The organism is Rhizobium sp. LC145 (genome assembly GCF_001005825.1).
GTDB lineage: Bacteria > Pseudomonadota > Alphaproteobacteria > Rhizobiales > Rhizobiaceae > Neorhizobium.
Map to the genome: position 1 here is coordinate 1 of NZ_LBHV01000019.1, position 48,990 is coordinate 48,990.

Annotated in this window: 59 protein-coding genes and 1 pseudogene; 35 read left to right on the forward strand and 25 right to left on the reverse strand. The window is 63.5% G+C overall.

Annotated elements, in window-relative coordinates; translation table 11 throughout:
• Nucleotides 1–3,094: zincin-like metallopeptidase domain-containing protein (locus tag YH62_RS27745; protein WP_046797572.1), on the forward strand; the 3,094-nt coding region annotated here is incomplete at its 5' end.
• A gap of 15 nt (nucleotides 3,095–3,109) precedes the next feature.
• Nucleotides 3,110–3,535, forward strand: a complete 426-nt coding sequence (locus YH62_RS27750) for a KfrB domain-containing protein (protein WP_046797573.1) — start codon at nucleotides 3,110–3,112, stop codon at nucleotides 3,533–3,535.
• 75 nt (nucleotides 3,536–3,610) lie between these two features.
• On the opposite strand, the gene YH62_RS27755 is transcribed toward YH62_RS27750, so the two are convergent.
• Together YH62_RS27755 and YH62_RS27760 are read right to left on the reverse strand one after the other, a co-directional pair.
• Nucleotides 3,611–3,904: a type II toxin-antitoxin system RelE/ParE family toxin gene (locus tag YH62_RS27755; RefSeq protein WP_046797574.1), complete on the reverse strand. Its 294-nt coding sequence runs from the start codon at nucleotides 3,902–3,904 to the stop codon at nucleotides 3,611–3,613.
• Nucleotides 3,891–4,190 (reverse strand): type II toxin-antitoxin system RelB/DinJ family antitoxin, encoded by a 300-nt coding sequence (locus tag YH62_RS27760; RefSeq protein ID WP_046797575.1) that lies wholly within the window; start codon nucleotides 4,188–4,190, stop codon nucleotides 3,891–3,893. Before YH62_RS27760 ends, YH62_RS27755 begins: the two co-directional genes overlap by 14 nt.
• Before the next feature lie 205 nt (nucleotides 4,191–4,395).
• Here YH62_RS27760 and YH62_RS27765 point away from each other — a divergent pair, with 205 nt between their 5' ends.
• Genes YH62_RS27765 through YH62_RS27775 form a run of 3 tightly spaced genes read left to right on the forward strand, consistent with a single transcriptional unit; the run spans nucleotide 4,396 to nucleotide 5,728 of the window.
• On the forward strand, nucleotides 4,396–4,590 hold the full coding sequence (locus tag YH62_RS27765; RefSeq protein ID WP_046797576.1) for a hypothetical protein: 195 nt from the start codon (nucleotides 4,396–4,398) through the stop codon (nucleotides 4,588–4,590).
• Nucleotides 4,587–5,108: a thermonuclease family protein gene (locus YH62_RS27770; RefSeq protein ID WP_046797577.1), complete on the forward strand. Its 522-nt coding sequence runs from the start codon at nucleotides 4,587–4,589 to the stop codon at nucleotides 5,106–5,108. Before YH62_RS27765 ends, YH62_RS27770 begins: the two co-directional genes overlap by 4 nt.
• Complete coding sequence (locus tag YH62_RS27775; RefSeq protein ID WP_011205802.1) at nucleotides 5,069–5,728, forward strand: recombinase family protein; 660 nt, start codon at nucleotides 5,069–5,071, stop codon at nucleotides 5,726–5,728. Before YH62_RS27770 ends, YH62_RS27775 begins: the two co-directional genes overlap by 40 nt.
• 23 nt (nucleotides 5,729–5,751) lie before the next feature.
• Here the strand turns inward: YH62_RS27775 and YH62_RS29240 are convergent, their stop codons facing one another.
• From YH62_RS29240 to YH62_RS27870, 19 genes are all read right to left on the reverse strand, one after another.
• On the reverse strand, nucleotides 5,752–6,414 hold the full coding sequence (locus YH62_RS29240; RefSeq protein ID WP_052760551.1) for a hypothetical protein: 663 nt from the start codon (nucleotides 6,412–6,414) through the stop codon (nucleotides 5,752–5,754).
• A gap of 35 nt (nucleotides 6,415–6,449) precedes the next feature.
• Nucleotides 6,450–7,145: a hypothetical protein gene (locus tag YH62_RS27785; protein ID WP_197082561.1), complete on the reverse strand. Its 696-nt coding sequence runs from the start codon at nucleotides 7,143–7,145 to the stop codon at nucleotides 6,450–6,452.
• A gap of 15 nt (nucleotides 7,146–7,160) precedes the next feature.
• The gene (locus YH62_RS27790; RefSeq protein ID WP_011205799.1) at nucleotides 7,161–7,580 is read right to left on the reverse strand and encodes a hypothetical protein; all 420 of its coding nucleotides are present in this window, start codon (nucleotides 7,578–7,580) and stop codon (nucleotides 7,161–7,163) included.
• A 16-nt stretch (nucleotides 7,581–7,596) separates the two neighbouring features.
• The gene (locus tag YH62_RS27795; protein WP_170986362.1) at nucleotides 7,597–8,331 is read right to left on the reverse strand and encodes a TraX family protein; all 735 of its coding nucleotides are present in this window, start codon (nucleotides 8,329–8,331) and stop codon (nucleotides 7,597–7,599) included.
• A 36-nt stretch (nucleotides 8,332–8,367) separates the two neighbouring features.
• Nucleotides 8,368–8,631, reverse strand: coding sequence for a hypothetical protein (locus tag YH62_RS27800; RefSeq protein ID WP_046797578.1), 264 nt, complete (start codon nucleotides 8,629–8,631; stop codon nucleotides 8,368–8,370).
• A gap of 30 nt (nucleotides 8,632–8,661) precedes the next feature.
• The gene (locus tag YH62_RS27805; protein ID WP_082118555.1) at nucleotides 8,662–9,366 is read right to left on the reverse strand and encodes a hypothetical protein; all 705 of its coding nucleotides are present in this window, start codon (nucleotides 9,364–9,366) and stop codon (nucleotides 8,662–8,664) included.
• A gap of 15 nt (nucleotides 9,367–9,381) precedes the next feature.
• Nucleotides 9,382–9,981 (reverse strand): TrbM/KikA/MpfK family conjugal transfer protein, encoded by a 600-nt coding sequence (locus YH62_RS27810; RefSeq protein WP_046797579.1) that lies wholly within the window; start codon nucleotides 9,979–9,981, stop codon nucleotides 9,382–9,384.
• 23 nt (nucleotides 9,982–10,004) lie between these two features.
• Entirely contained in the window at nucleotides 10,005–11,612 is a 1,608-nt protein-coding gene (gene trbL, locus YH62_RS31095; protein WP_046797580.1) for a P-type conjugative transfer protein TrbL, read from the reverse strand.
• 6 nt (nucleotides 11,613–11,618) lie between these two features.
• Complete coding sequence (trbK, locus tag YH62_RS27820; RefSeq protein ID WP_046797581.1) at nucleotides 11,619–11,828, reverse strand: IncPalpha-type entry exclusion lipoprotein TrbK; 210 nt, start codon at nucleotides 11,826–11,828, stop codon at nucleotides 11,619–11,621.
• 11 nt (nucleotides 11,829–11,839) lie between these two features.
• Nucleotides 11,840–12,616, reverse strand: coding sequence for a P-type conjugative transfer protein TrbJ (gene trbJ, locus YH62_RS27825; protein WP_046797582.1), 777 nt, complete (start codon nucleotides 12,614–12,616; stop codon nucleotides 11,840–11,842).
• Between the two features lie 16 nt (nucleotides 12,617–12,632).
• Entirely contained in the window at nucleotides 12,633–14,024 is a 1,392-nt protein-coding gene (locus YH62_RS27830) for a TrbI/VirB10 family protein (RefSeq protein ID WP_046797583.1), read from the reverse strand.
• Nucleotides 14,025–14,028: 4 nt separating this feature from the next.
• Nucleotides 14,029–14,508: a conjugal transfer protein TrbH gene (locus YH62_RS27835; protein ID WP_046797584.1), complete on the reverse strand. Its 480-nt coding sequence runs from the start codon at nucleotides 14,506–14,508 to the stop codon at nucleotides 14,029–14,031.
• Nucleotides 14,509–14,511: 3 nt separating this feature from the next.
• Nucleotides 14,512–15,405 carry a P-type conjugative transfer protein TrbG gene (gene trbG, locus YH62_RS27840; protein ID WP_046797585.1) on the reverse strand — a complete coding sequence of 298 codons (894 nt, stop codon included), beginning with the start codon at nucleotides 15,403–15,405 and terminating at the stop codon, nucleotides 14,512–14,514.
• A gap of 11 nt (nucleotides 15,406–15,416) precedes the next feature.
• Nucleotides 15,417–16,175: a conjugal transfer protein TrbF gene (locus YH62_RS27845; protein WP_046797586.1), complete on the reverse strand. Its 759-nt coding sequence runs from the start codon at nucleotides 16,173–16,175 to the stop codon at nucleotides 15,417–15,419.
• On the reverse strand, nucleotides 16,172–18,724 hold the full coding sequence (locus YH62_RS27850) for a VirB4 family type IV secretion/conjugal transfer ATPase (protein ID WP_046797587.1): 2,553 nt from the start codon (nucleotides 18,722–18,724) through the stop codon (nucleotides 16,172–16,174). The genes YH62_RS27845 and YH62_RS27850 overlap by 4 nt, the downstream gene beginning before the upstream one ends.
• Nucleotides 18,721–19,032: a conjugal transfer protein TrbD gene (locus tag YH62_RS27855; protein ID WP_011205786.1), complete on the reverse strand. Its 312-nt coding sequence runs from the start codon at nucleotides 19,030–19,032 to the stop codon at nucleotides 18,721–18,723. The genes YH62_RS27850 and YH62_RS27855 overlap by 4 nt, the downstream gene beginning before the upstream one ends.
• Nucleotides 19,033–19,034: 2 nt before the next feature.
• Nucleotides 19,035–19,472: an IncP-type conjugal transfer pilin TrbC gene (gene trbC, locus YH62_RS27860; RefSeq protein ID WP_011205785.1), complete on the reverse strand. Its 438-nt coding sequence runs from the start codon at nucleotides 19,470–19,472 to the stop codon at nucleotides 19,035–19,037.
• A gap of 12 nt (nucleotides 19,473–19,484) precedes the next feature.
• The gene (gene trbB, locus YH62_RS27865) at nucleotides 19,485–20,444 is read right to left on the reverse strand and encodes a P-type conjugative transfer ATPase TrbB (protein ID WP_046797588.1); all 960 of its coding nucleotides are present in this window, start codon (nucleotides 20,442–20,444) and stop codon (nucleotides 19,485–19,487) included.
• Between the two features lie 270 nt (nucleotides 20,445–20,714).
• On the reverse strand, nucleotides 20,715–21,080 hold the full coding sequence (locus YH62_RS27870; RefSeq protein WP_046797589.1) for a transcriptional regulator: 366 nt from the start codon (nucleotides 21,078–21,080) through the stop codon (nucleotides 20,715–20,717).
• A gap of 120 nt (nucleotides 21,081–21,200) precedes the next feature.
• Between YH62_RS27870 and YH62_RS27875 the strand changes: the two genes are divergently transcribed.
• Both YH62_RS27875 and trfA read left to right on the forward strand, forming a co-directional pair.
• The gene (locus YH62_RS27875) at nucleotides 21,201–21,551 is read left to right on the forward strand and encodes a single-stranded DNA-binding protein (protein WP_011205782.1); all 351 of its coding nucleotides are present in this window, start codon (nucleotides 21,201–21,203) and stop codon (nucleotides 21,549–21,551) included.
• A 48-nt stretch (nucleotides 21,552–21,599) separates the two neighbouring features.
• Nucleotides 21,600–22,748, forward strand: coding sequence for a plasmid replication initiator TrfA (gene trfA / locus YH62_RS27880; protein WP_046797590.1), 1,149 nt, complete (start codon nucleotides 21,600–21,602; stop codon nucleotides 22,746–22,748).
• Nucleotides 22,749–22,792: 44 nt separating this feature from the next.
• Here the strand turns inward: trfA and YH62_RS27885 are convergent, their stop codons facing one another.
• Complete coding sequence (locus YH62_RS27885; protein ID WP_046797591.1) at nucleotides 22,793–23,548, reverse strand: hypothetical protein; 756 nt, start codon at nucleotides 23,546–23,548, stop codon at nucleotides 22,793–22,795.
• Nucleotides 23,549–24,868: 1,320 nt separating this feature from the next.
• Here YH62_RS27885 and YH62_RS27890 point away from each other — a divergent pair.
• The 21 genes from YH62_RS27890 (at nucleotide 24,869) to YH62_RS30955 (ending at nucleotide 39,266) form a co-directional block, all read left to right on the forward strand.
• Entirely contained in the window at nucleotides 24,869–25,309 is a 441-nt protein-coding gene (locus YH62_RS27890) for an antirestriction protein (protein WP_046797592.1), read from the forward strand.
• A 45-nt stretch (nucleotides 25,310–25,354) separates the two neighbouring features.
• Entirely contained in the window at nucleotides 25,355–26,746 is a 1,392-nt protein-coding gene (locus YH62_RS27895; protein ID WP_082118559.1) for a klcB, read from the forward strand.
• Between the two features lie 21 nt (nucleotides 26,747–26,767).
• The gene (korC, locus tag YH62_RS27900; protein WP_046797593.1) at nucleotides 26,768–27,025 is read left to right on the forward strand and encodes a transcriptional repressor KorC; all 258 of its coding nucleotides are present in this window, start codon (nucleotides 26,768–26,770) and stop codon (nucleotides 27,023–27,025) included.
• 224 nt (nucleotides 27,026–27,249) lie between these two features.
• The gene (gene kleA, locus YH62_RS27905; RefSeq protein WP_046797594.1) at nucleotides 27,250–27,483 is read left to right on the forward strand and encodes a stable inheritance protein KleA; all 234 of its coding nucleotides are present in this window, start codon (nucleotides 27,250–27,252) and stop codon (nucleotides 27,481–27,483) included.
• Between the two features lie 48 nt (nucleotides 27,484–27,531).
• Nucleotides 27,532–27,747, forward strand: coding sequence for a DUF2688 domain-containing protein (locus tag YH62_RS27910; RefSeq protein ID WP_046797595.1), 216 nt, complete (start codon nucleotides 27,532–27,534; stop codon nucleotides 27,745–27,747).
• A 152-nt stretch (nucleotides 27,748–27,899) separates the two neighbouring features.
• Nucleotides 27,900–28,130 carry a stable inheritance protein KleA gene (kleA, locus tag YH62_RS27915; RefSeq protein WP_046797596.1) on the forward strand — a complete coding sequence of 77 codons (231 nt, stop codon included), beginning with the start codon at nucleotides 27,900–27,902 and terminating at the stop codon, nucleotides 28,128–28,130.
• A gap of 345 nt (nucleotides 28,131–28,475) precedes the next feature.
• On the forward strand, nucleotides 28,476–28,799 hold the full coding sequence (kleE, locus tag YH62_RS27925) for a KleE stable inheritance protein (RefSeq protein WP_046797598.1): 324 nt from the start codon (nucleotides 28,476–28,478) through the stop codon (nucleotides 28,797–28,799).
• A gap of 26 nt (nucleotides 28,800–28,825) precedes the next feature.
• Complete coding sequence (locus YH62_RS27930) at nucleotides 28,826–29,137, forward strand: DUF2761 domain-containing protein (RefSeq protein WP_046797599.1); 312 nt, start codon at nucleotides 28,826–28,828, stop codon at nucleotides 29,135–29,137.
• A complete protein-coding gene (locus YH62_RS27935; protein ID WP_046797600.1) occupies nucleotides 29,134–29,514 on the forward strand; it encodes a hypothetical protein in 381 nt (126 codons plus the stop codon). The genes YH62_RS27930 and YH62_RS27935 overlap by 4 nt, the downstream gene beginning before the upstream one ends.
• A 78-nt stretch (nucleotides 29,515–29,592) precedes the next feature.
• Nucleotides 29,593–30,366 carry a toxic anion resistance protein gene (locus YH62_RS27940; RefSeq protein ID WP_046797601.1) on the forward strand — a complete coding sequence of 258 codons (774 nt, stop codon included), beginning with the start codon at nucleotides 29,593–29,595 and terminating at the stop codon, nucleotides 30,364–30,366.
• A gap of 16 nt (nucleotides 30,367–30,382) precedes the next feature.
• Nucleotides 30,383–31,519, forward strand: a complete 1,137-nt coding sequence (gene klaB / locus YH62_RS27945; RefSeq protein WP_082118560.1) for a tellurium resistance system protein klaB — start codon at nucleotides 30,383–30,385, stop codon at nucleotides 31,517–31,519.
• Nucleotides 31,516–32,469 carry a TrbC/VirB2 family protein gene (locus tag YH62_RS29245; protein ID WP_052760552.1) on the forward strand — a complete coding sequence of 318 codons (954 nt, stop codon included), beginning with the start codon at nucleotides 31,516–31,518 and terminating at the stop codon, nucleotides 32,467–32,469. Before klaB ends, YH62_RS29245 begins: the two co-directional genes overlap by 4 nt.
• A gap of 175 nt (nucleotides 32,470–32,644) precedes the next feature.
• Nucleotides 32,645–32,950 (forward strand): transcriptional regulator KorA, encoded by a 306-nt coding sequence (locus tag YH62_RS27955; RefSeq protein ID WP_046797602.1) that lies wholly within the window; start codon nucleotides 32,645–32,647, stop codon nucleotides 32,948–32,950.
• The gene (locus YH62_RS27960; protein ID WP_046797603.1) at nucleotides 32,947–33,726 is read left to right on the forward strand and encodes a ParA family protein; all 780 of its coding nucleotides are present in this window, start codon (nucleotides 32,947–32,949) and stop codon (nucleotides 33,724–33,726) included. The genes YH62_RS27955 and YH62_RS27960 overlap by 4 nt, the downstream gene beginning before the upstream one ends.
• Nucleotides 33,723–34,790, forward strand: a complete 1,068-nt coding sequence (locus YH62_RS27965) for a ParB/RepB/Spo0J family partition protein (protein ID WP_245282232.1) — start codon at nucleotides 33,723–33,725, stop codon at nucleotides 34,788–34,790. The genes YH62_RS27960 and YH62_RS27965 overlap by 4 nt, the downstream gene beginning before the upstream one ends.
• A gap of 71 nt (nucleotides 34,791–34,861) precedes the next feature.
• On the forward strand, nucleotides 34,862–35,362 hold the full coding sequence (locus tag YH62_RS27970) for a hypothetical protein (protein WP_046797604.1): 501 nt from the start codon (nucleotides 34,862–34,864) through the stop codon (nucleotides 35,360–35,362).
• A gap of 9 nt (nucleotides 35,363–35,371) precedes the next feature.
• Entirely contained in the window at nucleotides 35,372–35,899 is a 528-nt protein-coding gene (locus tag YH62_RS27975; RefSeq protein ID WP_046797605.1) for a hypothetical protein, read from the forward strand.
• Nucleotides 35,896–36,471: a hypothetical protein gene (locus YH62_RS27980; protein WP_046797606.1), complete on the forward strand. Its 576-nt coding sequence runs from the start codon at nucleotides 35,896–35,898 to the stop codon at nucleotides 36,469–36,471. Before YH62_RS27975 ends, YH62_RS27980 begins: the two co-directional genes overlap by 4 nt.
• Nucleotides 36,462–37,391: a DNA-binding protein gene (locus YH62_RS27985; RefSeq protein ID WP_046797607.1), complete on the forward strand. Its 930-nt coding sequence runs from the start codon at nucleotides 36,462–36,464 to the stop codon at nucleotides 37,389–37,391. The genes YH62_RS27980 and YH62_RS27985 overlap by 10 nt, the downstream gene beginning before the upstream one ends.
• Nucleotides 37,392–37,543: 152 nt before the next feature.
• Nucleotides 37,544–37,891 (forward strand): IncP plasmid survival protein KfrB, encoded by a 348-nt coding sequence (gene kfrB / locus YH62_RS27990; protein ID WP_046797608.1) that lies wholly within the window; start codon nucleotides 37,544–37,546, stop codon nucleotides 37,889–37,891.
• A 28-nt stretch (nucleotides 37,892–37,919) separates the two neighbouring features.
• Nucleotides 37,920–39,266, forward strand: coding sequence for a phosphoribosyltransferase (locus YH62_RS30955; RefSeq protein WP_046797609.1), 1,347 nt, complete (start codon nucleotides 37,920–37,922; stop codon nucleotides 39,264–39,266).
• 52 nt (nucleotides 39,267–39,318) lie between these two features.
• Here YH62_RS30955 and YH62_RS28000 read toward each other — a convergent pair whose 3' ends face one another.
• The 3 genes from YH62_RS28000 to YH62_RS28010 are packed head-to-tail and all read right to left on the reverse strand — an operon-like array spanning nucleotide 39,319 to nucleotide 40,882.
• The gene (locus YH62_RS28000) at nucleotides 39,319–39,756 is read right to left on the reverse strand and encodes a conjugal transfer protein TraM (RefSeq protein ID WP_011205822.1); all 438 of its coding nucleotides are present in this window, start codon (nucleotides 39,754–39,756) and stop codon (nucleotides 39,319–39,321) included.
• Nucleotides 39,753–40,478, reverse strand: a complete 726-nt coding sequence (locus YH62_RS28005) for a conjugal transfer protein TraL (RefSeq protein ID WP_046797610.1) — start codon at nucleotides 40,476–40,478, stop codon at nucleotides 39,753–39,755. The genes YH62_RS28000 and YH62_RS28005 overlap by 4 nt, the downstream gene beginning before the upstream one ends.
• Nucleotides 40,478–40,882 carry a TraK family protein gene (locus tag YH62_RS28010; RefSeq protein ID WP_046797611.1) on the reverse strand — a complete coding sequence of 135 codons (405 nt, stop codon included), beginning with the start codon at nucleotides 40,880–40,882 and terminating at the stop codon, nucleotides 40,478–40,480. Before YH62_RS28010 ends, YH62_RS28005 begins: the two co-directional genes overlap by 1 nt.
• 364 nt (nucleotides 40,883–41,246) lie before the next feature.
• Between YH62_RS28010 and traJ the strand changes: the two genes are divergently transcribed.
• The 7 genes and pseudogenes from traJ to YH62_RS28045 form a co-directional block, all read left to right on the forward strand.
• Nucleotides 41,247–41,630 (forward strand): conjugal transfer transcriptional regulator TraJ, encoded by a 384-nt coding sequence (gene traJ / locus YH62_RS28015; protein WP_046797612.1) that lies wholly within the window; start codon nucleotides 41,247–41,249, stop codon nucleotides 41,628–41,630.
• 34 nt (nucleotides 41,631–41,664) lie between these two features.
• Nucleotides 41,665–43,863, forward strand: coding sequence for a TraI/MobA(P) family conjugative relaxase (traI, locus tag YH62_RS28020; protein WP_046797613.1), 2,199 nt, complete (start codon nucleotides 41,665–41,667; stop codon nucleotides 43,861–43,863).
• Nucleotides 43,860–45,767, forward strand: a complete 1,908-nt coding sequence (locus tag YH62_RS28025; RefSeq protein ID WP_046797614.1) for a type IV secretory system conjugative DNA transfer family protein — start codon at nucleotides 43,860–43,862, stop codon at nucleotides 45,765–45,767. Before traI ends, YH62_RS28025 begins: the two co-directional genes overlap by 4 nt.
• A complete protein-coding gene (gene traF, locus YH62_RS28030; RefSeq protein ID WP_046797615.1) occupies nucleotides 45,764–46,297 on the forward strand; it encodes a conjugative transfer signal peptidase TraF in 534 nt (177 codons plus the stop codon). Before YH62_RS28025 ends, traF begins: the two co-directional genes overlap by 4 nt.
• Before the next feature lie 14 nt (nucleotides 46,298–46,311).
• Nucleotides 46,312–48,525, forward strand: a complete 2,214-nt coding sequence (locus tag YH62_RS28035; RefSeq protein WP_046797616.1) for a DNA topoisomerase 3 — start codon at nucleotides 46,312–46,314, stop codon at nucleotides 48,523–48,525.
• A gap of 5 nt (nucleotides 48,526–48,530) precedes the next feature.
• Nucleotides 48,531–48,743, forward strand: a pseudogene (locus YH62_RS30960) (conjugal transfer protein TraD); the annotation flags it as partial.
• 57 nt (nucleotides 48,744–48,800) lie between these two features.
• A partial coding sequence (locus YH62_RS28045; protein WP_046797618.1) for an ArdC family protein occupies nucleotides 48,801–48,990 on the forward strand: 190 nt, incomplete at its 3' end.

Here is a 48,990-nt window from a genome sequence, read left to right on the forward strand (position 1 = left end):
GGAACCGGGCATGCCCGGTTCCTTCATCCCACTCAACCCGACCACCGGCAAGCGGTACAAGGGCATCAACGCGATCCAGCTCATGGCCCAGGGCCATGCGGACCCGCGCTGGATGACCTACAAGCAGGCGGCCGCCGCCGGCGCGCAGGTCCGGCGCGGCGAGAAAGGCTCGCCGATCCAGTATTGGAAGTTCAGCGAAGAGCAAACCAAGATCGACGAGCAGACCGGCAAGCCGGTCCTCGATGCCAACGGCGATCCGGTCAAGGTGACGGTGCAGCTCGAACGCCCGCGCGTGTTCTTCGCCACCGTGTTCAATGCGGAGCAGATCGACGGCCTGCCGCCGTTGGAGCGCAAGGAACAGACCTGGAACGCCGTCGAGCGGGCCGAGCACATCCTTGCGGCGTCAGGTGCCACCATCCGCCACGGCGAGCACGACCGCGCGTTCTACCGGCCGTCCACGGACAGCATCCATCTGCCCGACAAAGGCCAGTTCCCGACCGCCGACAACTACTATGCGACCGCGCTCCATGAGCTGGGTCACTGGACCGGCCACCCGTCGCGGCTGGACCGCGACCTGGCGCATCCCTTCGGGAGCGAGGGGTACGCCAAGGAAGAGCTGCGCGCCGAGATTGCCAGCATGATCCTGGGCGACGAGCTGGGCATCGGCCACGACCCCGGCCAGCACGCGGCCTATGTCGGATCGTGGATCAAAGCGCTACAAGAGGACCCGCTAGAGATTTTCCGCGCGGCCGCCGACGCGGAGAAGATCCAGGATTTCGTCCTGGCGTTCGAGCAGAAGCAAATTCAGGAACAAACGACCCAGCAGGCCATCGAGCCTGCGCAGGGGGCAACTATGGAGCAACAGCAAGACCAGGTAGCACGACCGGCCATCGCGCCGGCCGACGAGCTGATCGCGCAGACCCTGCGCATGTACCGCGCCGGCGCGGAGCCGGCGGAAGGCAACCAATCGCTGGCCGCGCTGACCGAATCCACGCTGGGTTTCGAGCTACCCGCCGATTGGTCCGGCCGCGTCCAGGTCCAGGCCAACGTCGAGGTCGAGCACGACGGCGAACGGTTCGTGGAGCCGGCCGGCGACCGAGAGCCGGAGTTTTGGGGCGTCTACGCGCATCATGAGTCCGGCGGTCATCAGTGGCTTGCCGACTTCGCCGGTCCCGACGCGCAGACCAATGCCGAAGCGCTCGCCGACCGCCTGGCCGTGATCGACGCCTACGCGACGGCCAACGAGTACGAGCAGGCCGCGAAGTTCGCCCGCATCCATGAAGAGCGGGTTCGCCGCGATCCCAACAGCACCGACGAGGACCGCGTTGCCGCCAAGGAGGCGCGCAAGGCCGCCGAAGGCACGGCCATGCTGCACGACGAGGACCTACAGCGCCGCATCGCCGACTACGAGCGCGAGCAGCAGGAAATGGCCCAGGCCATGAACGCGGCCGAGCAGCCGGCGGCCGCTCAGGCCCCAGCCAAGCCCGAGCGCGCCTACTTGAACGTGCCGTTCAAGGAGAAGGACGAGGTGAAGGCCCTTGGAGCGCGCTGGGACCGCCAGGAACGCGCCTGGTACGTTCCGGCAGGGGTTGACCCTGCCCCGTTCGCCAAATGGGCGCGTGAGGGCGCTACAGCGGCCGTAGAGGCCCGCGCCGAGGGCCAGGCCACCCAACCCACGGCCGAGCGCCGCAACGCGGGCCAGGAGCGCGTCTACCTGGCCGTGCCCTACGGCGAGCGCCAGGTTGCCAAGGCGGCCGGCGCGCAGTGGGACAAGGTGGCCAAGTCCTGGTATGCCGGCCCGAATGCCGACATGGGCAAGCTGCAACGCTGGCTGCCGGACAACGTGCCCACCCAGCAATCCCCGGCCGTCTCGCCGGAAGATGAGTTCGCCGAGGCCCTGAAAAGCATGGGCTGCGTCGTCACCCCCGGCGGCGGGCATCCCATCATGGATGGCAAGAAGCACCGCATCGAGACAGAGGGCGATAAGAAGGGCGAGAAATCCGGCTTCTACGTCGGCCACTTGGACGGACACCCGGCCGGTTACATCAAGAACAACCGTACCGGCGTCGAAATGAAGTGGAAGGCCAAGGGCTACGCCCTGGACCCGGCCGAGAAGGCCAAGATGCAGGCCGAGGCGGCGGCCAAGCTGGCCGCGCGTGCGGAGGAACAAGAACGCCTGCACGAAGCTACGGCGCAGCGCATCGGCCGTCAGGCGCAGGGCTTGGTTCCGATCACGGAACCGACGCCGTACCTGCGCGACAAGGGCCTACAGTTGCACGCCGGCGTCCTCACCGATCAGGAGGGCCAGAAAACCTACATCCCGGCCTACGACGCCGACGGCAAGCAATGGACCATGCAGTACATCCAGGAGGACGGCACCAAGCGCTTCGCCAAGGACAGCCGCAAGGAAGGATGCTTCCATGTTGTCGGCGGCATGGATGCCCTCGCGGCCGCGCCGGCGCTGGTGATCGGCGAGGGCTACGCCACCGCCGCCACCTTGGCCGAAGCGCTGGGGCACGCGACCGTCGCCGCGTTCGATTCCGGCAACCTACAGGCTGTTGCCGAGGCCCTGCACGCGAAGTTCCCGGACAAGCCTGTTGTGATCGCCGGCGACGACGACCGCCAGGTACAGATCACCCAGGGCGTGAATCCCGGCAGGACGAAGGCCCAGGAAGCCGCCAAAGCGGTCGGCGGCAAGGCCATCTTCCCGATCTTCGCGCCGGGCGAGAACGCCTATCCCAAAGAGTTGCCGCCGATCACCCCGGAGAGCTACCGCAACCACCTGCACGCTGAAAAGCGACTCGCTGACGCGGCCGCCGGCAAGGTCCAGTTGAGCGAGGCCGACACGGCCAAGTTCAAGGAATCGCTGTTGGGTGATGACCAGCTCGCGGCGCTGGCGAACATGAAGAAGCACACCGATTTCAACGACCTGGCCGAGCGCAGCAGCCTCGGCAAAGACGGGGTTGAACGCCAGGTGAGAAGTGCGGTCGGCAAGGTGCTTCTCGATGAGGGCCAGCGGCAGAAGGTGCAGCAGCTCAAGCAGCAAGACATCGAGCAGCAGGAACAGCGCCAACGGCGCGCGAGAACCTACTAAGGAGAACCGGAGCGTATGAACAAAGTACAGATCGGGGCACCGCGTACAGCGGCAAGCCCTGGCGAGGGTAGCGTCAAGATCGCCGTCATGAACGGCAGCCGTCAGGTGAACCAGGTAGTGAATGGTGAATGGTTGACGACGAAGGTGTTGCCCGAGGCTGGTCTACCGAAAGGCATCTACCAGTTGAGCAATGCGAAGGACGCGAGCAAGAACGTCCATCCGCATAAGCACGTCGGTCAGGTCCTGCACGACGATGGCCGCAACGTCTATCAGCTCAGCGAAGGCGGAATCGTGAAGCACAATCGGGGCATCTTCGAGAAGCCGCCGGTTGTCGGGCAGAACTACGAAATCGCCTACAGCCGAGGCCAGGGCAAGGTCATCGGCGAGGTGTCCCAGGAACAGGCGGCCAAGGCCGAGCAGAAACGCTCGCGCTCGATCTAGGAGGCATATGTAGCAATAGAAAAGCCGGGCAATGCCCGGCTTTTTTGTGCGCACTTAAGTTTTAGCGGCTGAAATTCAACCGGCGTCATCTTCCGGCGGCCACTGCTGCGCAGCGTGGAGAACACGCAAGATGCGCACGGTAAAAGGGTCTTCCGTGTACACGACGATATAGTTTGCCCGCACGACCATTTCCCGCGTGCCCTCGATCCGGCCAGGCCGGTAGAGCCTCGGATGCTCTGGCAGCTTCGCCGCTTTGGCTTCGATATCGTCTTTCAGCCTTTGTGCGGCGTCGGGGTTGTCGTCAGATATGTAATCGACAATCGCCAGCAGATCGGCGCGAGCTGGTTGCGACCATTCAAGCTCTGGCACGGCGCTTCCTATCGATCAGGGCTTGCGCCTCGTCCATGACCTGCTGATGCGGCACGCCTGGCCGGGTGTCGGCCAGCGCTTCGCGCACCTTGGCACGGAACCATGCGTCATGGGCTTCCGGGTCAGTGGTCAGGCCGGCCGGCAAGCCGCCTTCCTTCGATACGCGGGTTAGGAAGATGCGCACGGCATCCGATACGGACAGGCCGAAGTTGGCGAGCTTTTCGGTCGCGTCGGCCTTGAGCTTGTCGTCTACACGGATGTGCAGCATGGATGTTTGAGCGGCCATCGTCATTTCTCCTGGTGTTGATCTTGCCCCCTATTATGTATCTCAATCGAGATACATTCAAGGGCCGACTACCCTACCCTGGCCCATTAAAGCCAGAAAAATGCGCTAGGCGCATTTAAGTCGTGCGTTGTTATTTTGAGCCATGTGCAATAGACTAGGCGCAAATGGGTATACCCAATTTGACCAAGTGAGAAGGAGACGCGCTATGCAGCAGCCAGGGGCCGACGCCGCGAGCTGGGTTTTGTTGGATTGGACGGGCACCGCGCCGCGCGAGGCCGGCCGGTTCGCCAAGTGGAACGATGCCGATGCCGCCGCGCAGCAGCTCGACGGCAAGACCAGCATCGAGGATTCGCGCACGTGGGACCGGATCAAGGCTTCCGGTAAGCGGAGCGTCGCATGAAGGCACGATTCAGAGCGGCCGCGCTGGCAATCCTCCTGGTCGTGGCTGGCCCGGCTGCGGCCGAGCTGCGCGGCGAGGTCGTGCGCATCATCGACGGCGACACCATCGACGTGCTGGTAGACAAGCGGCCGGTGCGCGTGCGCCTGGTGGACATTGACGCGCCAGAGAAGCGGCAAGCCTTCGGCGAACGTGCGCGCCAGGCGCTGGCCGGCATGGTGTTCCGCCGGGCCGTCCTGGTCGACGAGAAGGACACCGACCGCTACGGCCGCACGCTGGGCATCGTGTGGGTCAACGTCGAGCTGCCCGGCCGGCCACCGCACCCGCGCAACGTCAACGCCTCGATGGTTCACCAGGGCATGGCCTGGGCCTACCGCTTCCACGGCCGCGCGAGCGATCCTGAAATGCTGCGGCTCGAACAGGAGGCGCGAGGCAAGCGCGCCGGCCTATGGTCCGATCCGCACGCCGTCGAGCCGTGGAAATGGCGACGCGAGAGCAACAACCGGAGGGACGAAGGTTGAAGGTCGCCCGCATCTACCTGCGCGCCAGTACGGACGAGCAGAACCTTGAACGCCAGGAGAGCCTTGTAGCGGCCACGCGGGCCGCCGGGTACTACGTCGCCGGCATCTACCGCGAGAAGGCGTCCGGCGCACGCGCCGACCGGCCCGAGCTGCTGCGCATGATCGCGGACCTGCAACCTGGTGAAGTCGTTGTTGCGGAGAAGATCGACCGCATCAGCCGCTTGCCGCTGGCCGAGGCCGAACGCCTGGTTGCGTCGATCCGGGCCAAAGGGGCCAAGCTGGCCGTGCCTGGCGTGGTGGACCTGTCGGAGCTGGCCGCCGAGGCGAACGGAGTGGCGAAAATCGTCCTGGAATCCGTCCAGGACATGCTTTTGAAGCTCGCCTTGCAGATGGCCCGCGACGACTACGAGGATCGGCGCGAGCGTCAACGTCAGGGCGTCCAGTTGGCGAAGGCCGCCGGCCGCTACACCGGCCGCAAACGTGACGCCGGCATGCACGACCGAATTATCACGCTTCGCTCCGGCGGATCGAGCATTGCCAAGACGGCCAAGCTGGTCGGATGCAGCCCGAGCCAGGTCAAACGAGTGTGGGCGGCCTGGAACGCGCAGCAGCAAAAATAAAGCCGGGCAGTGCCCGGCTTTTCTTACCTTTTCGCGTCTCGCAGAGCCGCTGCGAGCGCCCTACCTAGATCCTCGCTTTCCCCTTCGGTGTAGTCCGGCCAGGGCACGAAGGGCGCGGATGCGAACCTGTTGAGCATGTAGACCTTCGGGCAGCGGTAGACCACCGGCGAGGACGCCTTTTCATCCCACCGGGCCAGGATCACGTCAGCATCGCAGTGCATGTCCTTCACCTGGTCGCGGAAGAAGCCGAAAGCCACCATGCCGCTATGTTCGTCGAGGAACGCCAGTTGCTTCGCGCTGGCGATCGCGCCGACGCCGCCGGCCAGAACCGAGGCCATCACCCAGCCGACGAACCAGAAACTGGCATTCCTGCGGTTGACCACGGCCCGCGCGGCCGCGATCAGCACAACGGCCAAGCTGCCCACCAGTGCCATGACGACCGTGATCCGGCCGTTGTGGAAAGCGATGGGCTTACCGGCGTCCGCCTGCATCGCGTCGTAAATGCTCGACCCGATGGGCGCGCACATCAGCACGACCGGCAGCAGCACCAGGAACAGCGTCCGCGTCCATTGCGCGACTGCCTTGCGGTGTTCGCCGGCGGCAAGTGCCTCCATCATCGGCGTGAAGCCCAACAGGGCAACCGCAGCCGCCAGGCCGGCAATGATGCCGCAGGCCATTACATACATACATCCTCCCTAATGCGCGTTGCGCATGGTTTTAGTTAGAGTCCGCGGCCTTTGCGCGGGCCGCTTCGGCCGGAGCGCGGCTGCACCTTGGGGGCCGGCCGCGCGGCCGCCGCCGGCGCGTGCCGGGCCGGTGTGGCGACCTGCGGAGCCTGGCGTTGGGCCTGCGCGAACAGTTCCGAGAACGACAGCGGCGTGGGATCGAGGCCGCAAACCTTGTTCAGCAGCTCGGCCGACTCCCGGCCGTGGACCTGGATCGGAAACGACGGAGCCTTGTTCGCAATCAGCCAGAACGAGCGCGTGACCCCGTTGCTGAAACCAATGTCCACCCGGTCGCGCTCCTGGTGCGCGCCGGCGAAGGCCAGCGGCACAGGATTCTCCCTGCCGTGCGCGAAGCCCTGGACGGCGTGCTTGAACTTGTAGTCCTGCGGCATTTCCGAGCGCAGCAGGCAGTTGTCCGACCGCGTTTCGCGGCCCGTCGAGCTGCTGCGCAGCCAGGCCCGATAGAACGCTTCGGTGTCCACCCGGACCACGAACATTTCATCGTTGATCGCGCCAGGCTTGGCCGACATGAAGCGGTCGGCCTGGCCGGGCACTGGCACGCGCCAAACGGCCTCGCGTGCATCAACCTGGACCAGTTCCGCCGGAGCCGGCCGGGGCCGGCTCACCACGGACGCATCCAGTTCCTTCAGCTCGCGGCGACGAGCAAGGAAGCCCTTCAACCGTGTCAGCATTCCGCCGCCCTCCCCTCAGTAGAACTTGGCGTCGTCAAGGGAGATCGAGCAGCCGTTATGGTCGTAGGACACGTCCTTAACGGTGCCAGTGACGCGCGTGGTCTGGCCGGTGGAAACTGACTTGATGGCGAGCTGGTTATCGGTCCCAGCATGGACCGAGGCGCTGCCAGCGCGCAGCAGGACCCGGTAGCGAGGCTTGAAGCCTTCGGAAATCACCTGCACCTTGCCGGTGGCCGATAACCCTTTCTTGCCGTACAGCTCCGTCGCCCGAACCGGGTTCTTGTCGGCGTCACGGCAGATTTGCGCCACTGGCACGGTCAGCATTTCCGGCGGGGTCGAACCGGGCGGCGTCGGCATGGGGATGTTCAGCAGTGCGCAGCCGGACAGGGCGAGCAGCGGCAGGGCCGCGATGGTGCATTTCTTGAGCAATTGCATACTGGAATCTCAAAGGTCAGGTGAAAAACAAGTAGCCCGCCTCGCGCATCGGAATGCGGATCAGCCAAAGAGCGGCCAGATGCAGCGGGTAGTACGTGTAAAAGGCCCAGCGCAGGCGCGGGACACGAAGATCGACGCCGGCGGCGCCGATCACTAGGGGCACGACAGCAAGCGCCCACAGGTTGCCATTGATGTACCACAGCGACGCGCAGGACAGCAGCGCCATCAACGCGGCCGCCCACGTCGGGCGCTTGAGGTACAACCAGACAGACGCGGCCAGCAGCAGCGCCGGCCAACAGAACTCGACCAGGCCGCCGGCCACGACGAACAGCGCTACAGGAGCGACCGAGCGGCCGCGCTCGACCAGGTAGAGCATCGCGGTTGCGGCCAACAGCGTGAACATGACGTTCAGCGGCCACCATCCGCCCACCACGCCACCCAGCGCAATGAACGGGACCGAGGCGACCAGGCCGAAGCCCAACAGGCGTTTCATCGCTCGCCCGTACAAACCGCGCTCGAGCGCGCCCGGGCGGGCGAGGTTGTACGCCAGGACGAAAACGAAAAGAGGCAGGGCCAAGCGCCCCGCCTCGAACAGATATGGCAGCGTACCGTTGAACAGGTACTTGTTGACGTGATCCCCGGTCATGGCAAGCAGGGCGAGCCACTTCAAGGCTTCAATGGTGCCGTCGGCGATCACCAGGGCAGGCAGCGAGGCCCGGCCGCTGGCGTCGTTCATGGCGCGTGTATTCATGCCCTCCCCCTTGGAGTAAAGACGCCCTGCAGGGCGCTATTTGCGCCCATAGCGCAGCGCGTATTCCCGGAGGACGTGCAGCGCTAAAGGCAGGGCCGCGAGGCCCAGCAGAGCGCCGACGGCGTACATGGCCCATGCGGGCAAGAACGCGAGCAGCGTATGCGCGACCAGGCCAAAGACGATGACAGGCCCGATGCCCAGGACCAGAAGATCAAACGGCGCTTTCGCCTGCGATGCCGCCCAGGCCGCGTAGGCCCTGGCCCCGTTCATGTATCGCTGCGTCAGGTTGCGAATGCCCATAGGCTTTAGCCGCTAAACGGCCGTTCCTCCTTATGGCGTGTTGTTGATGATGAGCTGCCGGGGCACGTAACCGGAGCTGCGGAAGCTGGTACGGGTGATCCGGCCTTGCTTCACCGGCTGGGCTTCGGCCGACGCTGCTGCCGGCGCATCAGCGGCCGCGAGCGTGGTCCCCTTCCCTGCCGGCTGCGCCGGCGAGCTGGGGCCATAGTTGACGGTGACGAAACGCGCATCCAGCCACTTCGCCCACTTGTCGGCCTTCACCATCAGATCGGCGCGATAGATCGCGTTCTTCGACGGCGTGCGTGAGTGATAGTTAGCGGCGCGCGTCCACAGATCGCCCTTGTCGTTGCGAATGTGCCCGCGCAACCGCCAGGCCGCGAGGTCATAGGGATAGCAGCCTGCCGCAGCAACGTCCTGGGCCGTGATCCCGTACTTCGCCAGATCACCCAGGTAGGCGGTGTTGAATTGCAGCTCGCCCACGTCATAGGTGCCATTGGTGTTCTTGACCCACTGGCCCGGCTTGCCGCCTTCCTTTTCCCGGATGGCAAGAAGAATGTTGGCCGGAATCTCGTACTTCGCGGCCGCAGATACCGAGCACACAACGCGCTCTTCCATCTGTTCAGACAGATCGGGGAAGAGCCGTGCGGCATTTGCATCCGCCGCACCGAAGCCAGTGGCCGCCACCAGGGCGACCACCGGCAGAGCGTTCCGTGCCAGCAGCTTGGCAAACGGCATCGCTATCCCCTCCCCTTACCGCTCGAACCGACGGTAGGCGTCGCTGCCATAGCGGCCGTACTGCTGCTGCCGCTCTTTGAGCTTCGCTTCGTACTCCTTGAGCGCGCGGTCGTAGTCCGCTGCCTCGACCCAATAGCCGCCCTCTTCCGGCGTGCCGACGTAGCGCGGCGCGCTAGTGTTGAAGTCGGTATAGGCATGGCCCGTGTAGGACGCGCAGTAGTCCGGCAGGCGGTTGCCGATGTAGAACTGGTCGTCCCAGCTCCGCCACTCACGCAGCACGGAGTTCAGCGAGGACGCATCGCAGCGCCCGGCCCCGCGCGAAATCGCGGAAACGAGCGTCTGCATTTCCGGCGTCTGGTTCGACACCGGGCAGAGGTTGAGGAAGTTCAGCCGCGCCTTGAGCGTGTCCGACAGCTTGCGCTTGTGGATGCCGAAGTACCGCGACAGCGACGGGCTGCACTCGCTGGGCCGGCTGCCCGTTGACAGGCACAGGATGGCCTCGCAGGCCAGGCGGGTATCGCCCGTCAGCACGTCTTGCGCGCTGGCCGAGCCAGTTGCGCCGAGGCCCAAGGCCACCACCAGGGCGGCCGACGAGAACGCTTTTTTCAGTTGCATGGTCGTAGCTCCTAAGAGTCGTTTCAGGATTGGGCGGGCTTGTTGACGAAGCTCGCCACTTCGGAATCCGCGTCGGCGGCCGCTTCCCTGTTGTTGCTTGCGGAAAGGCTGTTGTCGTCGAACGACGGTGCAGGTGCCGGTGCAGGTTGTTCCTGCGCCTGGCTGTTGCTGCTGCTATCGGCGACGGTTGCAGCGGTCTGCGCCGCCGCACCCGCGCCGCGAATTGCCTGCGCGATCTTGCCGCCCACGGTATCGCCGATGCGTTCCTGGGCTGATGCGCGCATTTCGCCGGCCTTGGCCTTGGCGACCGAGCCGGCACCTTTCGCCAGGTTGGCGACGGTATCGGCCGCGATCCGGCCACCCTTGGCCGCCGTGGCTCCGATACCACCGGACGAGCGACCACCACCCGAGCCGCCGCCCGAGCTGCCGCCCGAGCTGCCGCCGCGTGCGCCGCTGCTGTTGTCGCCGGCGGCCGAGGCCATTGGGGTTTCACCACCGCCCGAACCGCCACCACCGCCCGAGCCACCGCCGTCGCCGCTGCTGCTGGTGCCGGCGCTACCACCGCCGCCGCCACCACCGCCGCCCATCATGCTCGACAGAATGTCGGTCCCCGCAGAGACGTTATCGCTGGCCTTTGACGCGGCCGCCATGATGGCCTGCGCGCCACCGGCCGCCGCCGCAGCCCCGGCCGCGACGGCTGCGCCGCCAGTGGCGATTGCCGCGCCGGCCGTTGCGGCCGCACCGACGAGCGTGCCAGCGCCGAACTGACCGATGCCAGCGCCGCCGACGCTCGCGCCGGTGATGATGCCCGCGATGAGCTGCGGCACCTTGTTGACCAGGACGAGCAGGATCAGGCCGACGATCAGCATCACCCCAAGTTCCTTGAAGTTGATGCCTTCGCTCATGCGGCTGTAGTAGTCATCGAGGAAGGTCTTGCCGATGCCGACCAGCAGCACCATTGCGAAGAGCTGCGCGGCGACCCCGAGGACGGTCTTGTAGTAGTTGATCGCCATGTCCGAGGTCCAGCGCGAGCCGCCGAAACCCAGGAAGAACACACCGCCGTAGGCAAGAATCCACCCGGACGCCAGGAGCAGAAGCATGTTCACGCCGACCAAGGCGAGGATGCACAGGATGGCGGCCGCCAGGGCAGCACCGACGAAGCTATCGACGGGCGACCAGTACGAGGTTTCGTCCATCACCTTGAAGAAAATCTCAAAGCCAACATCGACGATGCCGGACGGCGAAAGCCCCTGCCCCAACCCCGTTGCCTGGCCTGCAATTTGCCGCAGGGACGCATAGATGGACGACGCGAAATTCGGGCCGTTGGTCAGCAGCCACCAGAAGAAGCCGGTGAAGATGGTGAACCGCACGAACTCGGCGAAGAACTCGCCAATGTCGGCCTTGCGCAGCGCCATCATGCCGAAGGTCCAGACCATGCTAATCACGGTCAAGGTCCAGAACAGCCACGTTGCGGCGTTCTGGACGACAGTGGCCCAGCCGCTCGCGGCGTCCTGGTAGCGCTGCAATACGTTGTCGAGGATGCCCGAATTGTCGATTTGGGCGTATGCCGCTACCGGCATCAAGGCCAGCGTCAGGACCGCGAGCGCGGCAGCTCTAGTCTGGATTTTCATACGTCATCACCACTCTTTCTTTTCGCTGGGCTTGAAGCCTCCCGGTTCTCCGCGCGGGCACTTCTTCAACAGCTCCGCGCGTTGAGCGGCATCCGTGACCTTCGGCAGATCGGCGCAGGTCAGATTGTCGGTGTCGGGCTTGTTGTCGCAGCCTGCCAGGCTGGCCGCCATGACGGCGGCCAGCGCGGCAACTGCGATGAAGTTGGATTTCTTCATCGCGCCTCCCCTCACCAGCTCTTAGCCGGACTTGCGCGGTACGAGCCTTCGCGCAACTTCGCGCTCGCAGCGTCCTGCTGGGCCTGCCGATCCTGCTGGGCCTGCATCTGCGTGGCGATGGCATTCTGCTGGGCTACCAGGAGGCCACGGATTTGCAGGAGCTGGTTGGCCTGCTGGCTGGCGAACTGGTTGGCATACTGGATCGCTTCCATCTGACCTTGCGCACCCTGCGCCTTCGATTGGAGCTGTTGGAGCGTGCGAGCGTCGGACTTGAGGTTGTCCTGTTGCTGGTCGATGCCCCGGAACAGCGCATCGTTGGCCTTTTTCTGCGATTCAGACGCCAGGCGGCGGTTCTCTTCCATCGCGGAACGCTCGGCATCAGTGCAGCCGCCGAGGGAGAAGCACGGGGAGGACTTGTAGTAGGACACGTCCTTGAACTTGCCCAGGTAGGCGTCGATGCTGCCCGCCTGGTTCTTGTAGTAGTTCAAGGTATCGACGGCGCTCATCAGGCCGTTGATGGTGGACTGCGCCTGGTCCCAAATGTACGCGGCGGGGGCCATCGTGTTTTGCAGCATGTTTTCGTACTGCTGCAACTGCGTCCGGTACTGCTCGATTTGCTTCTGGACCTGCGCAACCTGCTGAATCGCGGTGACAGTGGTTTGCGACAGGTTGGTGCCGTCGATGACCGGGATGCCCGCTTGCGCAGGCGTGACCGCCAAGGTGCCGGCCGAAAGGGCCAGCACCAGAGCGACTTTAGCGGCTAAAACATTCTTAGCGAGCTTCTTCATAAGTTACTCCTTGGAGTTAATAGTCAAACGCCTGGTAGGGCTTGGAAAACGTCATGTCTTTGGTGACGATGACGTTGAAGCGATAGCCCGGACGGATTTCCAGCGTCGGCGCGATATTCAAGTTTTTGGCGATCATCTGCGCCGTTACTTGGCCGAGCTGTTGACCCAACGCTTCACTCATCGCGGAACCCGCGTCTTGTCGTCCGTAACCGCTGTTGCTGTTGCCACGGTCCTGACTCAAGCTGATGCCTGCAACGACGCCCGACATGAGGAATGCCGATGCGAAGGTGCGGAAGTAGTGGTTGTTCACCTTGTCGTTGAAGCCTGCATAGCCAGCGCTATCGCCACCGGGCATGGCTCCAATGTCCATTGCCTTGCCGTCGGGGAAGATGATGCGCTGCCATGCCACCAGAACGCGCTTCTGCCCGTAGGCCACATCGTTCGAGTAGCTGCCCACCAGGCGAGAGCCTTGGGGGATGAGCATGTGCTTGCCGGTCGCCGTGTCGTACACCGACTGCGATACCTGGGCCATGATTTGGCCCGGCAGATCGGAGTTGATGCCCGAGATAAGCGTAGCCGGAACGACGAAGCCAGCGCGCAGCACGTAGGGCGTTGCAGGGGCCTCCGGCTGCGAGTCGAGCCGCCAACGGTCGCCCTCGCTGCGGTTGTCGAACGACCCATAGCCGGCGCTGCCACCACTGCGGTTCGAGGTCTGCACCAGGGTTGGCGCACCCGAGCCGCCCATGCCGCCAGCCCCTGCCCCGCCGCCCATCGTGCGAGCCTGCGCAAGCGCAGCCTGGTAGGCAGCGGTCGGGTCATTGGCGCGGGCGTTCTCAGCCTGCCGACGCAGCTCCTGGATGCGCGCAAGGGTTTCCTCGCGGCCCTGCGGAGCACCGCCGCCGGCGCTGCCTTGGCTGCGCGGCGCGTCGATGCGCACCGTCGTCTTGGCCCTGATCGCCTCTTCCAGCATCTGCAACTTCGCCATGCGGATGCGGTCCAGGTCCTCATTGCGCGCACCCTGCGGCGGCGTCGGGGGCTGGTCCAGGTTCTCGGGCCGGGCGACCGTGATGGTGGTTCCCGGTGCCGGTGCTGGTGTCAGCTCCGTCGTCGGCTGCTGGGCGGTCTGTTCCTGCGGAATCGCCGGCGGCTTGGCCTTGATGATGCCGTCCTGCTGTTTGCCGGCAATTTCGTCGGCAAACATGCTGGTGCTGCCGGCCTTCTCAGCCTTCGCCGCTCCCGGCTGGTTCTGCTGCGCAGCGCGATCCGCAGCAACCAGGGCCATCACCAGCAGGAAGATGCCGAGCACACCGCCGATGAGGTACATCGGCATGTTGTTGACGCGGCGAACCCCGCTTTTCGGCTTGACCGCATCCGGGGATGCGTCCGGTGCCATTTGATCTTCGCTCATTGGCTTACTCCTTCCGAACCCATGCGCCGGCCGGGACCATAGTGTTGTTTTGGGCGAGGTAGGCGCGCGTGAGCGATTGAGAGCCGACCATAACGGTCAGGCGATACAGGTTGCTGTCGCTGAACTGATCCAGCACGTAGCGCAGCGGATAGCCGCCCTGGGCTTGCGGCGTTGCCGGCTTCGCAGCGGCCGAGGACGCAGCCGGAGCTGCGGCCGCGTTGCCGTCGGGCTTGTACTCCATGACGGCATAGCCCTGGGCGCGAAGGTCAGTGACCAGAGCAATGCCGAACGGGTCGGGCGTAGCCTGCTGCAATTCCAGCCTGGTTTGCGCCGGCGGGTAGAGCTTGACGAGCTGCTTCACCGCATCGGTCGCAATGGTCTGGTTGTAGGCGGCCGGCGCGTCATGGACGAAGCTGCCGTACTTGGAGGTTGCGCAACCGGCCAGCGTGGCCGCGAGTGCGATGACGGTCAGAATCTTACGCATGGTTTAGTTCCCCCTCGAAATGGTCACGCGGTCCTGGCTGCTGCCCACACCCGCGATGAGGATGGCCTTGTCGAAAATCGTATCGACGATGTAGCGGTCGCCCTGGACCCGGTAGTTCACCATCACCGTTTCATCGTCGGAGAACAGGCCGCCCTCCTTGCGAACGACCAGGAGCGTCGGCGCTTCCGTCTGCTCCATCGAGCGCGGCATCTGGATGATGGTTTTCTTGCCGTCGTTGTAGACGCGCACCGGCTTCCAGGACGTGGACCCGCTGATGGAGTAGTTGAAGCTCAGGTTGCCCAGGTACTCGCCGGTCTGCGGGATGGTTTTCTCGACGCGATCACGCTGTTCGCGGTTCTTGATGGCGTCCCACTTCGCAAGCGCATCTTCCGGGTAGGTGAACGACACCTGCGGCATGTACTGCGTGCGATGCGAGCGCAGGCGCATGTGGTAGCTGCGGCGATCCGTGGTCACGACCAGGCTGGTTTCCAGGCCCACATCCATCGGCTTGATGATGAGGTGCTGGGTTTCGTTCGCGCCGCTGCCGGTGATGGCCGGCTCGACCGTCCAACGGGCCGTGTCACCCAGGTTGATCGAGTTGACTTGCTCGCCGGGTTGCAGGGCCACATCGCACACTTGCAGCACGGCGCATACGATGCTCGGCTGCTGCGCGCCGAACAGGAAACGCACCGAACCGCCAGGGCCGGCGACCGGTCGCATGCCGGCGGTCCCCGCCTCCCACTTCTTGGCGATGGCGATGGCCGCCCGCTCTTGCGCGGTCAGCTCCGGGTTCTTGCCGGAAAAATACAGGTCGGTCAGGTCCGCGCTGGGATCGGCGGCAAATGCAGGCACGCTAACGGACGCGGCCAGGACCAAAGCAAACAGTTCCTTTTTCATGATTCAGTGCCTCACAGAAGTCTCGACCAGGAGAAGTCCCGGACGTAGATCCCGGCCGGGTTGTTTCGCAGTTGTTCTTCCTTGGTGTCCGCCGTCGGCTCGACGACGTAGACCGTCACCAAGGCCCGCATGCGCACGGGCTGGCCTTTCACCACGCCTTGCCTGTCGCGCGTCGTCTCGACCCAATCGACCTGCCAGGTGTCGGGCGTCTGCGGGATTACGGAAGTGATTTCGGTGCTGACCGTTTCGACGGCCGCGCGAGCGAACGGGCTGGCGTCGGCAGTGCCGTTGAGCCATTCGTTCATCTTGGCGGTCGCCGGGTCATTCGGGCCGAGCTTGGCATAGACGCGGTAGACAGCCTTGCGCTGCAAGGCCACGTCCGGCGTCACCAGGCGAGCATCGCCAACGAACTCAGCCACCGAGGCGTGAATGACACGCGGATCGGTTTTCGAGGCCCTGGTCATCGGTCCCACGGCGGCAGTCTGCCCGAGCTTGTCTACCTCGTAGACGTAAGGCACGAACTTCGACTGGCTGCCGATGTGGATGATGCCGCCGACCGCCGCGAGGACGATCATCAGCGAAAGGATGCCGACAACCTGCCAGGTCTGCTTTTGCGACACGACGGAACCGACGTGGTCGTTCCAGGTGCGCCGCGCCGTCAGGTACGGGTTGTCGGTCTGCGGGCCGGACGCTGCCGGCGTCGCCGCTGCTGCGGCCGTTGCGGGCTTCTTCTTGAAGATCAAGCCCTTGATCTTGTCTGCAAAACTCATGCTGCCTCCAGGTATTCATCAAGGGCGAGGCCCCGGCCGCGCAGCCATTCATCCACCCACTGGTCGCCGAACTTGGCTTCCAGGCTCTTGATGATGGCGACGGATTCCTTGTCGGATGCGCCGACGAACGCGAGTGCGAGCGGGCCAAGTGCCAGGTCGTAGAGACGACGGCCGTTCTCCGACACGTAGTAGTACTGACGCTTGGGAACGGCCTGGGCCAGAATCTCGATCTGGCGAGCGTTCAGGCCCATGCGGCGGTACAGGGCCGCCGTGTCCTCATCCCTGGCGTAAATATTCGGCAGGAAAATCTTGGTCGCGGTCGATTCCACGATCACGTCCAGGATGCCGCTGTTGGCGGCGTCGGACAGGCTCTGCGTTGCCATCAGCACAAGGCAGTTGGCCTTACGCAGCACCTTGAGCCATTCCCTGATCTTCGCGCGGAATGCTGGATGGCCGAGCATCAACCAGGCTTCGTCCAGGATGATGACGGCCGGCTGGCCGGTCAGGGCGCGCTCGATGCGGCGGAACAGGTAGAGCAGCACAGGCAGGGCGAATTTCTCGCCGAGGTTCATCAGCTCTTCGATCTCGAAAACCGTGAAGTCGGACAGCGCCAAGCCATCCTCTTCGGCATCGAGCAGATGGCCCATCGCGCCATCGACCGTGTACTGGCGGATTGCTTCGCGGATCGCCTCGTCCTGAATCGTCACGCTGAACTCGGAGAGCGTGCGCGCGCCGCTGGCGTGCATGCTCATGATCGCGTTGCCGATTTCGTTGCGCTGGGCCGGGGTCGTTTCGACGCCGTTCAACGCCAGGATGGTGTCGATCCATTCCATCGCCCAAGCGCGGTCGCCCTTGGTGCTCAGGAACTGCAAAGGGCAGAACGCCAGGCGTTCGTCGTCGGCCGCCACGGTGAAATGCAGGCCGCTTGTGCCCTTGGTAGCCGCACGAATGCCGGCGGCGAGCGGGTACATCGACATGCCCTTGTCAAAGGCGAAGATCGACATGCCGGCGTAGCGACGGAGCTGCGCGGCGAGGATCGCCAGATGCGTCGATTTACCTGCGCCGGTCGGGCCAAACATGAAGGTGTGGCCGAGGTCGCGCACGTGCAGGTTCAGCCGGAACGGCGTTGAGCCTTGCGTGACGCAGTGCATCAGCGCCGGCGACAGCGGCGGGTACATCGGGCATGGAGCGTTCGCGTTGCCGGTCCAGATGGTGCTGGTCGGCAGCAGGTCGGCCAGGTTCATCGTGTTGATGAGCGGACGGCGGACGTTTTCCACGCCGTGGCCGGGCAAGCTGCCAAGGAAGGCGTCCAGCGTGTTGATGGACTCGATGCGCGCGGCAAAGCCCAGCCGGTTGACGGCCTTCTCAACGTCGCGGGCCGCACCTTCCAGGCGCGTGCGGTCCTCATCCATCAGCACGACGACACTGGTGTAATAGCCCACGGCCACGATGCCGCTGTTGACTTCGGCAATCGCCGCCTCAGCGTCGGCCACCATCGAAAGCGCGTCTTGATCGACCGGGCCGGTGTTCGTGTTGAACACCTGGTCGAAGAAGCCGCGAATCTTCTGCCGCCACTTCTTGCGGAACTTGTCGAGGTGCTTCACGGCTTCGTGCTGGTCCATGAAGATGAACCGGCTCGACCACCGATATTCGCAGGGCAGTTCGCCGAGCGCCGTCAGAATGCCGGGATAGGACTCCAAGGGGAAGCCTTCGATAGCGACCACCTGGACGAACTTGCGGCCGACCTTGGGCACCCCCCCGCCCCACATTTCTTGCCCGCCGATCAGAGCGTCCAGGTACATCGGGTTGCTGGGGAGCTGCACAGGATGGTGCAGGCCCGTCACGCAGAATTGCAGCCAGCGCAGGAAGTCATCATGCGTGACGGTCGTGCCGTCCTCGTTGACGATCTTGTGCCCCTTCAAGCGGGTGAGCGACACGGCCGAGGACAGGCGCGATTCGATGCTACGCACGTCGCGCTTGAACTGGTCGATGAGGCCCTGCGTGCGGGCCTTGCGATCCGGGGCGGTCGCGTCATCGTCAAACATCAGCTCGACGAACTTGCGTTGGGCGAGCAGCGGCGGGAACCAGGGCACGGGGAGGACAAAATAGCCCTCGTACATCGTGCCCAGGTTCTCGAAATGCCGCCGGCGCTCTTCTTCAATCGCTGCCGTCAGGCGGTCAGGGAACGACGACAAGCCCCGCTCCGCGTAGTTCGGAGCAGGACGCCGCACGGCGTCCACATGGATCATCCACCCACTTCCCAGGCCCGCGAGGGCCTGGTTGATGCGGGCGGACACTACTTCGCGCTGCTGGTCGGTGCTGCTTGCGTTGTCATCGCCCTTGTACAGCCAGGCAGCCATGAAGCTGCCGTTCTTGCCCACGATCACGCCGTCATCGACGACAGCGGCGTAGTTGAGCAGATCGGCTAGGCCGGCGTCCTTGGAGCGATGCTTTTTCAGTTTCAGTTCGGCATCGACCGCACGGATGCGGGCAAAGAGGATGAGCAACAGAAGCGCGCCGAAGCCCGCGATTGCAATTGCCTGGATCATCGGTATTGCTTCCCTTGGCTATTGGTGTTCTCGCGGAACGGGGTTGAACGGGCCGGGTAATACGGCTTGTACCGGCGGTGACGCAGGTACACGAACCGCATCTTCGGATCGGCCTTCGCCATGATTCGGAACGCATAGAGCGCTCCGAACCACAGGATCAGACCGACCACAGTGGCCCGCAGCTCTTGGGCGCTGAAAATCAGCGCAAACGCCATCAGGCCCGAGAACATCACCAGTTCACGATCACCACCCATGAACAGGTTTTCTCGGTTGCCTGCGCGACGGATGGGGATCGTGCGCAGAGCCATGATTAGGCGAGCCGTCCAGCCGCTACCGCACGCACGGCATCCGCCGCTGCGACTTGCACCTGGTGCAGCGCCCCGTTGCCGAGGGCCGCGATTTCGGCACCACGACCGAAGAAGGTGCTCATCACGTTCTGCGCGCCGACCAGCAGCGCCATCACCAGAACCAGGAAGATCAGGGTTCGGAAGAAGGCGTTGAGTTCGCCGCCGAAGATCAGCACGCCGCCGGCGACGACGATGCCGATGATGGACAGCGCGAAGGCCACAGGGCCGGTCACGGAGTTGCGCAGGTTCGTCAGCCAGCTCTCATAGGGCAAGCTGCCGCCGGTGCCTTCCGAGGCCATCGCCGGGTGCGCGGATAACGCGAGAGCGAGAACGAAGAACACGGCAAGGTAGAACAAAATGCCGCGATTCATGGTCAGACGGAACGGAACAGCCGTTGTCATTGGAAATACTCCTTACAGGGTTTTGGTGATGTACTGGCCGTTCTCGTAACCAAGAACTTCGAGAATTTCTTGCACTCGACGGCCGCTAGGGGTTCTGGCGATATGGACGACCACATGAACCGCCTCGCCAATCAGCGGCTCAATGGGTTTCGGTGAATCCGGGTGCATGCTGATAAGCATGGCGAGCCGGCTCAGGCCCGCTTTGGGGTTGTTTGCGTGCAGGGTGGCGGCACCTCCTTCATGCCCGGTGTTCCAGGCCATCAACAGATCAAGGGCTTCGGGGCCGCGTACCTCGCCGACCAGGATGCGGTCGGGGCGCATACGCAGCGTTGTCTTGAGCAGCAACGTCATCGAGACGTCGATGCTGGTGTGGTACTGGACGGCGTTCTCTGCGGCGCACTGGATTTCGCCGGTGTCCTCGATGATGACGACGCGCTCAGCGGGGTTGAAGGCGACCATTTCATTGATGATCGCGTTGACGAGCGTGGTCTTGCCCGAGCCAGTACCGCCAATGACGAGGATGTTTCGATGCGCCGCGACGGCGCTTTTAATGACCTCGTATTGCTCGCGGGTCATGATGCCCGCCTCGACGTACTGTTCCAGCGTGAAGATGGCGACCGCTCGCTTGCGGATCGCAAAGGTTGGCGCGGCCACAACCGGCGGCAATTGACCGGCAAAGCGGCTCCCATCTAGGGGGAACTCGCCTTCCAGGATGGGCGAATGCCGCGTGACCTCTTTGCCGTGGAACCCAGCCACCGTTTCTATAATCGCCTGCGACTGGCTGGGCCGCATGTCGCAGATGTACCGCATCGGCTCGCCAAGGCGTTCGTGCCACACCTTGCCGTCCGCGTTGAGCATGACTTCAACGGTTTTCGGGTCGTTGAGCGCGGCCAACAGGTCCGCGCCCATGTCGCGTTCCAGCTTGCGCTTGGCCCGCTCCTTGATGGTCTGAAACTCTTCTTTCCCGCTCACTTTTCAGTAACCCCTACGCAACAAATCATTAGCTACATTATCGCACAGGCAAACGATATACCGAAAGTGTTTAGCCTGCAAGACAAACAGCTAATCGAACCCGTATCGCGTAGGGGTTCTGTAGAAAACAAATGTCAAGGCGCACCCGCCCGGTGCCATTCGCGGCACGGCTTCCGTTGAGGATGACGATATGATGCGCGAGCCGATGGCCCGCAGAGAAGGGGCCGTTTTAGCGGCTAAAGAAGGAAGTGCAAGCCCTAACCCTTGGCGTTAGAGCTTTCCGCGCAGCTTTTTTCGGGTGTCGTCGCCCCACTTCTTTACGATAAACGCCTTGTGTGACGGCAAAACCACACTGATGCGCTCATATCCGGGCGGCACGCTGCTCTTAAAGGGATGACCAGCAATCTCCGCGAGTGCCTCGCGGTCAAGGTCGGTTGACTCCAGGAGAAGAGGCAGGGGAGTTTCCAGGGCGTCGGCAATGGCCTCCATCACCTTCAATGAGGGATTGGCCTTACCGTTTGTTAAGTCTGATAGAAACGAAATTGAAACCCCTGCCCTCTCCGACAGCTCATGTTTCGTCATGCCGCGCTCATCGAGCAGACGAAGAATGTTGGTGAAAAATATCTGGTTGTACACAGCGGAAGCCGCCCCTCGCACCTTTGGTCGCGGCTCGCAAAATTTTAGCCGCTAAAGTTCTTGACAGTGGAACCGATGTTTAGCTAAACTAGAGGCTCCTTCCTCAAGGAGACTTTCGATATGAGCCATAATCAGTTCCAGTTTATCGGTAATCTTACCCGTGACACCGAGGTACGTCATGGCAATTCTAACAAGCCGCAAGCAATTTTCGATATAGCGGTTAATGAAGAATGGCGCAATGATGCCGGCGACAAGCAGGAGCGCACCGACTTCTTCCGCATCAAGTGTTTTGGCTCCCAGGCCGAGGCCCACGGCAAGTATTTGGGCAAGGGGTCGCTGGTATTCGTGCAGGGCAAGATTCGGAATACCAAGTACGAGAAGGACGGCCAGACGGTCTACGGGACCGACTTCATTGCCGATAAGGTGGATTATCTGGACACCAAGGCACCAGGCGGGTCAAATCAGGAATAAGGGCACGTTGCCCCGGCGTGAGTCGGGGCAATCCCGCAAGGAGGGTGAATGAATCGGACGTTTGACCGGAAGGCATACAGGCAAGAACTGATCGACGCGGGGTTTTCCGCCGAGGATGCCGAAACCATCGCAAGCCGCACCGTCATGCGTGCGCCCCGCGAAACCTTCCAGTCCGTCGGCTCGATGGTCCAGCAAGCTACGGCCAAGATCGAGCGCGACAGCGTGCAACTGACTCCCCCTGCCCTGCCCGCGCCATCGGCCGCCGTGGAGCGTTCGCGTCGTCTCGAACAGGAGGCGGCAGGTTTGGCGAAGTCGATGACCATCGACACGCGAGGAACTATGACGACCAAGAAGCGAAAAACCGCCGGCGAGGACCTGGCAAAACAGGTCAGCGAGGCCAAGCAGGCCGCGTTGCTGAAACACACGAAGCAGCAGATCAAGGAAATGCAGCTTTCCTTGTTCGACATTGCGCCGTGGCCGGACACGATGCGAGCGATGCCGAACGACACGGCCCGCTCTGCCCTGTTCACCACGCGCAACAAGAAAATCCCGCGCGAGGCGCTGCAAAACAAGGTCATTTTCCACGTCAACAAGGACGTGAAAATCACCTACACCGGCGTCGAGCTGCGCGCCGACGATGACGAACTGGTGTGGCAGCAGGTGTTGGAGTACGCGAAGCGCACCCCTATCGGCGAGCCGATTACCTTCACGTTCTACGAGCTTTGCCAGGACCTGGGCTGGTCGATCAACGGCCGGTACTACACGAAGGCCGAGGAATGCCTGTCGCGCCTACAGGCGACGGCGATGGGCTTCACGTCCGACCGCGTTGGGCACCTGGAATCGGTATCGCTGCTGCACCGCTTCCGCGTCCTGGACCGTGGCAAGAAAACGTCCCGTTGCCAGGTCCTGATCGACGAGGAAATCGTCGTGCTGTTTGCCGGCGACCACTACACGAAATTCATATGGGAGAAGTACCGCAAGCTGTCGCCGACGGCCCGGCGGATGTTCGACTATTTCAGCTCGCACCGCGAGCCGTACCCGCTCAAGCTGGAAACCTTCCGCCTCATGTGCGGATCGGATTCCACCCGCGTCAAGAAGTGGCGGGAGCAGGTTGGCGAAGCCTGCGAAGAGCTGCGAGGCAGCGGCCTGGTGGAACACGCCTGGGTCAACGAGGACCTGGTGCATTGCAAGCGATGACCGCCGCAAGGATCGACAGAAAGCCCGGCCCGAGCCGGGCTTTTTCATTGCGCGGCCGCCGGCACGGCCAGCTCGCGCCGGCGCTGCGCTATCGACTGCGCCGACACGCCAATGCGCGCGGCCAGCTCCGCATCGGCGATCATCCCGAGGATTACGTCATGACGTTCCGGGTCGTACCGGCCGCGACGCCGGCGGTTGATACCGTAGCCCATTGCGAGCCGGTGACGCCGTATCGCTTCGACCGGCAGGCCAGAGCGCTCCGCAAGCACGTCGTCGGGCACCTGGCCCATCAGCTCCCCGAGCTGCTGCAATGCCGGCACCAAGTCCCGATAGGACGGCAGGCCGAGCGCCTTGCGGCGGTTGAGGATCGTGCGCGGGGCGATATGCAGCACCGCAGCCAGGTCCTGGTCGTACATCGTGCCCAGGAAACGGTCGTAGCGCGCCCAGGGGATCGCGCCACGGCCCGGCCGCAGCTTCGGCCGCGCGGCACGGTCGGCACGCCTGGCGGCCTTCCCTTCCCCCTGCCAGTACGACGCAATGCCGAGCTTCGCCCTGCGCTGCGCCACAGTGGCCGCAGCAAGCCCGGCCAGGTGCGCTACGGCTCGATCCGGCAGTGTGCCCAGCAGCTCGTCGAACGCGCGCGACGCCGGCACTGTCTGCGCGGTGTAGGAAGGCACCCCCTTGGCGTTCCGACGCTTTGTGATCGCGGCTTTGCTAATGCCAACCAGGTCGGCCAGCGCCTGGTCGGTCATGGTGCCCAGCAGACAGTCATGGCGGGCGGTATCGTAACGTCCGGTCATGGATGGAAACTTTCGTTGACACTTGAGGGGCAGCACCGGGGAATTCTCGCCCTGGCGAGAACCGGCTATGTCGTGCTGCGCATCGAGCCTGCGCCCTTGGCTTGTCTCGCCCCTCTCCGCTTCGCTACGGGGCTTCCAGCGCCTTTCCGACGCTCACCGGGCCGGTTGCCCTTGCCGCTGGGCTGGCGGCCGCCTATGGCCCTGCAAACGCGGCAGAAACGCCGTTGGAGTCGTGTGCGAGGCACCGCGGCCGCCGGCGTTGTGGATACCTCGCGGAAAACTCGGCCCTCGCTGACAGATGAGGGGCGGACGTTGACACTTGAGGGGCCGACTCACCCGGCGCAACGTTGACAGATGAGGGGCAGGCTCGATTTCGGCCGCCGGCGTGGAGCTGGCCAGCCTCGCAAATCGGCGAAAACGCCTGATTTTACGCGAGTTTTCCACAGATGATGTGGACAAGCCTGGGGATAAGTGCCCTGCGGTATTGACACTTGAGGGGCGCGACTACTGACAGATGAGGGGCGCGATCCTTGACACTTGAGGGGCAGAGTGCTGACAGATGAGGGGCGGACCTATTGACACTTGAGGGGCTGTCCACAGGCAGAAAATCCAGCATTTGCAAGGGTTTCCGCCCGTTTTTCGGCCACCCCTAACCTGTCTTTTAACCTGCTTTTAAACCAATATTTATAAACCTTGTTTTTAACCAGGGCTGCGCCCGGTGCGCGTAACCGCGCACGCCGAAGGGGGGTGCCCCCCCTTCTCGAACCCTCCCGGCCCGCTAACGCGGGCCTCCCATCCCCCCAGGGGCTGCGCCCCTCGGCCGCAAGCGGCCTCACCCCAAAAATGGCAGCGCCTGCGGCGCTGACTCTTCCGCTGACCAGGCGCAAGCGCCTGGAAATGCTCAATTACGTCTCCGATTACGCTGCGCTATGCCCAAAGGGGCTGCGCCCCTCTGGACTCCCCCTTTTTAGGTCACAGGCGCGGCCACCACCGCGCCCGATCGGAAGATCCGTGCCGGCTGCAACGCCGCAAGGGTTTTTACTCCAAGGAGGGGGTCGGCCTTCCCGGCTCGCTCTAAACGCCCCTCAAGTGTCAATGAAACGTGATGGCGATCACCATTCAACGGCCGCGCTCCCCCTTGGCGTTCCATCCGCCCGCCTGGCAAAGCCCGGTCGGGACCAGGACCGAGCAGTTACCGCAGAATCGGGTACGACTGACAGCATTGTTTAGCTAAATTTGCTTGACAGGCTAGGGCATTATGCCCTAATATTGGTCTTGAGGCCGGGCATTCCGCCCAGGTCAACTACCGGAGAAAGTCCGATGACTGATGTTCAAATCCCCTCCCCTATCGTTGCCACCCGCGTCGCCGAGGCGGATCGCCTGCGGTTTCTGCCGACGTACTTCGGCCCCTCGATGCTGCGCATGCTGCGCGGCGAGGCCCTGGTATTCGGCTGGATGGGCCGCCTTTGCACTGCCTACCACGGCGGTTTCTGGCACTTCTACACCCTCTCGAACGGCGGCTTCTACATGGCCCCGGAGCATGACGGCCGCTTGCGTATCGAGGTCGATGGCAACGGCTTCGCGGGCGAGCTGTCGGCCGACGCCGCCGGCATCGTCGCCACGCTCTTCGCATTGAACCAGCTTTGCGCGGAGCTGGCCGGCACGGCCGACGCTGACGCTCTGATCGACCGCTACCACCACCTGGCAGCGTTTGCGAGCGAGCACGCCGAGGCGGCGGCGATCTACCGGGCTATCGACTAAGGGGCAGGCCCCCGGCCGAAAGGCTGGGGGCCGTTGGAGGCAAGCATGCAAGACGACACCATCAAGCGCCGCAACGATGCCATCGTTGCCGGCCGCTTGTTCAGCGGTTCGGTGCAGGACCGCGAGACAGAGCGATGCCACCACTGCGGCGAGCTGCTGCATCCGTTCCCGGAACCCGAATACTGGATGCAGTACCCGTTGCCGACCTGCTGCGTCCTGGACGGCTTGAAGTTCTGCGATGACGGCCGGAAACCGGATTGCATCGCGGCCTACCTGGTAGCCAACCCGACGCCGGCCGAGGCAACCACCCCGGCGGCTCGCCGTCGGACGAAGGCGCGCAAAAGCAAGCCGCAGGCCGAGGACAAGGACGCGCGGATCGCTGCCCTCGCGGCCACCCTGCCCGATGACCGCGACGGTCTGCTGGCCGTTGCAGCGGATGCGGTAGCGGCGGTGCATGAGGCGGTGCTCAATCGGGCCGACCTGGTGGCCGACGTGGCCGGCGAGCGTTACGCGGCGGCAGTGTGGAAGCTCAACGGCGGGACGTTCTTCGGCTGCGCCGCCGACGAGGATGCGGCCGAGAGGGTCATAGAACGTCATTGCCGCGCCGTGCCCGGCGTTGTTCCCATGTGGGGCCAGGAGGGCGACTTCCTGGCTTCGGTGGACGGGATGCGCGTATGGGTGGAGGTCGAAAGCGGCTACGGCGGCCTAACCACCGTGCATTTCCAGTTCCACGCCGTGGACCTGGACGGCCCTTTTATTTCCGAAACGGGCTATCGGTCCCATTTCGACCATGCGCGCGGAGGCATGACCGTGGACCAGGTAGCGGACGGGGTTTTGCGCGCCCTGTTGCGCTCGCATCGCCGGTATCTGGAACCTCGCTACCAGGACCGCCTTGCCGACGAGCCATTGCCGGCGTGGATCGCGGGTATCACGCCACCGCCGCGCCGTGTGCGGGCCGTCGCCGAGGACTGGAGGGAGCCGGACGAACTGCCGGCGGGCTTCGCCTGGGTTGATGCGGTGCTGCCGGCGCACCAGGCATTCATCGCCCGCAAATGGGCGGCCGGTGCCAAGGCGAAGCTCGCGGCCGCGCGTGCGAAAGCTCAGGAGCCGGCCAGCCAGCGCAGGGAGCCGGCTACACCGGCCAAGCCGGAGCCAGAGCCGGCCAAGGACGAGGACGAGGACGCGCCGGCGTGGCCGGCGACGTTTTTCCCTGGCCTGCGCTGCGAGATTGTGAGCGTGCATCACCCGGTTTTTGCCAAGGAAGTCGGAAAGCACGTCATCATTACGAAAATCAGCCCCGAAACGCGGCAGGTGTGGGCGCACGACGATAAGCCGGCGAGGTATCGCATCAATCGCAACGGCAGAAAGGTTTGTGAATATGACCCGCGTTGCATCGAGTCGTGCTACGGCTACGACCAACTGCGGGCCGCCATTTGAAACGATTAGGAGAAAAGCAGCATGAGCGACGTGAATATCCGGCTTGAGTGCCTGCGCCCGGCGGAACGCTGGGTGCAGCCGACCGGCGCAGAAATCCGGGAGGTTTTGCACCTGGCCGGCCTCACAGGCGGCCAGGCCGCGCGCACCTTGGGCCTGGGGGCTAAGGGGGACCGCACAGTGCGGCGCTGGGTTGGCGAGGATTCGCCTATTCCCTATGCCGCCTGGGCAATCCTTTGCGATTTGGCGGGTCTTGGGCCGATCTGGAAAGGCCAGGGCTGACGCCCGGAGGACTTTACGCCAAGGGAAAGGGTTTTAGCGGCTAAAACCGCCATGCCCCGATGTTGCGATATGCTGCCAGCAGCCCGGCCCGCGAGCCGGGTTTTTCGTGCGTGCTCGCACATTTGTTTAGCTAAAATTCCTTGACTTGATAGGGCATAATGCCCTAATATAACTACCGAAGGCCGGGCACTTCGCCCTGGTCAACAACCGGAGGATCAACCCCGATGAAAAGCAAGATCATGGCTTGGCTCGACGAGCTGCCCGGTGCGAGCGCTACGGATTTTCTGGCCCGACGTGACCAGATCGCGGCGCTGATGGAACAGGCGGCAGACCTCACCCGCCAGGCCGAAGAACTGCGGCACAAGGCGTACCTGCAAAGCTGCATGCTGGAAGGCGACGCAAAGGGCCGCTGGTCCACCGAGGAAGTCGAACGCGCGAAGGCTCGCGCAGGCTGGTAACAGACCGAGGCCCGGCTACGGTCGGGCCTCAATCAAGGAGATGGGGCCATGCCCAACCGCAAGATCGAGATTGTCACCACCAACTGCCGCCGCTGCGGCAAATCCATTTCGACCCTCAGCCGCAGTCTGATCGGGGCGGATGCCTTGCGCCAAGAGCTGGGCGGCATCTGCGGCGACTGCATTACGCCGGAGGAACGACAGCGGATCGAGGAAGGCACCTTGCAGGCCGCGCTACGGCAGTGTGCGGCGGCCGGGACAAGCTGATTGAACGCCAGGGGAAAGGTGTTTCCAAGCGTGACGCCTTGCTGAATATCCCCGGCAGTTTAGCTAAAATCGCTTGACAAGATAGGGCATTATGCCCTATTCTTGTTTTGAGGCCGGGTAGATTCCCAGGTCAATTACCGGAGGCCAGTCCGATGACCGAAAAGTTCATGCCGTGGATCGACGAGTTGCCGAACGTAGACCAGGAGCTGGTCGCGCAGCGGAATGCGATTGCCGAGAAGCAGCGCCGCGCTGACGAGCTGATGCACCAGGTCGAACGCCTGCGCATCGAGGTTCTGCGGGAGTCGTCGGCGTTGGAGGAACGGACGAAACAGCGCTGGACCTTCCACGAAATCGACTTGGCGAAATTCCGGGCCGGTTACTGACGCCAGGGGATGATGATGCAGGTAGGAGATAGGGTGAACTGGCAGCACACTCCGCGCGGCGGGTACGGGTATTCCGTTTGTGTTGCTGGCATAGTGACGAAGATCGCGGCTAAACGTGTGCAGATTCGGGTAGCCGTTCGCAGTGGTAACGAGTGGCAGCAAGTCACCAAGTGGGTCGAGCCGGCCAGGTTGAGCACCAGGGAAAAGCCGGTTCCCGAGTTGGACGGGGCATAGGGATGACGCCCCGGATTTCTCCGGGGCGCTTGACCTCGATGCTGTCACATCACGGTCTAGGCGCGCGAGCGCTGGACGAATTGAACACGCATCGTCGTGGAGGGTCAAGCAATGTCGAAGATTATCAAGTTCCCAGGCGTGGATGTGGAGGCTAAGGCCCCTGCCCCGCGCGTTGAGGCCCCGAGCAAGGCCCCTCCCCGATTCAACGTTGCCAAGGGTGTCCAGGCCCTGGTCCGCTTTGTATGGGTCGTTACTGTCCTGGTGTGGCCGGTGGCGAAGTGGATCATTTCCATCGACGTTTTCTTTCAGTTCCTGCGGATGCTGTACCACTGGAACACCCCTGGCGTTCATGCCGGTTGGACGTTCCTGGCGCATTTCGCGGTGCTGACCGCCCTCACCTATTTCGTGTCGCTCTACAAGCCCAAGGGGCTGTAGGGCGTCCCTTCAAGGAGCTTTGAGCAATGGCAAGACAGGAGCCTAAGCAGCCGGGCTACGTGTGCCCGATGACCGGCCGTGTGGCCGTGCTGGTGAAGGACTACGCCGACAGTGACCTAAACGGCGACGCGCCGGCGTACTGGTTCAATCCGGAGGCCGAGGGCTGGGGTATGGACCCGTGGAAACTGGTCGAGGGCGTAGACCCCCACGCGCAAGGCAGTTCGATGGATGTTTGCTTTGCCGATGGGTCCAGCAAGACGGTCGGGCCGCTGATGACCTTTTTTCTAACCAAGACCGACGCCGCGCGACTGGCCGCAGTGCGAGGACGCCAGGAATGATGCATACCTTTCAAACCACACAGAGCCTCGCAGACCTTGAAAGCCTGCCATTGCACGATGACGCCCGGTTCCCCCGTTCGCGCCTGCGAAAAACCCTGCGGCGCTACCGCTATCGAGGCGAAGCCTTGAAAGCGGAGGTAGAACGGATCATGCGTGGCCCCGGCCTGGAATTGGCACCAGTTGCCGGACGGCGTGTGACCTATCCCTATGGCTGGCAGAAACACCAGATGACCCGGCTGATGAAGCGCATTTTTCACGGGCTGGGCCGGGCGCAGTTGCTGTTCGTGGACGAATTCTGGCTGCTGCATGGGCAGGCCGACATGGCGCGGGCAATGGCCGCGATGCGCCAGGGCTATCCTGAAAAATTTAGCCGCTAAAGGAGTTGACAGCGGCGCAAAAGTTTAGCTAAACTTCTTCCATCGAGATTCAATTAACCCACCGCGAGGGTGTATCGAATGGAAGAACAAAGCGTGAACGCAGCGCAATTGAAGAGGGAGGTTTTGCCCGCCCTCTTCGCGTCGCCGGCGACGATTGGCGAATACGGGGCTGGCATCGACGGGGCGGAATCGCTCAACGAACTGTCGAACCTGATGGAGCATGGCGCGGTTTCCGCGCTGGCCGACAAGATCGGCCAGATCGTGGCGAAGCTCGCCGACGCGGACCCCCGCAAGATCGCGGAAAAGCCTACCTGGTTCGAGAAGTTGCTTGGGCGCGAGGTTGAACGCCAGGTGAGGTATCAGGTCGCCCGCAAGACGCTTGACCAATTGCTGGACGAAGCCGAGGGCGTAGCGCAGCGCGTGCGGGACACGTTGCGCGCCTTGGATGACATGCTCAATACCCATGAGGCCGAGGTAGCCCGGCTCAGGGCCTACATTCAGGCCGGCCGTGAGTTCCTGGACGAGAACCCGGAAGCCGGCGCGGCCAAGGCCGGCGTGATCGAGTTCGACAAGCCGCGCGAACGCTTCGCCCGCAAGCTCGCCAACCTGGCGACCCTCATGGCGTCCCATGAAATGAGCGTCACGCAGATGAAGCTCACGCGGGCGCAGGCCGTGGACATGCTGGACCGCTTTTCCGAAACGGCATCCGTCCTGGTGCCCGTCTGGCGTCAGCATACCCTCGCGCTCATCACCACCAAGAACATGAATCCGGCAATGGTCGCCGAGGCGGCCAAAGCTCACCAGGCGCTCATGCGGAGCCTTTCGCAGAGCCTGGAAGGCATCAACCAATAACACGGCGGAGAACCCTATGAACGCACTGAAAACGACGCAAGAAGCCAAGGCCCCTATCGTCGCCTTCGATATGACCCCGGCAACCCTGCGCGAGCTGGGATTGCAGGAAAGCGACGTGCCGGAAATCCATGCGGTCGCGCAGCGGATCGAGGTCGGCAGTCCGCAGACCGTGGCCGAGTTCGGCCGCGACGTGGCCGAGCACACGTCTCGCTACGCCGATAGTTTGCTGGACCAGGTGCGCAACAGCGACCTGGACGAAGCCGGCGAGAAGCTGACCCAGGTTGTCGCCAAGGCCCGTTCGTTGAACGTCGGCCCGCTGTCGGACAACCGTTCTCGCCTGCCCTTGATTGGCCCGCTGATTGACCGCTTCCGCGTCCGTTCGACTGCGTTCATGGCGCGCTTCGATACGACCCGCGAGCAGATCGAGCACCTGGTCAGCGAAGTGCAGACCACCCAGCAAGGTATCGCGCAGCGCAACGCCTCGCTCGATGAAATGTTCGCGGCCGTGCGCGAGGAACACCGCCTCCTTGGCGTCCACATCGCGGCCGGCAAGGTTCGCCTTGCCGAGCTGCGCGAGCAGGCCGAGGGCCTGCGCGGCAACGTCGGGAACGACCCTGGCCGCGTGCAGGAACTGGCCGACCTCGATGCGATGGTCGCCAACCTGGACAAGCGCATCGGCGACCTGATCGCCTTGCAACATTCGGCCATGCAGAGCCTGCCGACCATTCGCATGATCCAGGCCAACAACCAGATGCTGGTCGATAAATTCCACACGATCCGCGAAATCACCGTGCCGGCGTGGAAGCGTCAATTTATGCTCGCTTTGAGCCTCAACGAGCAGAAGAACGCCGTCGAACTGGCGACGGCCATCGACGACACCACCAACGACCTGATGAAGCGCAATGCGGCCCTGCTGCATCGCACGTCCGTCGAGACGGCCAAGGAAAACCAACGCCTGGTGATCGACGTGGACACGCTCAAGCAGGTTCAAACGACGCTCATCAAGACCGTCGAGGACGTTATTCGCATCCAGCAGGAAGGCGTGCAGAAGCGCAAGGATGCCGAAAAGCAGATCGCCGCTATGCGTGGCGACCTTCAAGCCAAGCTGACCCGCCAGCCCGTGCGCGAGCTGGCCCAACAGGAGTCCGTATGAATGCCACAAACACCGACGTTTTTGCCCAGGTAGGCGGTCTTGAGGCCCGAGGCGCGAAGATGAAGAAGCGGGGCACCCGCTTCCTCATCGCGGCCCTGGTGGCCCTCGCCATTGCGGGGATCGGGGCGGTAACGGGATGGGCAATCAGCCCAAGCGCGACGCCCGGAAGTATTGACGTGCCGCAGGTGCTGGTATCGACACTCAGCGACCAGATGGCAGGCAGTGAGGGCGGCGGCTTGCAGTCCCTGCCCTTCACGTCGGTCGCCGGCTCGCTGATGGACTTCATGACAGGACCGGCGCTTTTCGCAATGGCCGTTCTTGGCGTGGTGGTTGCGGGTGCCGCGCTCGTGTTCGGGGGGGAACTCAGCGGATTCGTTCGATCCATCTGCATGATGGCGGCCGGTGTAGGGGTGATCCTCATGGCCTCGAACCTGGTGAACGGCATGTTCGGCCGCGACGACGCCAAGCAGGCGGACCCTTCGCCGCGTGCGCGATTCATGGCAGCAGTTGAGGCGAAGAACTATGAGCGGGTCCAGACACTAATCAACGAGGCGCCCTTTGGGGCCGCGTCGGCCGCCGACTATGTTCTTGCACAAATCGCGGTCGCCGAAGGTCTGGACCGCAAGCCTGGTGCGCGCGTCGTGGTCGGGAAAGCGGCCGGCAGCATGGCAATGCCGCCTGCGGCGCTGGGTTTTACGCCAAGGGGAGAGGCGGCATACGCCATCGAGCGGTCCGCCTATGGTGAGCCGAGGTCCAGCATTGCGAAGCAATACGAGCAGGAATGGAGCCGCAAGGCCGCAACCTGGTGGACGATGGCTGGGGTGGTCGGAATCATCGGCGCGGTCCTGGCGGCGACGGCGACCGGCTTTGTCGGGCTGGCGGTATCGATCCGCAAACGAGTGAAGCGCGTCCGCGACCTGTTGGTGATGGAGCCGGGGGCCGAGCGGTAAGCGCGAAAGACGAAAAGCCCGGATTTCCGGGCTTTCGTTCTGTTACGCCGAGGGCGAATTTTAGCGGCTAAAGGTATTGACGTGGGGGAATTGTTTAGCTAAACTTCTTTCATGTTCTGGCGGCTGTCACCGCTAATGTTCAACCAAGGCGCGGAGCAAAATATGGGTGTTATCCATGAAGAAACGGCTTACCGAAAGCCAGTTCCAGGAGGCAATCCAGGGGCTGGAAGTGGGGCAGCAGACCATCGAGATAGCGCGGGGCGTCTTAGTCGATGGGAAGCCGCAAGCGACGTTCGCAACGTCGCTGGGATTGACCAGGGGCGCAGTGTCGCAAGCGGTGCATCGCGTGTGGACGGCGTTCGAGGACAAGAACTTGCCCGAGGGATACGCGCGGGTAACGGCGGTTCTGCCGGAGCATCAGGCGTACATCGTCCGGAAGTGGGAAGCGGACGCCAAGAAAAAACAGGACACCAAACGATGAAAACTTTGGTCACGGCCAACCAGAAAGGCGGCGTCGGCAAGACTTCGACCCTTGTGCATCTTGCCTTCGACTTTTTCGAGCGCGGCTTGCGGGTTGCCGTGATCGACCTGGACCCCCAGGGCAATGCGTCCTACACGCTCAAGGATTTCGCTACCGGCCTGCATGCAAGCAAGCTGTTCGGCGCTGTCCCTGCCGGCGGCTGGACCGAAACCGCACCCGCAGCCGGCGACGGCCAGGCCGCGCGCCTCGCGCTGATCGAGTCCGACCCGGTGCTGGCGAACGCCGAACGGCTGTCGCTGGACGATGCCCGCGAGCTGTTCGGGGCCAACATCAAGGCCCTGGCGAAGCAGGGTTTCGACGTGTGCCTGATCGACACGGCCCCGACCCTTGGCGTTGGCCTGGCGGCCGCGCTCTTTGCGGCCGACTACGTGCTGTCCCCCATCGAGCTTGAGGCGTACAGCATCCAGGGCATCAAGAAGATGGTCACGACCATTGCGAACGTGCGCCAGAAGAACGCCAAGCTGCAATTCCTTGGCATGGTGCCCAGCAAGGTCGATGCGCGGAACCCGCGCCACGTGCGCCACCAAGCCGAGCTGCTGGCCGCGTACCCCAAGATGATGATTCCGGCCACTGTCGGCCTGCGCAGCAGCATCGCCGATGCCCTCGCGTCCGGTGTGCCGGTCTGGAAGATCAAGAAAACGGCCGCGCGCAAGGCATCGAAAGAGGTTCGCGCCCTGGCTGATTACGTGTTCACGAAGATGGAGATTTCCCAATGACTGCGGCTCAAGCCAAGACCACCAAGAAAAACACCGCTGCGGCCGCTCAGGAAGCCGCAGGCGCGGCGCAGCCGTCCGGCCTGGGGTTGGATAGCATCGGCGACCTGTCGAGCCTCCTGGACGCTCCTGCGGCGTCTCAGGCCGGTTCCGGCCCTATCGAGCTGGACCTGGACCTGATCGACGAAGATCCGCATCAGCCGCGGACGGCCGACAACCCCGGTTTTTCCCCGGAGAGCATCGCGGAAATCGGTGCCACGATCAAAGAGCGCGGGGTGAAGTCGCCCATTTCGGTGCGCGAGAACCAGGAACAGCCGGGCCGCTACATCATCAACCACGGCGCACGCCGCTACCGTGGGTCGAAGTGGGCCGGCAAGAAGTCAATCCCGGCGTTCATCGACAACGACTACAACGAGGCCGACCAGGTTATCGAGAACCTGCAACGCAACGAGCTGACTGCGCGCGAGATTGCCGACTTCATCGGCCGCGAGCTGGCCAAGGGCAAGAAGAAAGGCGATATCGCCAAGGAAATCGGCAAGTCGCCGGCATTCATCACCCAGCACGTCACGTTGCTGGACCTGCCGGAGAAGATCGCCGATGCGTTCAACACCGGGCGCGTCCGCGACGTGACCGTGGTGAACGAGCTGGTGACGGCCTTCAAGAAGCGCCCGGAGGAAGTCGAGGCGTGGCTTGACGACGACACCCAGGAAATCACGCGCGGCACGGTCAAGCTGCTGCGCGAGTTCCTGGACGAGAAGGGCCGCGATCCCAACACCGTCGATGCCTTCAACGGTCAGACCGATGCCGAGCGGGACGCGGAGGCCGGCGACGGCGAGGACGACGACCAGGACGGTAAGGACGCCAAGGAGAAGGGCACGAAGGAGCCGGACCCGGACAAGCTGAAAAAGGCCATCGTCCAGGTCGAGCACGACGAGCGCCCTGCCCGCCTGATCCTCAACCGTCGGCCGCCGGCGGAAGGCTATGCCTGGTTGAAGTACGAGGACGACGGCCAGGAGTTCGAGGCGAACCTTGCCGACGTGAAGCTGGTCGCGCTCATCGAGGGCTGACCCCCAAAGACAGCGGCGCGGGCCACCCCGCGCCGCACAGACAACGGTTCCGCTACAAGGAGGACCGAAGAATGAATCCGATGCTGTTCTACATCGCGGGAGGCGTAGGCGCGGCGCTGCTGCTGGTTTCCGCGATCATGCTATTCAAGCTGCGCGAGCCGAAGAAGGAAAACCGACCGCAGCGCAAGGCGGCGGCACCGACGCCGGAGCCGGCCGATAACGAGCTGCGCACCTTTCGCCAGCCGTCGCAGGCCAGCCAACCCGAGCTATCCACTACGCCGCCGGCGCGGCGAACTGCCCCGCCGAGCAGCGAACAATCCAAGGGGAACGACGGCGATTTCGTCACGTCGGCCCTGGTGGCTGGGGCGACCAACAGCACCATGCTGGGCTACCTGGCCGGCGGCTCGCTGACCGGGGCCATGCTGGGCGACGCGCTGCGGCCGGATACGCCGTCTGCGGCGTTCGCGGACCCCGCGCCGAGCTTCGGCAGCAGCGACCCGGACAGCGGCTGGACCGATACCGGCAGCTCTTGCGATTTCGGTTCGTCCGACACCGATACGAACAACTGGTGAGGGCCGGCCATGACCAATGAACAACAGAGCCGGCTCAAGGAACTGCGGACGATCCGGCGCTACCTCCAAGGGATGCGACAGGGCGTTTCCGGCCCGGATGCGTATAAGGGCTGGTTGACCGGCATCGGCATCGCAGCGGCCGGGTTCCTGGTCGCTAGGCTGCTGCCATCCCCCGCCCCTGGCGTCGGCCTGATTGTGCCGGTGGCTTGCGTCGCCGGCGTCATCACCGGCGGATGGATCAATCTCAAGGGGCGGTCATGGAGGGCCGCCATCTACGATGCGCTGGCCCGTTACAGCCCGCTCAATGAAGCGGCGTACCGCGACTTGCAAGAGAGGGTGAAGGAATACGGTTTCGACTTTGATGCGGTCATGGAGTGGACCTACATCGAGCAGGCCGCGTTCATGCCGTTGGTGCCCACCAGGGAGGACCTGGCACGCGACAAGTTCCTGACCGCGACGCGGGCCGAAAGAGCCGAGGACGATGCGCGTGCGCGCTTTGTGGTGCTTCATCCGCGTAAGCGAGGTCCCCAAGCATGAAGGGCCTTGCATTGGCGATTGCTGGCTGTCTCGCCTTGGCGGCCTGCGGCGAAAAGACGATGAGTGGGCCGGAGATAGTGGCCGCGATCAATGAATGTTACGCGGCAGGCGGTGTGCCGACGCCCATCTACAACCAGGATCGACCCGGCCGCGTTTTCCGCATGGATTGTCCGAAGCGGGACGCCAAGGAGGCGGTACCCGGTTCCATGCCTTCGCCGGCGTCCATCGTCGGCGAGTCTCAGATTGAGCGGCTACGTGCCTTTTGCGAGAACAGGCCGCCGAAGGACTGCGCCTATCTGTTCGACCCGCATTCCGATGCCTGGACGCCAGAGGATGTAGAGCTGGTGAAGCAGCTAAGGTCCGCTGCGGGCGAGCGCGAAAAGCCGCCCGGCCGCTCCCCCCCTCCCCGCCGCCCCCTTGCCCCGCCGTTGCGGGGCTTTTTTTGGCCTCCCCCTTCAGCCGCTAAAAATCCAGCCGTTAAGTGGGGATTTGTTCAGCTAAACTCTTGCGCTGATAATATGGATAAGAGTATTATTATTCTTACCCATTACCGGAGCCAATCATGGAACTGAACAAAGAGACGCGCGACCGCATCTTTGCGGCTGCGGACGAGCTGTTCGAGCAAGGCGACCGGGAGAGCTTCCCGACCGTGGATGCAGTGCGCAGGGCTGCTCGCGTCAACATGAACGACGCCAGCGCCGGTATGCGCGAATGGCGACGCCAGCGCACGGCGCAGGCCGCCCCGTTGGCCGTCCAGGTGCCTGACGCGGTGCAGCAGGCCGGCAATCAGGCCGTGGCCGCCCTCTGGCAAGCCGCCCAGGCGCTTGCCAATGAGTCGTTGCAGGCGGCGCAAGCCGGCTGGGATCGTGAGCGCAACGAGTTGGAAGTCGTCCGTCGTGAGCTGGCCGACGCCTACGAGGCGCAGGCCCGCGATCTGGAAGAAGCGCAGGCGCGCGTTACATTGCTAGAGCAGCAGGCCGCCGAGGCGGCCGAGCTGGTCGCACGCCAGGCGAAGGACCTGGCCGAAGCCCGCGACGCGCTGGCAGGAGTCGAGCAGCGGGCCGCATTGGCGACGCAGCGCGCCGATGAGGTGGAGCGGCGAGCGCAGGAGCTGCGCGCCGAACTGGATTACGCTCACCAGGACGCACGCGCATTCAGGGAAGAGAGCCGCAAGGCTCTGGACGCGGCCAACCAGGAAGCGCAGGCGCTCCGCAGTGAGCGCGACGCAACCCGGCGCGAAGCGGAAGAGTTGCGCACCGAGTTGGCGGCGGTGAAGGCGAAGGCGCAGGCCGAGGCCGAAGCGCACCAGGAGCAAAAGAGATTGGCCGCTCAAGAAGCGGTCAGGCAGGCCGAGCGCTTTACGAAGGTGCAGGCCGAACGTGACGAAGCACGGCAAGAGGCAAGAACGGCTCAGGAAGAGGCCGCTATGTTGAGGGGTCGGCTAGGCGCGGAACGAGTGGCAGGAAACACAAACAGGGGGAAAAGTAACTGATAAATCGAACACAGTTCACTAAAATAGATGGAACAACCTTGACGCGCCCGGCACTAGGGAAGGCCGGCCTCGAACTGCCGAGGTCGGCTTTTTTTTAGCCGGCAAGCGCGCAAGCCACGTTTAACACCAGAGGCAACCGTCAGGAGTCACCAATGAAACACCGCCTACTGGTCATGAATGGGCAAAGAATTGTCCAGACCGAGAACCAAGGCGCATGGACGAACCAGAAGGTAGATAAAGCCGGGACACTGAAACCCGGCATTTACAACATCTATACGGCCCAAAAGGCGGACAAGTCGCAGCGCCATGACGGCACCATCGTCCATGCAGATAGCGGCACTATCTACCAGCAGGTGGGGAAAAACTTTGTAATGCACGCCCGGTCAGATTTCGATAAAGTACCTGAAATCGGGAGTGCGAAGAGCATCAGCTATGACGCCCAGGGCAAGGCCCAGGTCAGCGCCGAAAGTGTCAAGTTGAGCAGAGGGCGATCCCGCTAGAGTTTTAGCCGCTAAAAAGGGAGGCGTCTTGAGCAGCTACAGCAGAGCCGAGCGCGCACCGTGGGGAGACTTCCCGAAGGTGGTTCGCAACGGCGACCTTGGTTCTTTGACCAACGAGCTTGAATATCAGGCCGCCAAGCAGGGCGACGCAGAAGCGGCGCTCAATTTGGTTGAGCGTCTGATTTCGGACGACACTGTTGCCCAGCTCAAGACGCTGATCGGCGACGAAAAGCCCCGGATCGTTCCAGTCCTGGCCGTCGAGGCGGCCGGGAACAACAAGATTCCGGCCATGATGGCGGTTGTTCTGGCCGACCGCCTTGGCCTGGAGGTCGAGACAGACATTGTGCAGCGGGAGAAGGTGGCCCGCACCGGAGCCGGCGCAGATCATCGCCTGGCGTTCAACCCGACTTTCGAGGGGAAGGTGATCCCCGGCCAGAAGTACATCGTTGTCGATGACACGCTGACAATGGGCGGCACCATCGCCTCGTTACGCGGCTACATCGAGAACAACGGCGGCAAGGTCATGGCGGCATCCGTCATGACTGCCCACGAAGGTGCGCTTGACCTGGCGGTCAAGCCGAAGATGCTTTCGGGCATCAACGAGAAACACGGTCCAGCAATGGACGCATTTTGGAAGGAAACCTTTGGCTATGGCATCGACCGACTCACCCAAGGAGAAGCCGGACACCTCCGCGCTGCCCCGTCCGTTGACGCAATCCGAGATCGCATCGCTGCGGCTCGAAATGAAGCAGTCAATCGAGTGGGGACAAGCCGAACTGCGACGCCGGCGCGAGCAGGGCAACAGCAGTCCCCGGCAGTAAAGCAGTCCAGCGGCAACAGCGGCGAGGATTTGCTACAGGCGGCCCAGGAGGCCGAGACGGAACAGCAGGCCCTCTTAGAATCCGCGCCCATCGAGCAGACCTACCAGCAGACCCTTGCGCTCTACGTGCAGGCCAAGCATGACCAGGTGGAGCGCATCGAGGACCGCCTAGAACAGCTCGTAGACCGTCAGCAGGCGCGTTTGCAGCAGCTACAGTCCAATGCCCCCGGCTTGTTGTCCCTGCCGCGTACAAAGGCCGCCTGGCAGCAGCAGCAGGCCCAGCAGCAGGCCCGCTTGCAGACCCTGCACGCGCGGCTCGACATGGTGCGCGAAATCAAGGAAGGCATGGGCATTCACGCGCCCAAGATCGAGGAACTGGCGACGCGCAAGATGCGCGCGGAGCATCCCGAGCTTGCCGGCGACTGGGATTCGATGCGTGAAGCCGCCCGACGGCACCAGGCCCTGATGCGTATGCAGGAACAGGAGAAGAAACAGGCCCAGGAGCGCGAGCGCGGGCGCAGTCAGAGCTTGGGCCTGTCAAACAAGCCCAGCTAACGCAAAAACAAAGCCCGGCAATGCCGGGCTTTTTCATCTGCGCCGATGCGGTTCATAACGAGGCCCACACCACCAGGGCGGCCGCGAACAACACCATGCCGCCGGCGATCATGTTCATCATCGCCACGCGCCGCGCGTCCGCGACCTTGGCCGCGAGCTGGCGGCCAAGGCCGTCGTCGATTTCCCTGCGGATCGCTTCGGCCGCCTGCGCGGCGCTGTCCTTCATCACCTTCGCCATTGCGTCCTTGCTGGCCGCCAGGGCCGCGTTCAGCATCCGCTCCGCTTTGGCCTTGGCGTCCTCGCCCCAACGATGGGCAATCCCTTCCAGCTCTTCCTTGAACGCAGCAAGGATTTCCTCTTGTTTGGCCGCGCTGTCGGCCATGAGCCGGGCGTTGATGGTATGCAGGATCAGCACCGGGTCGTCGCGGCCGACGGCGATGCCGTGCTTGGCCGCAATCTCCCGGATCAGCTCTTCAATCTGGTCGCTCATAGCACGGCCGCCGCGTCGAGCTGTTCAAACAGGCCGCGCCGCACGATCTTGAGGCGTTGCCGCGTCATGATCGTGAGCGATTCATCGGCCAGCGCCTGGTCGAACGTCAGCCGCTCTTGCAGCATGTCGCTGAAATCGCGGCCGTAGGTTTCTTCCTTGAGGGCCGGAATCTGGATGATGGACGACACGCGGGCCTTGTTGGCCGTGTACGCCTTCATTTGCTCGAAGCTCTTACCCTCATGCTCGATAGGCCCCCAATACGGGTTCAGCCAGACCACGAACAGCGCTTCGGCCGGGAACTGGCTGGCGAGCTGGGCGAAGCCGCTCACCGTGTCCAGGAGAGCCTGGCCGCCGGTGACGACGGTATGGATGACCAGCTCATGCCCCATTTCTTGCAGCAGGGCCGGCACCTGGTTGCTGATGAGGTAATGCGACAGGGGCACGAACGAGCTGGCCCCGTTGTCGATCACCACGTCATCTTTGGTCGGCGCAATCAGCTCGACCAGGGTGTCGAAGTTGCGCGAGTTGATTTCGTCGCCGTCCATGATGTTCAGCCGGCGGACGTTCAGGGCTTTGTAGCCCTCGAACGTCGCGTTCACCGGGTCGGTGTCGATGCACAAGGGCGTCTGCCCTTTGTCCATCTTGTACTGCGCAATGATCGCGGCGATGGCCGACTTGCCGACCCCGCCCTTGCCCTGCAAAACCATGTGAATTTTCGCCATTACAGTAGATCCTTTTTGTCAGGTGTTGGGTTGAAGGTGAAGCCGGCCGGGGCCGCAGCGGGGGCCGGCTTTTCAGCCTTGCCCCCCTGCTTCGGCCGCCGTGGCTCCGGCGGCTTGGGTGCCGGCGCGGGTTCCGCAGCCTTGGCCTGCGGTGCGGGCACATCGGCGGGCTTGGCCTTGATGTGCCGCCTGGCGTGCGAGCGGAACGTCTCGTAGGAGAACTTGACCTTCCCCGTTTCCCGCATGTGCTCCCAAATGGTTACGAGCGCATAGCCGGACGCTAACGCCGCCTCGACATCCGCCCTCACCGCTAGGAACGCAACAGCAGCCTCATCACGCCGGCGCTTCTTGGCCGAGCGGGATTCAACCCACTCGGCCAGCTCGTCGGTGTAGCTCTTTGGCATCGTCTCTCGCCTGTCCCCTCAGTTCGGTAATTGCCTGCATTTGCCTGTTTCCAGTCGGTAGACATTCCACAAAACAGCAGGGAAGCAGCGCTTTTCCGCTGCATAACCCTGCTTCGAGGCCATTATAGCGATTTTTTCGGTATATCCATCCTTTTTCGCACGATATACAGGATTTTGCCAAAGGGTTCGTGTAGACTTTCCTTGGTGTATCCAACGGCGTAAGCCGGGCAAGATGGGTGAAGTTAGCTAACCGGCGAGCCGGTCATCTATCTTCACTCCCCCTTATTCGCACCTGGCGGTGCTCAACGGGCATCTTGCTCTGCGAGGCTGGCCGGCTACCGCCGGCGCGAACGAGGTTCGGACGATGAAGAGAGATGAAACAGATGCGACGGAAGAGCGTCGCAAGCGACGCCGGCACTTACGGGTGCCGGTGTTCCCCGATGAGGCGCAAGCCATTGAAGAGAACGCGGAGCGTGCGGGCATGAGCGTCGCCCGCTATCTGCGCGAAGTCGGCCAGGGTTACAAGATCATGGGCGTCGTGGACTATGAGCACGTCCGCGAGCTGGCCCGCATCAACGGCGACCTGGGCCGCTTGGGCGGTCTGCTGAAACTCTGGCTTACCGATGACCCGCGCACGGCGCGGTTCGGTGATGCCACGATCCTCGCCCTGCTGGCGAAGATCGAGGAGAAACAGAACGAGCTTGGCAAGGTCATGATGGGAGTGGTCCGCCCGAGGGCGGAGCCATGACTTTTTTAGCCGCTAAAACGGCCGGGGTGTGCCCATGATCGCCAAGCACGTCCCGATGCGCGTCAGCAAGAAGAGCGATTTCGCCGAGCTGGTGAAGTACATCACCGACGAGCAAGGCAAGACCGAGCGTCTTGGGCACGTTCGCGTTACTAACTGCGAGGCGGACACCCTTCCCGCTGTCATTGGCGAAGTCTTGGCTACTCAGCACGCTAATACGCGGGCCGAGAGCGACAAGACCTTTCACCTGCTTGTCTCGTTTCCGCCTGGGGAGAATCCTGGGGCGGACGTTCTGCGCGCTATCGAGGATCGAATCTGCGCTGGGCTTGGCTTCGGCGAGCATCAGCGAGTGAGTGCCGTTCATCACGACACGGACCACCTTCACCTGCATATTGCGATCAACAAGATTCACCCAACGCGCGGGACGATTCATGAGCCGTATCAGTCCTACCGCACGCTTGGGGCGCTCTGCACGACATTGGAGCGCGAATACGGGTTGCAGGAAGTCAATCATGTGTCGCGGAAAACTCTTGCCGAGGGGCGAGCTGCGGACATGGAGCGGCACGCGGGCGTGGAAAGCCTGGTCGGCTGGATCAAACGCGAATGCCTGCCGGACCTGCAAGTAGCGCAATCGTGGGATGACCTGCACCGCGTCCTGCGGGAAAACGGGCTTGAGCTGCGCGAGCGCGGAAACGGCTTCATCTTCGAGGCCGGCGACGGCACGACAGTCAAGGCCAGCACCGTTTCGCGCGACCTGTCCAAGCCGAAGCTCGAAGCCCGGTTCGGGGCATTCACGCCGACCGAGGGCAACGAAGTGCCCCGTCGTCGGGAGTATCGCCCGAAGCCGCTCAAAACCCGCATCGACACGACCGAGCTATACGCCCGGTATCAGTCTGAACGCCAGGAAATGGGGGGCGTGCGCAAGGGCGAGCTGGACACGCTGCGCCTGCGCCGGGACCGACTGGTCGAGGCCGCCAAGCGCAGCAACCGGCTGCGCCGCGCTGCTATCAAGCTGTTGGGCGAGGGGCGGGTTGCGAAGCGGTTGATGTACGCGCAGGCGCACAAGGCCCTGCGCGCCGACCTGGACAAGATCAACCGCGAGTACCGGCGGGACCGTCAGGCGGTTCAGGAGCGCACGCAGCGCCGCGCGTGGGCCGACTGGCTCAAGGCCGAGGCGATGAAGGGCGACGACAAGGCCCTGGCCGCTCTGCGTGCACGTGAGGGCCGCAGCGGCCTCAAGGGCAACACCATCCAGGGCAGGGGCGAGGCTAAGCCGGGCCACGCGGCCGTGACGGACAACATCACGAAGAAGGGAACCATCATCTACCGCGTCGGCAGCAGCGCCGTCCGCGACGACGGCGACCGCCTGCAAGTCTCGCGCGAAGCGACCACGGACGGCCTGGACGCCGCGCTGCGCCTGGCAATGGAGCGCTTCGGCGACCGGATCACAGTCAACGGCACGGCAGAGTTCAAGGAGCGGATCGCGCAGGCGGCCGCCGCTGGCCGTCTGGCAATCACCTTTGACGACGCCGCCCTTGAGCAGCGCCGTCAAGAACTACTGACGAAGGAGCAAGCACATGAGCAACCCGAACGAAATGACGGACGAAGAGATCGCGGCGGCGATGGAGGCATTCGACCTACCGCAGCCGGAACCACCCTCAACACCGCAAGCGGCGACGGCGACCGTAGGGACGCTCGCACCGTCAGCGCCGGCGGAACCGTCACAGTCCGCAAGCCCAACGTTGGACGCATTGGACGAAAGCCGCCGCCCCAAAGCCAAAACCGTTTGCGAGCGCTGTCCCAACTCGGTGTGGTTCGCATCGCCGGCGGAGCTGAAATGCTATTGCCGCGTGATGTTCCTGGTCACGTGGAGCAGCAAGGAGCCGAACCAACTCACGCACTGCGACGGGGAGTTTCTGGGCCAGGACGAGGGCTAAAGCCCGAACAGATCACAGCGGCCGAGAAATATGTTGCCGAGCGCGAGCAAAAGCGGCTAAACGGCTTCGATATACCGAAGCATGCACGATATACTGATTATGTTGGTGCGCTGTCCTATGCAGGCACCCGGAACGTCGAGGACCAGGCGCTGGCCCTGTTGAAGAAAGAAAACGACGAGATTCTGGTGCTGCCCGTCGATAAGGCCACGGCGCAACGCATGAAGCGCCTCGCCATCGGTGATCCCGTCACCGTGACCCCGCGAGGCTCCCTTAAAACTACCCGAGGTAGGAGTAGATGAAGAACCGAAACAACGCCGTGGGGCCACAGATACGGGCGAAAAAACCGAAGGCCAGCAAGACTGTCCCCATCCTCGCCGGCCTGTCCCTTGGGGCAGGCTTGCAGACCGCGACGCAATATTTCGCCCATACCTACCAGTATCAGGCTGGGCTTGGCTGGAATATCAACCACGTCTACACGCCCTGGTCGATCCTTCAATGGGCTGGCAAGTGGTACAGCCAATATCCCGATGATTTCATGCGTGCGGCCAGCATGGGCATGGTCGTTTCGACCGTGGGCCTGCTGGGCACGGCCGTCACGCAGATGGTCAAGGCGAACACCGGCAAGGCCAACGACTACCTGCACGGTTCGGCCCGCTGGGCCGACAAGAAGGACATACAGGCCGCCGGCCTGCTGCCCCGGCCGCGCACCGTCGTCGAGCTGGTGTCAGGCAAGCACCCGACCACTTCCAGCGGCGTCTACGTGGGCGGCTGGCAGGACAAGGACGGCAAGTTCCACTACCTGCGGCACAACGGCCCCGAGCACGTCTTGACCTACGCGCCGACGCGCTCCGGCAAGGGCGTCGGCCTGGTCGTTCCGACGTTGCTTTCCTGGGCGCACAGCGCCGTCATCACCGACCTGAAAGGCGAGTTGTGGGCGCTGACCGCCGGCTGGCGGAAGAAGCATGCCCGCAACAAGGTCGTGCGCTTTGAGCCGGCGTCCGCGCAGGGTAGCGCGTGCTGGAACCCGCTCGATGAAATCCGCCTGGGGACCGAGTACGAGGTTGGCGACGTACAGAACCTCGCCACCCTGATCGTCGATCCGGACGGCAAGGGCCTGGAATCGCACTGGCAGAAAACCAGCCAGGCGCTGCTTGTCGGCGTCATCCTGCACGCGCTCTACAAGGCCAAGAACGAGGGCACGCCGGCCACCCTGCCGTCGGTGGACGCCATGCTCGCCGATCCGAACCGCGACGTGGGCGAGCTTTGGATGGAAATGACCACCTACGGCCACGTTGACGGGCAGAACCACCCTGCGGTCGGCTCTGCGGCCCGCGACATGATGGACCGCCCGGAGGAAGAAGCCGGTTCCGTGCTGTCCACTGCCAAGTCTTACCTGGCCCTGTACCGCGACCCGGTTGTGGCCCGCAACGTCAGCAAGTCCGACTTCCGCATCAAGCAACTGATGCACCACGACGACCCGGTAAGCCTGTTCATTGTGACGCAACCCAACGACAAGGCCCGTCTGCGGCCTCTGGTGCGCGTCATGGTCAACATGATTGTCCGGCTGCTGGCCGACAAGATGGACTTCGAGAACGGCCGTCCTGTCGCGCACTACAAGCATCGTCTGCTGATGATGCTCGACGAGTTCCCCAGCCTGGGCAAGCTCGAAATCCTGCAAGAGTCCCTTGCCTTCGTCGCCGGCTACGGCATCAAGTGCTATCTCATCTGCCAGGACATTAACCAGCTCAAGAGCCGCGAAACCGGCTACGGCCACGACGAAAGCATCACGTCGAACTGCCACGTGCAGAACGCCTACCCGCCGAACCGCGTGGAGACGGCCGAGCACCTGTCAAAACTGACAGGCACCACGACCATCGTGAAGGAGCAGATCACGACGAGCGGCCGCCGCACGTCGGCCCTGCTGGGCAATGTCTCGCGGACCTTCCAGGAAGTGCAGCGGCCATTGCTGACGCCCGATGAATGCCTGCGCATGCCGGGACCGAAGAAGAGCGCCGACGGCAGCATTGAAGAGGCGGGCGACATGGTTGTGTACGTTGCCGGCTATCCCGCGATCTACGGCAAGCAGCCGCTCTACTTCAAAGACCCGATATTCCAGGCCCGCGCGGCCGTACCGGCTCCGAAGGTCAGCGACAAGCTGATCCAGACGGCCACCGTCGAGGAAGGGGAGGGGATCACGATATGAGCCGCTTCCAGCGCCTCACCAAGTACGTCGCCATCGCAGGCGGTGCGGCCTTGTTGCTCGCCGGCGCGGCCTACCTCGCCGGCGCGAAGGTCAACACCACCAAAAGCATTCCGGTCGGCCTGTACTGGAAATCGAATGCGCCGGTGGAGAAGGGGGCTTACGTCATGTTCTGCCCGCCGCAGGTCGGCGTGTTTTCGGACGCCAAGGAGCGGGGCTACATCGCCGGCGGTTTCTGCCCCGGCGACTACGGCTACATGATGAAGCGGGTTTTAGCCGCTAAAGGCGACGAGGTTGCCATCACCGACTCCGGGGTGCGCGTGAATGGCGAGCTGCTGCCTCACAGCGCGCTCATCAAGGCCGATCCATCAGGCCGGCCGCTGCCTCGCTATCAGTCCGACAGCTACACCCTGGGGACCACCGAAGTTCTGCTTATGTCCGACGTAAGCGACACGTCTTTCGACGGCCGCTACTTCGGGCCTGTCAATCGTTCGCAAATCATCACCGTCATCAGGCCGGTTCTGACCTGGTGAGGGTAGGGGGATATATGCAATTTGAACGCCTTGTAATCGCTGAAAAACCGGAGCTGGCAAAAGCCATCGTCGAGGGCCTGGGCGGCGGCAGTCGCAAGGACGGCTATTACGAATGTGGCTCCGACCGCGTGACCTGGTGCTACGGTCACATGCTGGCCTTGCTGGACCCGGAGGACTACGACGAGCGCTACGCCAACTGGAACATGGCCGACCTGCCCATCGTCCATATTCCCTGGCGCAAGAAACCGTCCGGCGATGCCGGTGCGAAAGCTCAGTTCAAGACCATCCTCAACCTGTTGAAGCAGGCGAAAAGCGTGGTTCACGCCGGCGACCCGGACGACGAAGGCCAGCTTTTGGTCGATGAAATCCTGGAATACGCCAACTGCCGCCTGCCGGTGCAGCGGCTGCTTATCAACGACAACAACGTGAAGATCGTGCGCCGGCAGCTCGCCGCGATGCGCGACAACCGCGAGTTTGCCGGCCTGTCCGCTGCGGCCGAGGCCCGCAGCGTCGGCGACCAGCTCTACGGCTTCAACATCACGCGCCTGTACACGCTTGCGGCACGCGCGAAGGGCTACCAGGGCCTGTTGAGCGTGGGGCGCGTGCAGACCCCGATCCTGGGCCTTGTCGTGCGCCGTTGCCGCGAGAACGCGGCCCACCAGAAAGCCTACTACTACCTGGTCAACGGCCAGTTCGAGGTCGAGGGCATCCAGTTCCCGGCCCGTTACCAGGTCGCCGACGGCGATCCGGTGGACGAGAAAGGCCGCCTCAGCAACAAGGAGCACGCCGAGGGCATCGCGGCCGCCGTGAGCGGCCAACCCGCCCGCATCGTGTCCGTGACCACCAAGGCGAAGGAAGCGGCTGCGCCGCTGCCCTACAACCTGCTGAAACTGCAAATGGACGCCTCGCGCAAGTTCGGCTTCAAGCCGGACCAGGTGAAGGACATTACGCAGTCCCTGCGCGAGAAGCACAAGCTCATCACCTACAACCGTTCCGACTGCGAATACTTGAGCGAGGAACAGCACGGCGATGCGCCGGGCGTGCTGGCGGCCATCGCACAGACGGCCCCGATGCTGGCCGCTGCTGCGCAGCGCGCCAATCCGACGATCAAGAGCCGCGCCTTCAACTCGTCCAAGGTTTCCGCGCACCACGCGATCATCCCGACCGAAAGCACGGCCGACCTGTCGAGGCTCACCGATGCCGAGCAAAAGATTTACCTGCTGATCGCGCGCGCCTACGTCGCGCAATTCTGGCCGAAGCATCTGTATGACCAGACCGACGTGCTTGCCCAGGTCGGCGATCATCGTTTCGGCGTGCGCTCGAACGTCACCACGTCGCCGGGCTGGAAGATTCTCTACAAGAACGACGCCGGCAACGAGGACCTGGAAGGCAACGCCGACGACATTGAACAGGACCTGCGCAAACTGCGCGACGGCCAGGCCGGCACCTGCACCGATGCGAAGGCCGAGCAGCAGGAGACGAAGCCGCAGCCGCTGTACACGATGGATTCCCTGCTGTCGGACCTTACGCGGGTTGCGAAATACATCCGCGACGACCGCCTGCGGAAAATCCTGATCGAGAAGGACAAGGGCAAGCAAGGCGAGCACGGCGGGATCGGCACGCCGGCGACGCGAGACTCCATCATCGCCACGCTTTTCGAGCGCGGCTACCTAGTGGAGAAGGGCAAGCACATCGTTTCCACGCCGACCGGCGAAGAGCTGTACGACGCGCTGCCCGATACGGCGAGATACCCCGACATGACCGCGCTCTGGCATGAGCAGCAGAAGGCCATCCAGGCCGGCGAGCGCGACACGCTGTCGTTCGTCAACGAGCTGATGGAGTACATCGGCGCCGAGGTCGCCAACATCAAGGAAAACGGCCTCAGCATGAAGATCGACACGCACCCTTGCCCGTCCTGCGGCAAGCCGCTGCGACGCCTCAAGAAGAAGGACAAGAACGAATACTTTTGGGGCTGCACCGGCTTTGCCGACGGCTGCAAGTTCGCGTGCGACGACAAGGGCGGCAAGCCTGTTCCGCGCGAAGTCCCGAAAGTCTCCGAGCTGCACAAGTGCATGGCCTGCGGCCACGGCCTTTCCCGTCGGCCTGGCAAGAAGCGCGGCATGTTCTGGTGGGGATGCAGCAACTTCCCCACGTGCAAGCAGACCTACCCCGACCTGAAAGGCAGGCCGGACTACAGCAAAGGCCGTAACGGCACCAACCAGGAGTGAAAGCGATGAACGATCCCAAGACCGTGCAGCAGGACGACTTTGCGCCGTTCGACGATACCGCGAACGCCAACGCCGCCCTGCGTGAAAAGCTCGCCGACGCGATGACGCCCGGCTTCCAGGTCGAGTTCGACCCGGACGAAGCGGAGAAGGCCGGAGCCTTCCCCGAGGACGCCTTGAGCGAGCAGGACGCCGCCGAGAGCGACATTGACCTGGTGGACGCGACCGTGCCCGAGGACACGACGACCGCGGCCACCGATGACGCGAGGTAATTGGCTATGGCAGAGGTCAAAAAGCCCTTCCACGAGCAGGTTGCCGAACGCCTCATTGAGCAACTGAAAGCCGGCACTGCGCCGTGGCAAAAACCGTGGGAACCGGGCATGCCCGGTTCCTTCATCCCACTCAACCCGACCACCGGCAAGCGGTACAAGGGCATCAACGCGATCCAGCTCATGGCCCAGGGCCATG

Coding starts and splice junctions, on each gene's coding strand:
- YH62_RS28035 (WP_046797616.1), top strand. CDS start 46,312: ATGCAATTTGAACGCCTTGTAATCGCTGAAAAACCGGAGCTGGCAAAA.
- YH62_RS27805 (WP_082118555.1), bottom strand. CDS start 9,366: ATGCCGTTTGCCAAGCTGCTGGCACGGAACGCTCTGCCGGTGGTCGCC.
- YH62_RS28005 (WP_046797610.1), bottom strand. CDS start 40,478: ATGGCGAAAATTCACATGGTTTTGCAGGGCAAGGGCGGGGTCGGCAAG.
- YH62_RS27980 (WP_046797606.1), top strand. CDS start 35,896: ATGAAGGGCCTTGCATTGGCGATTGCTGGCTGTCTCGCCTTGGCGGCC.
- trbC (WP_011205785.1), bottom strand. CDS start 19,472: ATGACAACGGCTGTTCCGTTCCGTCTGACCATGAATCGCGGCATTTTG.
- klaB (WP_082118560.1), top strand. CDS start 30,383: ATGAACGCACTGAAAACGACGCAAGAAGCCAAGGCCCCTATCGTCGCC.
- YH62_RS27890 (WP_046797592.1), top strand. CDS start 24,869: ATGACTGATGTTCAAATCCCCTCCCCTATCGTTGCCACCCGCGTCGCC.
- YH62_RS27855 (WP_011205786.1), bottom strand. CDS start 19,032: ATGGCTCTGCGCACGATCCCCATCCGTCGCGCAGGCAACCGAGAAAAC.
- YH62_RS27830 (WP_046797583.1), bottom strand. CDS start 14,024: ATGAGCGAAGATCAAATGGCACCGGACGCATCCCCGGATGCGGTCAAG.
- korC (WP_046797593.1), top strand. CDS start 26,768: ATGAGCGACGTGAATATCCGGCTTGAGTGCCTGCGCCCGGCGGAACGC.
- trbK (WP_046797581.1), bottom strand. CDS start 11,828: ATGAAGAAATCCAACTTCATCGCAGTTGCCGCGCTGGCCGCCGTCATG.
- YH62_RS27795 (WP_170986362.1), bottom strand. CDS start 8,331: ATGAATACACGCGCCATGAACGACGCCAGCGGCCGGGCCTCGCTGCCT.
- trbG (WP_046797585.1), bottom strand. CDS start 15,405: ATGAAAAAGGAACTGTTTGCTTTGGTCCTGGCCGCGTCCGTTAGCGTG.
- YH62_RS27770 (WP_046797577.1), top strand. CDS start 4,587: ATGAAGGCACGATTCAGAGCGGCCGCGCTGGCAATCCTCCTGGTCGTG.
- YH62_RS27955 (WP_046797602.1), top strand. CDS start 32,645: ATGAAGAAACGGCTTACCGAAAGCCAGTTCCAGGAGGCAATCCAGGGG.
- YH62_RS27760 (WP_046797575.1), bottom strand. CDS start 4,190: ATGGCCGCTCAAACATCCATGCTGCACATCCGTGTAGACGACAAGCTC.
- trbJ (WP_046797582.1), bottom strand. CDS start 12,616: ATGAAGAAGCTCGCTAAGAATGTTTTAGCCGCTAAAGTCGCTCTGGTG.
- kfrB (WP_046797608.1), top strand. CDS start 37,544: ATGAAACACCGCCTACTGGTCATGAATGGGCAAAGAATTGTCCAGACC.
- kleA (WP_046797596.1), top strand. CDS start 27,900: ATGACCGAAAAGTTCATGCCGTGGATCGACGAGTTGCCGAACGTAGAC.
- YH62_RS27800 (WP_046797578.1), bottom strand. CDS start 8,631: ATGGGCATTCGCAACCTGACGCAGCGATACATGAACGGGGCCAGGGCC.
- YH62_RS27845 (WP_046797586.1), bottom strand. CDS start 16,175: ATGAGTTTTGCAGACAAGATCAAGGGCTTGATCTTCAAGAAGAAGCCC.
- kleE (WP_046797598.1), top strand. CDS start 28,476: ATGTCGAAGATTATCAAGTTCCCAGGCGTGGATGTGGAGGCTAAGGCC.
- traI (WP_046797613.1), top strand. CDS start 41,665: ATGATCGCCAAGCACGTCCCGATGCGCGTCAGCAAGAAGAGCGATTTC.
- YH62_RS28025 (WP_046797614.1), top strand. CDS start 43,860: ATGAAGAACCGAAACAACGCCGTGGGGCCACAGATACGGGCGAAAAAA.
- trbL (WP_046797580.1), bottom strand. CDS start 11,612: ATGAAAATCCAGACTAGAGCTGCCGCGCTCGCGGTCCTGACGCTGGCC.
- YH62_RS27885 (WP_046797591.1), bottom strand. CDS start 23,548: ATGACCGGACGTTACGATACCGCCCGCCATGACTGTCTGCTGGGCACC.
- kleA (WP_046797594.1), top strand. CDS start 27,250: ATGAAAAGCAAGATCATGGCTTGGCTCGACGAGCTGCCCGGTGCGAGC.
- YH62_RS27875 (WP_011205782.1), top strand. CDS start 21,201: ATGAGCCATAATCAGTTCCAGTTTATCGGTAATCTTACCCGTGACACC.
- YH62_RS27765 (WP_046797576.1), top strand. CDS start 4,396: ATGCAGCAGCCAGGGGCCGACGCCGCGAGCTGGGTTTTGTTGGATTGG.
- YH62_RS27850 (WP_046797587.1), bottom strand. CDS start 18,724: ATGATCCAGGCAATTGCAATCGCGGGCTTCGGCGCGCTTCTGTTGCTC.
- YH62_RS27790 (WP_011205799.1), bottom strand. CDS start 7,580: ATGCAATTGCTCAAGAAATGCACCATCGCGGCCCTGCCGCTGCTCGCC.
- YH62_RS27985 (WP_046797607.1), top strand. CDS start 36,462: ATGGAACTGAACAAAGAGACGCGCGACCGCATCTTTGCGGCTGCGGAC.
- YH62_RS27775 (WP_011205802.1), top strand. CDS start 5,069: ATGGCGACGCGAGAGCAACAACCGGAGGGACGAAGGTTGAAGGTCGCC.
- YH62_RS27750 (WP_046797573.1), top strand. CDS start 3,110: ATGAACAAAGTACAGATCGGGGCACCGCGTACAGCGGCAAGCCCTGGC.
- YH62_RS27970 (WP_046797604.1), top strand. CDS start 34,862: ATGAATCCGATGCTGTTCTACATCGCGGGAGGCGTAGGCGCGGCGCTG.
- YH62_RS27940 (WP_046797601.1), top strand. CDS start 29,593: ATGGAAGAACAAAGCGTGAACGCAGCGCAATTGAAGAGGGAGGTTTTG.
- YH62_RS27935 (WP_046797600.1), top strand. CDS start 29,134: ATGATGCATACCTTTCAAACCACACAGAGCCTCGCAGACCTTGAAAGC.
- YH62_RS28010 (WP_046797611.1), bottom strand. CDS start 40,882: ATGCCAAAGAGCTACACCGACGAGCTGGCCGAGTGGGTTGAATCCCGC.
- YH62_RS29240 (WP_052760551.1), bottom strand. CDS start 6,414: ATGTATGTAATGGCCTGCGGCATCATTGCCGGCCTGGCGGCTGCGGTT.
- YH62_RS28000 (WP_011205822.1), bottom strand. CDS start 39,756: ATGAGCGACCAGATTGAAGAGCTGATCCGGGAGATTGCGGCCAAGCAC.
- YH62_RS27810 (WP_046797579.1), bottom strand. CDS start 9,981: ATGCAACTGAAAAAAGCGTTCTCGTCGGCCGCCCTGGTGGTGGCCTTG.
- YH62_RS27835 (WP_046797584.1), bottom strand. CDS start 14,508: ATGCGTAAGATTCTGACCGTCATCGCACTCGCGGCCACGCTGGCCGGT.
- traJ (WP_046797612.1), top strand. CDS start 41,247: ATGAAGAGAGATGAAACAGATGCGACGGAAGAGCGTCGCAAGCGACGC.
- YH62_RS27910 (WP_046797595.1), top strand. CDS start 27,532: ATGCCCAACCGCAAGATCGAGATTGTCACCACCAACTGCCGCCGCTGC.
- YH62_RS27930 (WP_046797599.1), top strand. CDS start 28,826: ATGGCAAGACAGGAGCCTAAGCAGCCGGGCTACGTGTGCCCGATGACC.
- trfA (WP_046797590.1), top strand. CDS start 21,600: ATGAATCGGACGTTTGACCGGAAGGCATACAGGCAAGAACTGATCGAC.
- YH62_RS27965 (WP_245282232.1), top strand. CDS start 33,723: ATGACTGCGGCTCAAGCCAAGACCACCAAGAAAAACACCGCTGCGGCC.
- YH62_RS27960 (WP_046797603.1), top strand. CDS start 32,947: ATGAAAACTTTGGTCACGGCCAACCAGAAAGGCGGCGTCGGCAAGACT.
- YH62_RS27895 (WP_082118559.1), top strand. CDS start 25,355: ATGCAAGACGACACCATCAAGCGCCGCAACGATGCCATCGTTGCCGGC.
- YH62_RS27975 (WP_046797605.1), top strand. CDS start 35,372: ATGACCAATGAACAACAGAGCCGGCTCAAGGAACTGCGGACGATCCGG.
- YH62_RS29245 (WP_052760552.1), top strand. CDS start 31,516: ATGAATGCCACAAACACCGACGTTTTTGCCCAGGTAGGCGGTCTTGAG.
- YH62_RS27785 (WP_197082561.1), bottom strand. CDS start 7,145: ATGCTGACACGGTTGAAGGGCTTCCTTGCTCGTCGCCGCGAGCTGAAG.
- traF (WP_046797615.1), top strand. CDS start 45,764: ATGAGCCGCTTCCAGCGCCTCACCAAGTACGTCGCCATCGCAGGCGGT.